Source organism: Mesorhizobium sp. M2A.F.Ca.ET.043.02.1.1, from assembly GCF_003952405.1.
Taxonomy (GTDB): Bacteria; Pseudomonadota; Alphaproteobacteria; order Rhizobiales; family Rhizobiaceae; genus Mesorhizobium.
Genome location: NZ_CP034445.1, coordinates 3,494,093 through 3,547,479, shown reverse-complemented (window position 1 = coordinate 3,547,479; position 53,387 = coordinate 3,494,093). Strand labels below are relative to the sequence as shown.

General features: G+C 62.7%; 64 protein-coding genes and 6 pseudogenes (2 of these 70 running past the window's edge). 27 read left to right on the top strand and 43 right to left on the bottom strand.

The features are described 5' to 3' along the window. From EJ068_RS17005 to EJ068_RS32670, 15 genes are all read right to left on the bottom strand, one after another. Positions 1-485, bottom strand: partial view of a hypothetical protein gene (locus EJ068_RS17005; RefSeq protein ID WP_128315176.1) — the 5' portion only. It extends 427 nt beyond the left edge of the window; the window shows 485 of its 912 coding nt (coding positions 1-485); the start codon lies at positions 483-485; its stop codon lies off the left edge, out of view. Then, positions 464-1,012 (bottom strand): hypothetical protein, encoded by a 549-nt coding sequence (locus EJ068_RS17000; RefSeq protein ID WP_128315175.1) that lies wholly within the window; start codon positions 1,010-1,012, stop codon positions 464-466. The genes EJ068_RS17005 and EJ068_RS17000 overlap by 22 nt, the downstream gene beginning before the upstream one ends. Continuing rightward, positions 1,009-1,551 (bottom strand): hypothetical protein, encoded by a 543-nt coding sequence (locus EJ068_RS16995; protein WP_128315174.1) that lies wholly within the window; start codon positions 1,549-1,551, stop codon positions 1,009-1,011. Before EJ068_RS16995 ends, EJ068_RS17000 begins: the two co-directional genes overlap by 4 nt. Then, complete coding sequence (locus EJ068_RS16990) at positions 1,544-1,843, bottom strand: hypothetical protein (RefSeq protein ID WP_128315173.1); 300 nt, start codon at positions 1,841-1,843, stop codon at positions 1,544-1,546. Before EJ068_RS16990 ends, EJ068_RS16995 begins: the two co-directional genes overlap by 8 nt. Continuing rightward, positions 1,840-2,160: a hypothetical protein gene (locus tag EJ068_RS16985; protein ID WP_128315172.1), complete on the bottom strand. Its 321-nt coding sequence runs from the start codon at positions 2,158-2,160 to the stop codon at positions 1,840-1,842. The genes EJ068_RS16990 and EJ068_RS16985 overlap by 4 nt, the downstream gene beginning before the upstream one ends. Further along, the gene (locus tag EJ068_RS16980; RefSeq protein ID WP_128315171.1) at positions 2,153-2,422 is read right to left on the bottom strand and encodes a hypothetical protein; all 270 of its coding nucleotides are present in this window, start codon (positions 2,420-2,422) and stop codon (positions 2,153-2,155) included. The genes EJ068_RS16985 and EJ068_RS16980 overlap by 8 nt, the downstream gene beginning before the upstream one ends. Next, positions 2,415-2,696 carry a hypothetical protein gene (locus tag EJ068_RS16975; protein WP_128315170.1) on the bottom strand — a complete coding sequence of 94 codons (282 nt, stop codon included), beginning with the start codon at positions 2,694-2,696 and terminating at the stop codon, positions 2,415-2,417. The genes EJ068_RS16980 and EJ068_RS16975 overlap by 8 nt, the downstream gene beginning before the upstream one ends. Next, positions 2,696-5,308: a DNA methyltransferase gene (locus EJ068_RS16970; RefSeq protein WP_129554638.1), complete on the bottom strand. Its 2,613-nt coding sequence runs from the start codon at positions 5,306-5,308 to the stop codon at positions 2,696-2,698. The genes EJ068_RS16975 and EJ068_RS16970 overlap by 1 nt, the downstream gene beginning before the upstream one ends. Beyond that, on the bottom strand, positions 5,305-6,495 hold the full coding sequence (locus EJ068_RS16965; protein ID WP_129554637.1) for an MT-A70 family methyltransferase: 1,191 nt from the start codon (positions 6,493-6,495) through the stop codon (positions 5,305-5,307). Before EJ068_RS16965 ends, EJ068_RS16970 begins: the two co-directional genes overlap by 4 nt. Continuing rightward, on the bottom strand, positions 6,495-7,427 hold the full coding sequence (locus tag EJ068_RS16960; protein WP_129554636.1) for a DUF2303 family protein: 933 nt from the start codon (positions 7,425-7,427) through the stop codon (positions 6,495-6,497). The genes EJ068_RS16965 and EJ068_RS16960 overlap by 1 nt, the downstream gene beginning before the upstream one ends. 45 nt (positions 7,428-7,472) lie before the next feature. Then, positions 7,473-7,823 (bottom strand): hypothetical protein, encoded by a 351-nt coding sequence (locus EJ068_RS16955; protein ID WP_129554635.1) that lies wholly within the window; start codon positions 7,821-7,823, stop codon positions 7,473-7,475. 25 nt (positions 7,824-7,848) lie between these two features. Then, on the bottom strand, positions 7,849-8,469 hold the full coding sequence (locus EJ068_RS16950) for a hypothetical protein (protein ID WP_189354240.1): 621 nt from the start codon (positions 8,467-8,469) through the stop codon (positions 7,849-7,851). After that, entirely contained in the window at positions 8,470-8,952 is a 483-nt protein-coding gene (locus tag EJ068_RS16945; protein WP_129554634.1) for a phage regulatory CII family protein, read from the bottom strand. Positions 8,953-9,082: 130 nt separating this feature from the next. After that, on the bottom strand, positions 9,083-9,520 hold the full coding sequence (locus tag EJ068_RS16940; protein WP_129554633.1) for a hypothetical protein: 438 nt from the start codon (positions 9,518-9,520) through the stop codon (positions 9,083-9,085). Next, entirely contained in the window at positions 9,517-9,741 is a 225-nt protein-coding gene (locus EJ068_RS32670) for a helix-turn-helix domain-containing protein (protein WP_189512486.1), read from the bottom strand. Before EJ068_RS32670 ends, EJ068_RS16940 begins: the two co-directional genes overlap by 4 nt. Between EJ068_RS32670 and EJ068_RS16930 the strand changes: the two genes are divergently transcribed. The 11 genes from EJ068_RS16930 (at position 9,724) to EJ068_RS16890 (ending at position 15,198) form a co-directional block, all read left to right on the top strand. Further along, on the top strand, positions 9,724-10,482 hold the full coding sequence (locus EJ068_RS16930; RefSeq protein ID WP_245463136.1) for an XRE family transcriptional regulator: 759 nt from the start codon (positions 9,724-9,726) through the stop codon (positions 10,480-10,482). The two genes, EJ068_RS32670 and EJ068_RS16930, sit on opposite strands and share 18 nt — an antisense overlap. Before the next feature lie 127 nt (positions 10,483-10,609). After that, on the top strand, positions 10,610-10,843 hold the full coding sequence (locus tag EJ068_RS16925) for a hypothetical protein (RefSeq protein WP_129554630.1): 234 nt from the start codon (positions 10,610-10,612) through the stop codon (positions 10,841-10,843). 5 nt (positions 10,844-10,848) lie between these two features. After that, on the top strand, positions 10,849-11,091 hold the full coding sequence (locus EJ068_RS16920) for a hypothetical protein (protein WP_129554629.1): 243 nt from the start codon (positions 10,849-10,851) through the stop codon (positions 11,089-11,091). Then, on the top strand, positions 11,088-11,264 hold the full coding sequence (locus tag EJ068_RS32665) for a hypothetical protein (protein WP_189512483.1): 177 nt from the start codon (positions 11,088-11,090) through the stop codon (positions 11,262-11,264). Before EJ068_RS16920 ends, EJ068_RS32665 begins: the two co-directional genes overlap by 4 nt. After that, entirely contained in the window at positions 11,264-12,295 is a 1,032-nt protein-coding gene (locus tag EJ068_RS16915) for a phage Gp37/Gp68 family protein (protein WP_129554628.1), read from the top strand. The genes EJ068_RS32665 and EJ068_RS16915 overlap by 1 nt, the downstream gene beginning before the upstream one ends. Further along, positions 12,279-12,854: a hypothetical protein gene (locus EJ068_RS16910; protein WP_129554627.1), complete on the top strand. Its 576-nt coding sequence runs from the start codon at positions 12,279-12,281 to the stop codon at positions 12,852-12,854. The genes EJ068_RS16915 and EJ068_RS16910 overlap by 17 nt, the downstream gene beginning before the upstream one ends. Then, complete coding sequence (locus EJ068_RS16905) at positions 12,851-13,222, top strand: DUF4031 domain-containing protein (RefSeq protein ID WP_129554626.1); 372 nt, start codon at positions 12,851-12,853, stop codon at positions 13,220-13,222. The genes EJ068_RS16910 and EJ068_RS16905 overlap by 4 nt, the downstream gene beginning before the upstream one ends. Next, positions 13,219-13,689: an ASCH domain-containing protein gene (locus EJ068_RS16900; protein WP_245463135.1), complete on the top strand. Its 471-nt coding sequence runs from the start codon at positions 13,219-13,221 to the stop codon at positions 13,687-13,689. The genes EJ068_RS16905 and EJ068_RS16900 overlap by 4 nt, the downstream gene beginning before the upstream one ends. After that, the gene (locus EJ068_RS16895) at positions 13,686-13,892 is read left to right on the top strand and encodes a hypothetical protein (RefSeq protein WP_129554625.1); all 207 of its coding nucleotides are present in this window, start codon (positions 13,686-13,688) and stop codon (positions 13,890-13,892) included. The genes EJ068_RS16900 and EJ068_RS16895 overlap by 4 nt, the downstream gene beginning before the upstream one ends. Beyond that, entirely contained in the window at positions 13,889-14,278 is a 390-nt protein-coding gene (locus EJ068_RS32960) for a hypothetical protein (protein WP_210212010.1), read from the top strand. The genes EJ068_RS16895 and EJ068_RS32960 overlap by 4 nt, the downstream gene beginning before the upstream one ends. Before the next feature lie 14 nt (positions 14,279-14,292). After that, positions 14,293-15,198, top strand: a complete 906-nt coding sequence (locus tag EJ068_RS16890) for a tyrosine-type recombinase/integrase (RefSeq protein ID WP_210212009.1) — start codon at positions 14,293-14,295, stop codon at positions 15,196-15,198. 610 nt (positions 15,199-15,808) lie between these two features. Here EJ068_RS16890 and EJ068_RS16880 read toward each other — a convergent pair. From EJ068_RS16880 to EJ068_RS16855, 7 genes and pseudogenes are all read right to left on the bottom strand, one after another. Beyond that, a pseudogene (locus EJ068_RS16880) lies at positions 15,809-17,700 on the bottom strand (TIM barrel protein). A gap of 13 nt (positions 17,701-17,713) precedes the next feature. Continuing rightward, complete coding sequence (locus EJ068_RS16875) at positions 17,714-18,493, bottom strand: cyclase family protein (RefSeq protein WP_210212008.1); 780 nt, start codon at positions 18,491-18,493, stop codon at positions 17,714-17,716. A gap of 150 nt (positions 18,494-18,643) precedes the next feature. Further along, complete coding sequence (locus EJ068_RS16870; RefSeq protein ID WP_127252247.1) at positions 18,644-19,075, bottom strand: type II 3-dehydroquinate dehydratase; 432 nt, start codon at positions 19,073-19,075, stop codon at positions 18,644-18,646. A gap of 14 nt (positions 19,076-19,089) precedes the next feature. Beyond that, positions 19,090-20,391, bottom strand: coding sequence for a TRAP transporter large permease (locus tag EJ068_RS16865; RefSeq protein ID WP_245463468.1), 1,302 nt, complete (start codon positions 20,389-20,391; stop codon positions 19,090-19,092). 78 nt (positions 20,392-20,469) lie between these two features. Next, positions 20,470-20,823, bottom strand: a pseudogene (locus EJ068_RS33325) (TRAP transporter small permease subunit); the annotation flags it as partial. 146 nt (positions 20,824-20,969) lie between these two features. Further along, positions 20,970-21,956 (bottom strand): TRAP transporter substrate-binding protein DctP, encoded by a 987-nt coding sequence (gene dctP, locus EJ068_RS16860; protein WP_127386467.1) that lies wholly within the window; start codon positions 21,954-21,956, stop codon positions 20,970-20,972. 38 nt (positions 21,957-21,994) lie between these two features. Beyond that, complete coding sequence (locus EJ068_RS16855) at positions 21,995-22,921, bottom strand: shikimate dehydrogenase (protein WP_210212007.1); 927 nt, start codon at positions 22,919-22,921, stop codon at positions 21,995-21,997. Positions 22,922-23,079: 158 nt separating this feature from the next. Here EJ068_RS16855 and EJ068_RS16850 point away from each other — a divergent pair, with 158 nt between their 5' ends. Both EJ068_RS16850 and EJ068_RS16845 read left to right on the top strand, forming a co-directional pair. Beyond that, complete coding sequence (locus EJ068_RS16850) at positions 23,080-23,748, top strand: TetR/AcrR family transcriptional regulator (RefSeq protein WP_127251884.1); 669 nt, start codon at positions 23,080-23,082, stop codon at positions 23,746-23,748. Between the two features lie 107 nt (positions 23,749-23,855). Then, positions 23,856-24,104: pseudogene (locus EJ068_RS16845) on the top strand (substrate-binding domain-containing protein); the annotation flags it as partial. Positions 24,105-24,304: 200 nt separating this feature from the next. Here the strand turns inward: EJ068_RS16845 and EJ068_RS16840 are convergent. The 3 genes from EJ068_RS16840 to EJ068_RS16830 all read right to left on the bottom strand — a co-directional run bounded on the left by EJ068_RS16840 (position 24,305) and on the right by EJ068_RS16830 (position 27,387). Beyond that, complete coding sequence (locus EJ068_RS16840) at positions 24,305-25,120, bottom strand: oxidoreductase (protein WP_127251885.1); 816 nt, start codon at positions 25,118-25,120, stop codon at positions 24,305-24,307. Positions 25,121-25,175: 55 nt separating this feature from the next. Beyond that, a complete protein-coding gene (fabF, locus tag EJ068_RS16835; protein ID WP_127251886.1) occupies positions 25,176-26,474 on the bottom strand; it encodes a beta-ketoacyl-ACP synthase II in 1,299 nt (432 codons plus the stop codon). A gap of 310 nt (positions 26,475-26,784) precedes the next feature. Next, on the bottom strand, positions 26,785-27,387 hold the full coding sequence (locus EJ068_RS16830) for a TetR/AcrR family transcriptional regulator (RefSeq protein WP_127251887.1): 603 nt from the start codon (positions 27,385-27,387) through the stop codon (positions 26,785-26,787). Between the two features lie 84 nt (positions 27,388-27,471). Between EJ068_RS16830 and EJ068_RS16825 the strand changes: the two are divergent. Then, a pseudogene (locus EJ068_RS16825) lies at positions 27,472-28,112 on the top strand (efflux RND transporter periplasmic adaptor subunit); the annotation flags it as partial. Between the two features lie 48 nt (positions 28,113-28,160). Here the strand turns inward: EJ068_RS16825 and EJ068_RS33320 are convergent. The 4 genes and pseudogenes from EJ068_RS33320 to EJ068_RS16805 all read right to left on the bottom strand — a co-directional run. Beyond that, positions 28,161-28,591, bottom strand: a pseudogene (locus EJ068_RS33320) (integrase); the annotation flags it as partial. 84 nt (positions 28,592-28,675) lie between these two features. Next, positions 28,676-29,497 (bottom strand): alpha/beta hydrolase, encoded by an 822-nt coding sequence (locus EJ068_RS16815; protein WP_127251895.1) that lies wholly within the window; start codon positions 29,495-29,497, stop codon positions 28,676-28,678. Between the two features lie 238 nt (positions 29,498-29,735). Then, positions 29,736-30,098, bottom strand: coding sequence for a hypothetical protein (locus tag EJ068_RS32955; RefSeq protein WP_245463134.1), 363 nt, complete (start codon positions 30,096-30,098; stop codon positions 29,736-29,738). Positions 30,099-30,267: 169 nt separating this feature from the next. Continuing rightward, on the bottom strand, positions 30,268-31,140 hold the full coding sequence (locus EJ068_RS16805; protein ID WP_127251888.1) for an alpha/beta hydrolase: 873 nt from the start codon (positions 31,138-31,140) through the stop codon (positions 30,268-30,270). A gap of 402 nt (positions 31,141-31,542) precedes the next feature. Between EJ068_RS16805 and EJ068_RS16800 the strand changes: the two genes are divergently transcribed. After that, the gene (locus EJ068_RS16800; protein WP_128314556.1) at positions 31,543-32,499 is read left to right on the top strand and encodes a GlxA family transcriptional regulator; all 957 of its coding nucleotides are present in this window, start codon (positions 31,543-31,545) and stop codon (positions 32,497-32,499) included. 209 nt (positions 32,500-32,708) lie between these two features. Next, a complete protein-coding gene (locus EJ068_RS32660; protein WP_189341906.1) occupies positions 32,709-32,873 on the top strand; it encodes a hypothetical protein in 165 nt (54 codons plus the stop codon). A 28-nt stretch (positions 32,874-32,901) separates the two neighbouring features. Here EJ068_RS32660 and EJ068_RS16795 read toward each other — a convergent pair whose 3' ends face one another. Beyond that, positions 32,902-33,600: a hypothetical protein gene (locus tag EJ068_RS16795; RefSeq protein ID WP_127251890.1), complete on the bottom strand. Its 699-nt coding sequence runs from the start codon at positions 33,598-33,600 to the stop codon at positions 32,902-32,904. A gap of 951 nt (positions 33,601-34,551) precedes the next feature. Between EJ068_RS16795 and EJ068_RS16790 the strand changes: the two genes are divergently transcribed. Further along, entirely contained in the window at positions 34,552-35,457 is a 906-nt protein-coding gene (locus EJ068_RS16790; RefSeq protein WP_126080037.1) for a LysR family transcriptional regulator, read from the top strand. On the opposite strand, the gene EJ068_RS16785 is transcribed toward EJ068_RS16790, so the two are convergent. From EJ068_RS16785 to EJ068_RS16765, 6 genes are all read right to left on the bottom strand, one after another. Further along, positions 35,441-36,145, bottom strand: coding sequence for a peroxiredoxin-like family protein (locus tag EJ068_RS16785; protein WP_126080038.1), 705 nt, complete (start codon positions 36,143-36,145; stop codon positions 35,441-35,443). The genes EJ068_RS16790 and EJ068_RS16785 overlap by 17 nt on opposite strands. A gap of 139 nt (positions 36,146-36,284) precedes the next feature. Next, a complete protein-coding gene (locus EJ068_RS32950) occupies positions 36,285-36,536 on the bottom strand; it encodes a hypothetical protein (protein WP_245463467.1) in 252 nt (83 codons plus the stop codon). Next, the gene (locus tag EJ068_RS16780) at positions 36,448-37,623 is read right to left on the bottom strand and encodes an NAD(P)/FAD-dependent oxidoreductase (protein WP_210212006.1); all 1,176 of its coding nucleotides are present in this window, start codon (positions 37,621-37,623) and stop codon (positions 36,448-36,450) included. The genes EJ068_RS32950 and EJ068_RS16780 overlap by 89 nt, the downstream gene beginning before the upstream one ends. 19 nt (positions 37,624-37,642) lie before the next feature. Continuing rightward, a complete protein-coding gene (locus tag EJ068_RS16775) occupies positions 37,643-38,962 on the bottom strand; it encodes an NAD(P)/FAD-dependent oxidoreductase (RefSeq protein WP_127251896.1) in 1,320 nt (439 codons plus the stop codon). A 108-nt stretch (positions 38,963-39,070) separates the two neighbouring features. Next, on the bottom strand, positions 39,071-40,222 hold the full coding sequence (locus EJ068_RS16770) for a patatin-like phospholipase family protein (RefSeq protein ID WP_127251891.1): 1,152 nt from the start codon (positions 40,220-40,222) through the stop codon (positions 39,071-39,073). A 22-nt stretch (positions 40,223-40,244) separates the two neighbouring features. Beyond that, on the bottom strand, positions 40,245-41,027 hold the full coding sequence (locus tag EJ068_RS16765; protein ID WP_127251892.1) for a 3-hydroxybutyrate dehydrogenase: 783 nt from the start codon (positions 41,025-41,027) through the stop codon (positions 40,245-40,247). 254 nt (positions 41,028-41,281) lie between these two features. Here EJ068_RS16765 and EJ068_RS33685 point away from each other — a divergent pair, with 254 nt between their 5' ends. Next, positions 41,282-41,488, top strand: coding sequence for a LysR family transcriptional regulator (locus tag EJ068_RS33685; RefSeq protein WP_281058993.1), 207 nt, complete (start codon positions 41,282-41,284; stop codon positions 41,486-41,488). Positions 41,489-41,520: 32 nt separating this feature from the next. Beyond that, positions 41,521-42,141, top strand: a complete 621-nt coding sequence (locus EJ068_RS16760) for a LysR family transcriptional regulator substrate-binding protein (protein WP_281058992.1) — start codon at positions 41,521-41,523, stop codon at positions 42,139-42,141. 57 nt (positions 42,142-42,198) lie between these two features. On the opposite strand, the gene EJ068_RS16755 is transcribed toward EJ068_RS16760, so the two are convergent. The 6 genes from EJ068_RS16755 to EJ068_RS16730 form a co-directional block, all read right to left on the bottom strand. Then, the gene (locus EJ068_RS16755; protein WP_245463466.1) at positions 42,199-42,624 is read right to left on the bottom strand and encodes a DUF302 domain-containing protein; all 426 of its coding nucleotides are present in this window, start codon (positions 42,622-42,624) and stop codon (positions 42,199-42,201) included. A 74-nt stretch (positions 42,625-42,698) separates the two neighbouring features. Beyond that, the gene (locus EJ068_RS16750) at positions 42,699-43,901 is read right to left on the bottom strand and encodes an MFS transporter (protein ID WP_127386070.1); all 1,203 of its coding nucleotides are present in this window, start codon (positions 43,899-43,901) and stop codon (positions 42,699-42,701) included. A gap of 89 nt (positions 43,902-43,990) precedes the next feature. Further along, positions 43,991-44,491: a cupin gene (locus tag EJ068_RS16745; protein WP_127253927.1), complete on the bottom strand. Its 501-nt coding sequence runs from the start codon at positions 44,489-44,491 to the stop codon at positions 43,991-43,993. A 186-nt stretch (positions 44,492-44,677) separates the two neighbouring features. After that, a complete protein-coding gene (locus EJ068_RS16740) occupies positions 44,678-45,592 on the bottom strand; it encodes a LysR family transcriptional regulator (protein ID WP_127386071.1) in 915 nt (304 codons plus the stop codon). A gap of 164 nt (positions 45,593-45,756) precedes the next feature. Further along, complete coding sequence (locus EJ068_RS16735) at positions 45,757-46,143, bottom strand: hypothetical protein (RefSeq protein ID WP_348527557.1); 387 nt, start codon at positions 46,141-46,143, stop codon at positions 45,757-45,759. A 79-nt stretch (positions 46,144-46,222) separates the two neighbouring features. After that, the gene (locus tag EJ068_RS16730; protein ID WP_126080046.1) at positions 46,223-46,498 is read right to left on the bottom strand and encodes a hypothetical protein; all 276 of its coding nucleotides are present in this window, start codon (positions 46,496-46,498) and stop codon (positions 46,223-46,225) included. Between the two features lie 176 nt (positions 46,499-46,674). On the opposite strand from EJ068_RS16730, the gene EJ068_RS16725 reads away from it, so the two are divergent. From EJ068_RS16725 to EJ068_RS16705, 5 genes are all read left to right on the top strand, one after another. Beyond that, the gene (locus EJ068_RS16725) at positions 46,675-47,523 is read left to right on the top strand and encodes a hypothetical protein (RefSeq protein ID WP_129554623.1); all 849 of its coding nucleotides are present in this window, start codon (positions 46,675-46,677) and stop codon (positions 47,521-47,523) included. A 270-nt stretch (positions 47,524-47,793) separates the two neighbouring features. Further along, complete coding sequence (locus EJ068_RS16720; protein ID WP_095081018.1) at positions 47,794-48,063, top strand: DUF2282 domain-containing protein; 270 nt, start codon at positions 47,794-47,796, stop codon at positions 48,061-48,063. Positions 48,064-48,105: 42 nt separating this feature from the next. Then, positions 48,106-49,137 (top strand): DUF692 domain-containing protein, encoded by a 1,032-nt coding sequence (locus EJ068_RS16715; protein ID WP_127252339.1) that lies wholly within the window; start codon positions 48,106-48,108, stop codon positions 49,135-49,137. After that, positions 49,124-49,909: a DNA-binding domain-containing protein gene (locus tag EJ068_RS16710; RefSeq protein WP_127252341.1), complete on the top strand. Its 786-nt coding sequence runs from the start codon at positions 49,124-49,126 to the stop codon at positions 49,907-49,909. The genes EJ068_RS16715 and EJ068_RS16710 overlap by 14 nt, the downstream gene beginning before the upstream one ends. A gap of 11 nt (positions 49,910-49,920) precedes the next feature. Further along, positions 49,921-50,397 (top strand): DoxX family protein, encoded by a 477-nt coding sequence (locus EJ068_RS16705; RefSeq protein ID WP_126080050.1) that lies wholly within the window; start codon positions 49,921-49,923, stop codon positions 50,395-50,397. A 99-nt stretch (positions 50,398-50,496) separates the two neighbouring features. On the opposite strand, the pseudogene EJ068_RS16700 reads toward EJ068_RS16705, so the two are convergent. Continuing rightward, a pseudogene (locus tag EJ068_RS16700) lies at positions 50,497-51,443 on the bottom strand (chloride channel protein); the annotation flags it as partial. Between the two features lie 224 nt (positions 51,444-51,667). Between EJ068_RS16700 and EJ068_RS16690 the strand changes: the two are divergent. From EJ068_RS16690 to EJ068_RS16680, 3 genes are all read left to right on the top strand, one after another. Beyond that, positions 51,668-52,225: a DUF1326 domain-containing protein gene (locus EJ068_RS16690; protein WP_245463133.1), complete on the top strand. Its 558-nt coding sequence runs from the start codon at positions 51,668-51,670 to the stop codon at positions 52,223-52,225. Positions 52,226-52,311: 86 nt separating this feature from the next. Continuing rightward, a complete protein-coding gene (locus EJ068_RS16685) occupies positions 52,312-53,181 on the top strand; it encodes a DUF2182 domain-containing protein (RefSeq protein WP_245463132.1) in 870 nt (289 codons plus the stop codon). A gap of 183 nt (positions 53,182-53,364) precedes the next feature. Further along, positions 53,365-53,387 carry the 5' portion of an adenylate/guanylate cyclase domain-containing protein gene (locus EJ068_RS16680; protein WP_127252342.1) on the top strand. Its footprint extends 1,423 nt past the window's final position, so 23 of the gene's 1,446 nt are visible here — the first part of the coding sequence; the start codon lies at positions 53,365-53,367; its stop codon lies off the right edge, out of view.

Below are 53,387 nucleotides of genomic sequence, written 5' to 3'. Positions count from 1 at the left end.
TCGAAACCGCTGTTTGCGTCGAGCAGCGGCACGCCGGCAGCGACATAGCGAGAAACGATGTGATCTTGGTATTCAGCCGGAAGAGCCGAGAGATTGTTATCGCAGAGAACCGGCCGCACCGGGAAATCCGGCAACAGCGTGAACGCTTTGCCTTCCATCTTGGGAACGATGCAGAACCAGCAGCCGACCGGGCAACCGCGACTGGCGATTGTTGCCATCGGGTTGTGACGCGAAACGGCGTCTTCGATCGAGCCGCCCATCTCAGCCACATCCGCAAGAAAATGCTTACGGGTGAAGACGCCGGGACCGCCGACACGCACTTTCAGACCGGCAGCCTTATGCCAGCAAGCGCGCTGATAGGCGTCGTTCAATCGCCACGTGAAGGCGACAGAGATGAAGGCTGTATCGCCCTCAATCCATTCCGCTATACCGCCAGACCAGCGGCCAAGATCATAGCCGCTTTTCATCTCTGCGCCTTCAGCCATGCGGCGAAATCGGCGCGCAGCGCTTTCCACGCTTCGGCCGCCCTGCCATCCGTGTTGAGTTCGTTGCGCGACCGAACGCCAAGGATCGAGCGCACGCGCTGCGCCACGCGATCGTCCGTCAGAGGCCGTTCCAGCCCGTGCCGCTCTTCGAGGTAGACCTTGAAGCGCGCGTCCTGGCATTTCAGCGCGCACTCGGTCGCGAAGTTCTTGTTCGCCGCCGGCTCGCCCGCCGCCTGGTTTGCCGTCGGCGCGCCCTTGAGCTTGCGGAGGGTCTGGAACGAATTGTCCAGCAGCCGCAGCAGAAAGCGCACCATGTCCGGCGCGTCGGTGGCGAACGCCATTTCCTCGTTTGTCGCGCCGGGGTCGAAGCGCGCCAGCACGAACAATTCGCCCATGGCGCCGCGTATCTCGATGAAGGCGCCGCTCTGGTCGTGCACGCGTGTCCAGTCGGCCGGCGCGATCGAGTCGAGCGCGGCCCTGATCTCGCGCAGGCGCTTGGCGTCTGGTGAGAGCGTGTGCGCGTTCACGGCTTTGGCCCCTTTCCGGCGATGGCGCGGATGATGATGGTGCGGTCGCGGCGGAACAGGCGCCCGAGCTTGGCAGGCGACAGGTCGGGGCGTGCCGCATGGGCCTGCCGGATGGCCTCGTACCGGGCCGCGACGAGATCGTTCGAAACACCCGGGCCGAGCATGGCGCTGACGCTGATGCCGTAGCGCTCGGCGACGGCGTTCTGGATTGCGGCGACGCTCGGCAGAACCGGTCCGGTTGAGATTACGATGCGCGCCGTCGCCTCGGCCTCTGCGATGATGGTCGCGGCCTGTATTCTGGCATCGGCCAGCGCTTGCGCGGCCAGTTCACGGTCGGCGGCGGCGGCCGCCAGCATCTGGCGCGCCGCGATGATCAGGCCTTGCGCGCTTTCCGGCCGTGGCTTTTCAATGACCTTTGGCTTGGCGCGCGGTTCCTTGATGCCGGCACGCTGCGCCAACAGCCGCGCGCGCAGCTCGGGCGCGTACATGTCGATGCGTGGCAGGTCCCGGTCGAGTTTGCGCAGCGCCGGCTCAGCCATGGTTGCCGCTCCGCTCGATCACGCCAATCAACGTCGAGGTCGCTCCGGACATCGGCATGGTGCCGCCGAGATTGCCGCGATGCCGTGGCTTCGAAAGCGTCTCGGACAGGATATCGAGATACACTTCGCCCTCGCGGAAGGCGGCGCGGCGGCAATAGGTGACGAAGGTCGTGCGCCAGCGCATGAGCGTGAACACAGGCGCGCCAAGCAGCACGGTGGCGCGCGCCGAATCGTCCTCGGCGTCGCGCATCGCCTTGACATAAGGGTCGAGGCTTTCGGTGGAATGCGTCATCTGGAATTGACCCTCATGCGCGCGATCTGGTCGCGTGTTTCACGTTTGTCAGATGGTGTAACCATGTGATCTAGAATGGTTTTTACCGTCGTTCGGCGGCGCGGGTTGCGCGCCAGATAGCGGTAAGGATCGAGCCCGGCATATTCGCAGAGCAGCAGGTAATTGCCGGCCGACAGCGTCTTGCCGTTGATGGCGCGCGACAGCATCGCCCGGTCTGTTTCCGGCCATTTCTCTTCGGCCACGCGCAGCGAGTAGCCGATCTCATCGAGCCGCTGCTGAAACGCGTCGGCGAATTTGTCGAAGCCGATTTCAGCCATGGCGAACACCTCTCGGGAATTCGCCAAAACGACGTTCGTAACCCTCCACAAGCACGGCATGGCAATCGGAAATGGCGCGTTCGCGCAGAAACCACTCCCGAGCCTTCGAGGCATCGCGCGTGGCATATGAGGCCATCGTTGAGCTTGTCCGGGCCAAGCACGCTTCCAGCACATAGGACAGGCGCACAAGGGCGCCGGCTGGAAGCCGTTCGGCTATGACTCGATAATCGGCAACAGCAAAGCGGGGACCAATTTCAGCCATGCTCCTGCCCTCCATGGGTGAGCACCACGCCGAAGTCCGACGGGAAATGACCGAGCACCGCCCAGAGCCGCGCGCGCGGCTCCGGCGTCGGCAGCCGCCCCATCCAGGCCGAATGCATCTGGTTGACGGTGATCCGCGCCAGCTTGCGCAGCCGGGCCTTTTCACGCTCGGCGGCAGTCTGGAATTTCAGGCGCGGCGTGCGCGCATGCGCGGCGACGCAATGGGCGTAGAGGAAGAGCTGCAGCATGGCGGGCGAGAAGGAGGGAACCGGCATTATTCAGCCGCCTCCAAGCCAAGCATGTCGAACATCGTCGGGATGGCGCGCTTGCGCTCCGCCTCCTGGCAGTAGCGCAGGCCGTCGCGGAAGTAGGTCTCGCTGAGCTCCGAAGCCTGCCCGCGGCGTCCTTTCAGGATGGCGCGGTAGGGCACGGTCATCAGCCCGCCGAACGGGTCGTAGATGATGTCGCCGGCATTGGAGTACCGGTCTATCAGCCGATCGACGATGTCGAACTGCAGCGGGCAGACATGCTTCTCCAGGTTGCGGAAGGCCTGCTCGCCATTCAGCGTGCGCATGCGCACCACATCGTGCCACACGCCCGGATCGCCCGAGCGCGGATCGAGCGTCATGTAGGTTTTGGACAGAGCATCACGGGCCGCCAGTTCCTCACCGAGCTGCACATGCTTTTCGAAATCGTAGATCGCGCCCTCGAACGAGCGCTGGAACAGTTCGCGCAGCGGCTTCGGCCCAAGCCGCACCAGCTCGTCGGTAGTCAGCAGCCGGTCGCCCGACGACGGCCAGAAGGCATGCGCGTCGAGCTGCCAGCGCGCCAGCGTGTAGCCGCTGCCCGGCACCTGCGCGCGCCGGTCGCCGTCTTTCCACCTGGTCGTGCCGCCGTCGGCGGTGCTCACCAGCGGCTTGTCATGCACCACGGGCTCGTCGGCATAGCCGCGCGAGAGGTCGCTCTGCGGCCGGCGGAAGAGCAGCACATATTCCGGACAGCCGACGCCCATCTTGGTGGCGTCCTTCATCATCTCGGAATAGGTCAGGCGGTAGGTCTGGTTGTTTTCCTTCACCACATCGGTGACGACGGTGATCATGCCGATGTACTGAAAACCGTGCTTCAGATAGTGGAAGATCGCTTCGGCATGGAAGGGCGAGACCGTTGGCACGCCTTCGCCGGTCACCGAGCCGAACAGCACGCGGTCCTTCACATGGATGCAGGCGAGCCGGCCGGGCTTCAGGATGCGGAGCAGTTCCGGCGTCAGGAAATCCATCTGCGCCCAGAAATGACCGTTGTCGTCGGTGTGGCCGAAATCGTTGTAGCTCGCCGTGTACTCATAGTGGTTGGCGAACGGGATCGAGGTGATGATCTCGCCGATCGACGCATCGGCCGTGCGCCGTGCTTCTAGAACCGCGTCATTGTGAGCGATGCAGAAGTTCTCGCCGCGCTCCTCGCGCCGTGCCACGCCGATCGAGCGCTGCAGCACGTCGTCCAGCGGCAGGCCGTCGAGCCCATAGCGGCGGATGATCTCGGCCATGCGCGCCATCAGCCGCTCATGCTCGGCCCATTTGCCTTCGAGGTTGCGACGCACCTCGCGCTCGGCTTCCGAATAGATGATGTCGATGCGGCATTCGCTCGTTTGGCCGAAGCGCACGATGCGGTGCACCGCCTGGATGAAGTCGTGGAACTTGAAGCCGATCCCGACGAAGATCGCCCAATGGCAATGCTTCTGGAAATTGTTGCCGGCGCCTGACATCTCCGGCTTGGTCGCAAGGTGCCGGAACTTGCCGTTCTTGAAGCCGACCGCGTTCTCCTCATTGGCGTCGATCGATTGCGAGCCGTAGATCGAGCGCACGCCCGGCACCGCCGCCTCGATCGCGCGCCGCTCATCCTCGAGGTCGTGCCAGAGCACGCTATGCGCTTCAGGATCCTGCGCGATCAGCTCCGACATCTTGGCGATGCGCGCGGGCAGGCTGTCGCGCTTGGCGGCACTCGCCTGCGTCACGCCAAGCGCCGTGTTGCGGATAAGCAGCCCCTGTCCGTCGCGGTCATAGCCGGCCGTCGAATGGTCGATCGGCACCTCGTGCCAGTTCACCGTCATCGCCGGCAGCACATAGCCGTCGTCGGGAAAGCCGAGGTCGGCCGGCGATTGCAGGAACACGGCCCAGCTGTGCACCCACAGCCAGAACTCGTCTTCCTTGTGCGGGAACAACGTCAGGTCGCCGGCCGATTCCGAGTTGCGCTGGAAGAAGCGTGTCAGCGCCTGGCCGGTATCCATCACGCCGAGGAAGCCGGCATAGTGGATCAGCTCCTTGGTGCGGTTCGGCGACGGCGTCGCGGTGGCGACGAACTTGAAGCGCACCGGCTGGAAAAGCGGCAGGAAGGTCTGGAAGGTCTTGGTGCCGTAGCCGCGCAGCACCGCCGCCTCGTCGAGCGAGGCTGCGACGAAACGAGAGGCGTCGACCTTGCCGGCTAGGATGCTCTCGTAATTGGTCAGGTAGATCGTATCTTCGCCATCTATCTCGGCATCAGAGCGTATGAACTTCAGCGTTACGCCGTACTCGCCCTGGAAGCGCTCCTTCGCCTCGTCGAAGAACTCATGCCGGACGCCGAGCGGGATCACGATCAGGCGCAAGCCGGGCACGAACTTCCCGACCAGCCGCATCAGCTCGATCTGCATGAAAGTCTTGTGCAGACCGAACGATGCGAAGATCGCGCGGCTGCCGCCCTTCAGCGCCCAGCGCACGATGGCGCGGCAATGCGGCGCGCCGGCCGGGTTGATCTCCTCCGGCTCGACATCGAACCCGTCCGCCTTGGCGAGCTGCATCTTGCGGCGCAGGAAATCGAGATACGGATCCTGATCGACCTGAAGGATCGCGTTCATGCTGCCACCATTTCGGATTCGTTGCCCCAACGGTCCCAGCCGGGCCGCGCCTGGCGCGCGTTGAGTTCAATCTTCGGCGTGTTCGGCCAGTGCTTTTCGATCCACGCGGCGAACACGTCGGGCTTTGCCGAATGCCGGCCGACATCGGCTTCGATCGCCATGTCGTCGCACCAGCTTTCGAGCTGCTCGCCCATGGCCGGCGCGACCGGTTTGCCGCGCGTGGCGATGATCAGGATCTCGTGCTTGCCGCGCGTCCAATAGCCGGTGCCGACACGGTTCTTCAGCCACGCCCAGTGCGAGACGTAGCGGGCATGCGCCTTGTTCGGCGCGAGATAGCCGGTGTTCGGGTCGCGCTCGATCCAGCAGAAGCCCCATGCGTCGAGCACGCAAATGGCCTCGATCAGCATCGGCACCGTCGCCCACAGGAACAGCACGCAATCCTTGGCGGCCAGCGCGCCGACATCGCGCTTCATCAGCGTCAGAAGATCGCTGGTCGGGTAATGATTGTCGGCGGCGCGATCCATGCCGGTCTCGGCCGAATAGGGATCGAACTGCCATTCCGGGTCGGCGTAGATGACGCCGTATTTCTTCGCCGGCAGTTCCTTGTAGCCGGCCGCAAGCACGACCTCGCGAGCGTTGCGCCGTTCCTTCTTCTCGGCCTGCGCCTCGGCTCGAATGGTCTTCACCGCCGGCGCAATGGCGCGCTTCAGCGCTGCCCGCGTCGGCTCGTCGCCGCTCTCAAGAATATCGTCCAGCGCCTCGCGCACGATCGCGGGGTTGCGGGCAATCGCGCTGCGCATCTGGCGCGCGTCGTGAATCTCTTTGCGGGTGAGCCCCGCCTGCTTTGCCGTGAAACCGTTCCCGTCCGGAACGGTTTTCGGGCGTCCGCCCTTGGCGGCGCCGGCCGGCTGCGCGGCATCATATTCGTCGGCGAGCCGGCGCTTGGCCTGGCTCTCGATTTCCAGCGCGTCGGCCTGCACGCGATAGGTGGCGGCGATCAGCTCGTCATGCGCTTTCTTCGCCTTGCCGAGCCGCGCCGCGCGCTTGGCGGCGTCATAGACGGCGACGGCCTTGTCGCGTGCGTCGAGCACTTCCGCGGCGGACGTGGCGCGCGAAAGCGCCGCCGCCGCCTCTTTCACAAGAGACGGCAGCGGCTTGGCTGCAGCGAGGGCGACCGCCTTCGGCATCAGGCCGGCGAGCCCTCTTCAGGCGCACCCTCGAAGGCAGGCAGGCCGGTTTCTTCCGAGGCGCGCTTGAGGTCATGGCCCACCTGCTCCCGCAGATAGAACTCCCAGCGGTAGAGCTGATAGAACCAGGTCACCTTGCCGCCGCCGACGCGGTAGCGCAGCCGCGCCGGGATGCGCACCGCGTCGCCGTCAAGGAAGGCCGGCACCGACACCATGAAGATGCCGGGGACGACGATAGCCTCGCCCTTGGCGTTCATATGCTCTTCGGCGAACTCCACGGTGCGCTCGCCGCTCTGCAGACGGATGCCCTGCTTGGCGCGGGCGGCGACGAACACTTCCAGATGCCGCGACAGCGCGATGACTTCCGATGGCGTCGCCATCTTTTCCTTGAACAGCCGCTCGTACTCGGAGACCTCGCCATCGGTCGGCGCGGCCAGTTCCGCCGCATGCTCTTCGAGGAAGGCGGCGAAGATTTCCTGGTCCATCGGCTTGGCGTTGGCGCCGACCCACGACTTGAACTCTTCCGTCAGCGGGAAGGCATAGACGATGCGATGCGAGCGGTTGCGCGCCGGCACGCCTTCCATGTCATAGTCGAGCACCGCCGTGATCTTCGGGTCCGGCCACATCGTCTTGCCAAACAGCGCGGAATGCTCGTCCTGATGCCGCTTCGTCAATTCGATGAAGCTGGCCAACGTCTCGACCGTGGCGGTCCCCTTGCGCCGGTCCGGCGCCTGGCGGAATTCCTCGATCAGGCCTTTCAGCGACTTGAACGCTTGGCTCTTCCGATCGAAGGCGAGCGGAACGCTGGATGGCAGGCCTTCGCCGAGGCCGCCAGTGGTGATGGATACGGTCGAAGCCGAGGCAGCCTCTGCGGCCAGGGCCTTGATCAGTTCGATGCCATGGGCATTGAGCGGTGAATCTTTATCGGACATGCGAAATTCCTTTCAGGGTTTGGCTGTGTTGCAGGCGTGGAAAGGTCAGGCGGTTTCCCGCTCTTCGTCCTCGTCGTCGGCGTCGTGGACTTTCCGGGCGGGGAACATGTCGATCTGGTTCGGGTGCTCGACCGACAGCGCGCCGTCGATCGACCAGAACGGCGTCTTCATGAACTTGACGGTGTCGGGCAGTTTCGACTTGGCATCGGCCTTCACGTCGATGCGGCCAAGCTCGTAATCGAGCGTGATCGTCACTGTGATCTTGGCCTGGCACTTGTCGGCCGGCGAGGCTTCCAGCGCCTCGATCGCTTCGCCGAGAAGCTTGTCGCAGTGGCGCGAGAAATCGCCCCGCGAAAGCAGCCCGATCATCTGCCGGAATGAACGAAGGACACTCATGGTTTTCCTCTCCGAGGGTTGGGGGTTACGAAGCCTTGCCGATCTCGCGCTCGACGCGGCGGGCGATGCGCTCAAGCTCGTCGACCCGTTCGGACAGCCGGCGCGCCTCTTCGAGCTGCGCGGTGGCCGAGCGGCAAAGGTTCTTCATGTCGGCGATGACGGGCGCCGCCTTGGCGAGGAAGTCGTCGAACTCGGCGTTCGAGCCTTCCGGCCCGAACAGCTCCTCGCGCACCTGCGCCACCCAGGCGCGCGGCACGCCGAGGTCGCGGGCTACAGCGGCATCGGTCCAAGGCGCGGCGTAGCCGGTCTTATCGTCGAGGTAGAGTTCGTCGACCTTGGCAAAGATGATGCGGCGGTCCTCGCGCGACATCTCGCGCGGCGCTTCCGGCTTGGCTTCCATGGGAACCACCTTCAGAACTGGTTTTGAGAGACGCGTCGTGCAGTCCGGGCAGCGGTCGGCGGTGGCGCGCGCGCCGACCGTCCAGCCATGCGCCCGGAAATATTGTTCGGCGGCTTCCGGCGGCTTGCGCGTGGCGCCGGTCTGCTTGAAATGCGCCACGACCCCGCACTTGCACTCGATCACCGACGTGGCGACGGTGCGGTCGCCATGCTGGATCCGGCCGGAGGGGAAGTGGCGCGAGGACATCTATTCGCCCACGACTTTCAGCCCGCCGGCGGCCTTCGCGCCGGCAAGCACCTTGCGATATTCGGCGATGGCGTTGTTCACCTTGGCGAGCGAGCGGTCGATCTGCGCGCTTTCGGCCGGCGTCAACTGGCCGTCGGCGAAGGCGAGCGCGCCCTCGCTCATCAACTCGCCCATGCGCACGACCGCTTCCGCATGTGCCGCCATGACCGAGCCGTTCGCGGCCACCGCCTCGACGTCGGCGAAGCGCCGGCCACGCGCCGCACAGATGGCCTCGCTCATGTCGAACCGGCCGCATTCCTCCTCGATCGCGAACACCGCGTCGAGCGGCATCAGCTCCGGCGCGTCCGCATTGGCCCAGCGGCCAACCTGCGACTTGCTATAGGAACAGATATCGGCCGCGCGCTCGATGCCGCCGGCGGCGGTGATCAGGTCGCGCTGCTTGGCCTTGAGCAGGAAGTGGCGGGCATTCGCGTTCGGTACCATTGTGGCCTCCTCGTCAGTCGCAAAAGGTTTCCCGCGCCGGGAAAACCCGGCGTCGTTTCCCGTGGTGGGAAAGGGTTTGTGGAGTCAGTGTGCGGGCGTCAGCTCACAGGAGGCCCGCAACAGGATGTGCTCATGGTCCGCCGCTCCGGAATCGGTTGGCCGCCTTGCGGGCGTAGCCCGGCAGGTCGGCGATATCTCCAATGTCGTCGGCGCCGCGCGAGAGCAGCGCGGAAATCCCGATCGCGTCAGCGGCGGCAGCGATAAGCTCGGCCAGGATGTCGCTTGTCGAGCGGCCCTCATGGGCGGCGATCAGCGACAGGATGAAGCGCGAGGCTTCGGAAAGCGTGACCGCGCCGGTTCCGGGGGTGGCGTCAGCCGGCGCGGTCTTCACCTGGAGCGGGGCATCGCCACAGGGTTCGGTGAAAGGAACCGCCGAGGCGCGAACAATCGCCCCGGCGGTCGCGCGGTCAGGCTCTTGGGAAGCCGGCGCGGGAAATTCGTAATCGGCGGTGCCGACTTCACGCGGCACGAGCCGCCCGTTGAAGCTGGCGGAAGCGAGCAGGCTCATGCAGCCTCCTCGCTGTTTTCCGGCGCCTCGAAGAACAGCCGATCATCCCAGTCGATGCCCCTTTCGAAGGCTGCCTTGCGAATCGCCTGCATTTCCTCAAGCGACGGCGCGACGCCACCCTCCCAACGAGAAACGGTGGCCTGCCCGACGCCGGCTAGCCTGCCGAACTCGGCCTGTGTGACCCTGAAAACAGATGTCCGGATATGACGCATCGTGTTCATGAGCGCGGATATTATGCGCAAACGGATAGTTTGCAAGCGCAATTTTATGCGCAAGCGGATTTTGGTTCTGGGGAACGACATGGCAGCGTCGGCGCCATGACGATCGAAGAGAAAATCCGCGCCATCATGAAAGCCACCGGCTGGAAGCAGCAGAAGCTGGCTGAGCATTTCCAGGTGTCACAATCGACGGTCAATCGCTGGCTCGCCGGATCCGAGCCAGAAGGTCATAGGCGCGATGCGATCAATGAAACTTTCGAAAACCTCGTCGACGAGCGCCCCACCGCTTCTGACGCCTCGGAAATCCCACTTATGGGGTATCTCGGCGCAGGCGCCGAAGTAGAACCTGACTTCGAGCAGGTGCCTCCGGAAGGGCTCGACCAGGTAAGCATACCATTCCCATTGCCGGACGAAATGATAGCTTTCAAGGTCCGGGGCGTTTCGATGCTGCCGGTCTTCAAGGACGGCACCATCATTGTGGTTTATCGGGATCAGAAGAAGCCGCTGGAATCCTTCTATGGCGAGGAAGCGGCAGTCCGCACATCGGATGGTCGTCGGTTCATCAAGACCATCATGCGAGGCTCAGGCGGAGGCGTGAACCTGATCTCGTGGAACGCGGCGCCCATCGAGGAAGTCTCGGTGGACTGGATCGGCGAAATTTTCGCGGTGTTGCCGCCTTCGGTCCTGCGCAAGGTTGACCGGCAGGGCGGTCTTCAGGGCCAATTGCGCCTGAAATCGGCATAGCCAAGGAACCCGCCGTTATCCGTTTGACGGATTGATATTATCCGTTTGCGCATTTTCTTTTATTGACAGTTATCCGTTTGCGCATATTATCCGTCCCCACTCGCATCCCGCGAGCGGAGACAGACCAATGCTTCACTATGCCCTGCACGAAACCATGCCGAAGCCGACCAAGGCGGCTCTCGCAAAGAAATCGATTGTCGAGAGCATGGCCGACAAGATGCTCGAAATGGGCATGAACGGCATCGCCGTGACGGCCGACAGCCTGGCCGAGCATTCCAGCTTCACCCGTGCCGAGATCGAAAGACACGGCTTGGACGCGGCCGACATGGCCAAGATGCGCGCCGTCCGCCGCGTGGCCTGACCGCCATGCCGACCGTCGCCGAAAAGCTGATCGCCGAGGCCGCGCGATCGCCCGAGCACGAGGCGTGGATTTCGCGCCAGCTCATGGCGCAGCGCCGCCCGTCCGAGATCCTGGCCGACCTTGATCGCGCCATCGATCCCGCCAAGCTCCTCGCCGCCATCGGCGGCGACGGCCCGGCAGGCCTCATCACCGCCTGCCTGATCGCCTTCGCCACGCCCTTCATCGCGCTCGGCTGGTTGCTGCCATGAAGGTCCAGCGCGAACACCTGACTATCTGCCGCCGCTGGCCGGATTGCCTGTGCGGAGACGGCTGCATCGACGTCCGGCCGGCTGAATCGAAAGCCGCGCGCCGCATCCTGATCGGCCTGATGACCGCCACCGCCGTGATCGGCGTTGGCTTGCTCTATTTGGGGCTGCGCTGATGGCTGACAAATCGCCAATCGAATGGACCGACGCGACGTGGAATCCGATTGTCGGGTGCTCGATCGCCACCGCCGGCTGCACGCATTGCTACGCCATGAAGATGGCGGCGCGGATTGAGGCCATGGGCGGCGCGCCGCACTACGCCGGCACCACGAAGAAGGTGAACGGTAATGCCGTCTGGACCGGAAAGCTGGCGCTGGCGCCCGAGCGGATCCTGACCCAGCCGCTGCGCTGGAAAGAGCCGCGCCGCATCTTCGTCAACTCCATGGGCGACCTGTTCCATGAGGATGTGCCCGAAGAGTGGATCGACCAGACCTTCGCGGTGATGGCCGTCACGCCGCATCATACCTATCAGCCGTTGACGAAGCGCGCGGACCGGATGCGGCGCTATCTTTCCGACCCGGCGACGAAGCATCGCGTCTATGACCTCGTCTGCAATCTGGTAATCGAGCGGCAGATTCAGGTCGTGCTGATTGCGCCCGGCATGGACGAGCGTCAGGCGCCGCCCGGACTTCGCGTCTATCTCGACCAATGGCCGCTGCCGAACGTCTGGCTCGGCGTCTCGGCCGAGCGACAGCAGGAGGCCGACGAGCGAATACCCGAGTTGCTGGCGACGCCGGCAGCCATCCGCTTCGTCTCCGCCGAGCCGTTGCTTGGGCCGATCGATTTCAGAAATCTTCGGCAATACAACCCCCAGGGCGAGCCCTGGATTGACGGGCTTCGCGGTCTCGTGACCCACGGCGGCTATCTCGCGCGATCGCCAGCTGAATGCAGCTTGAATACCCGCACGCAGATAACGCCGCCCGAACTCCCAAGCCTCGACTGGATCATCGTCGGCGGCGAGAGCGGACCGGATGCCCGTCCGATGCATCCCGCATGGGCGCGTTCGATCCGCGATCAATGTGCAGCCGCCGGCGTGCCGTTCTTCTTCAAGCAATGGGGCGGGGTAAGATCGAAGGCGAGCGGTCGTCTTCTCGATGATCGTGAATGGAACGAGTTTCCAAGAGGCGACCATGTCCCCTGTTTCTAGGTTCGTTCAAGCCAATCACCGCTTCATAAAGAGCATGACGCGCGGCGGTCATTGCCGGCGGCACGCTGTAAGGCGGCTTAAGCGTCCGCTTTATCTCCTCGAACTGCACGTGAACCAGCTCTACGAGCTCAAGCGCGAGTTCTGCTTGCCGGTGCTTGACCCGCAGATATGGCAACACCGCTCGGAGCACGAACGCCGCCTTCGGCCCGGAAATGTTCCATTGGTAAGTCGTTCGGTGTTTGGCATTGGCGGGGTGATAGGTTGTGATCGATCCACCAAATACCTCCAGCGCGAGCTTGTGTGGCGCGTCGCGAGTTCCAGCAATCCCAACCTTGGCGGTGTAGTAAGTCGGCGACCACTTGTGCCCGCTGGGAGCCACGCGGTTTTTGGTCGTCCGTTGGATCGTGATGAACCCATCCGCATCGAGAATTCCGGCAAGGTATGCGTGGGTCGTGTTCATAACCGTCACTTTAGCAGCGCCAAACGCATCAGCAAGCGCGACGCCGGCGGCGTCGAGCACAACGGCATGCCCAAGTTTCGCAAGGTGCTGGCGCAATGAGTGTCTACGTCGACAACATGCGCGCGCCCTTCGGCAAGATGGTCATGTGCCACATGTGGGCCGACACGCGCGCCGAGCTGTTCGCCATGGCCGACCGTATCGGCGTCCAGCGCAAATGGTTCCAGCGCCCGGCCGGCACCGGCCTGCCCGGCATGGATGCATCCTGGGAGCATTTCGACATCGCGCAGTCCAAGCGCGCGCTGGCCGTCGCCGCCGGCGCGATCGAGACAGACAAGTATGGCCCGCTCGAATTCGAAGCCAGGCGCAAGGGCGACGAGGAAAAGCTGAAGCAGATCGCCGAGCTGCGCGCCAAGGGCTTCGGCGACGCGTCTAAGCCCGCCGACCCGAGACAGAGGACACTGCTTTGATTCCGCGCCTCGCCCTCTCCATCCGCCAGCCTTGGGCCTATGCCATCGTCATGGGCTGGAAGCCCGTCGAAAACCGCAGTTGGCGCGCGCCCAATCCAGCGCTGAAATTCCGGGGCGAGTTCGCCGTGCATGCCGCCCAAGGCATGACGCGCGCCGAGTACGAAGACGCGGCGCATCTCTTTCGCTCACTCGGCCATGACTGCCCGGCGCCGGCCGATCTCCCCCGCGGCGGCATCGTCGGCGCGGCAACCGTTGTCGACATCGTCAAGGAGCACGACAGCCCGTGGTTCTTCGGACCGCGCGCCCTGGTGCTCGCCGACGTCCGCGCCGTCGATTTCGTTCCGGCATCAGGCGCACTCGGATTCTTTGAGTGGAAGCCAATGGACGCGGCGGACGTGCCCAAGCCGGCGCGATGGATGCTGCCGCCAGGAACGCCGGCACCGATCGCGCAGGGGTCACTGCTATGACCTACATATACCGTTGGGACCGGTTCAGCCGCAAAGGACAGCCCTGCGCTATTACTGCGCGCAGCAAGGCGGCGGCGGGAACATTCGCGCTGCCGGGCTTCGGCCAGCCGGCGTCGCCGCGCTTCAACTCGATCCGTGTCGAATTCGCCGACGGCTTCGTCATGGTCACCAGCGGCAACGCCATCCGGAGGGCGAAGCCGTGACCAGCCTCATTCTCGAAAACGGCAAGACGCCCGAGGAATGGGTCAAAATCTTCAAAGCGGAGCGCGGCGTGCATCTGTCCGCCAGGACGATCCGCGAGAACGCGCGCCGGCTCGGGGCTTGCCGGATGCTCGGCAAAGTGATGATGCTTCTGCCGGAACATATCGACCGACTGTTTCAGGAGCCGCAGACTTGCCCCTCGAACTCTACGAACGCGACGGATGGTGGTGGTTCAAAGGCCGAATCGACCGCATACCGGGCGGCAAATACTACCGACAAAGCTCTGGCATACCTTTCACAGCGCCAGAAAGGGACGCCCAAGCGGCAGTCGCGGCCTTCGAACTCAAGGAGATCAAACGTGATCTCGTTGGAGACGAAAGGGCGCTGACCTTCGCCGACGCGGTGCTGCTCTATCCCGCGAACCCGATGGAAGCCGGCGACCTTGCGAAGATCCTGCCGCACCTCGAGGACCGCGCCTGCGCCTCGATCATGCCGCAGGAGGTGCGCAACCTCGGCCCCACGCTCTATCCCATGGGCTCGACCGACACCTGGCAGCGCCACGTCGTGACGCCAGTGCGCGCGGTCATCAACAACGCGCACGATCTCGGCAAATGCCCGCCGATCCGGATCAAGGCCTATCCGAAAGCCGAGCGGCTGAAACAGGACCGAGCCCGCGGCAGGAAGAGCCGCGTCGAGAAGACGCCGGGCTCATGGGAATGGCTGCTCGCCTTCCGCACCAAGGCGAACCGCTACCAGGCTGCCATGGCGCATTTCATGTTCGTGACGGGCGCCCGCATCGGCCAGGCCGTCGCGCTCAGGCCGGCCGACCTCGACCTGCAGAACGCCCGCGTCTGGATGCCCGAGGCCAAGGGCATGGAAGCGCAATGGGTCGATATCCCGATGGACCTGGTTGTCGAGCTGGCGAACCTTCCGCCGCGCCGCCCGCGCAAAGGTCCGCACGGCAAGACGCGCGTCAAGGAAGCGCGCGTGTTCGGCTACGCCAACAAGGACGGCGTCTACAAGGCATGGAAGACCGCATGCAAGAAAGCCGGCATCAGCGAGATCATGCCCCACGCCGCCGGCCGGCATGGCTTCGCCACCGAAATGCTTGTCAGGCAGAAGCTCGACGCCCGCACGGTGGCCAAGGCCGGCCGCTGGGCAGACTTGACGCTGATGCAGAAAACCTACACTCACGCCGAGGATGCGACCGGCAAGGTACAAGCCGCCCTCCGTACAGGACGCGTACAAGCCACCAAGGCGACAGCCGCTAAAGCACGGGGATCAAAGCGGAAATCGGCAAGCGGCTGACGCCCTCCGAAGGCAGAGGTCACAAGTTCGAATCTTGTCGGGTGCGCCAATTTCCAATTGCAGGACAAGAACTTAGCGCCACACCTTGCTTAGCTGAAACGCGTTCAGGCTGAGCGGCGTAAGCGCTGAGAACCTGAGCTTGAGGGAGCCATGTCGCCGCAAACCCGCAGATTCGGGCAAATGAGCGTGAAAGCATCAGCTTCCAATGGACGAGTTAAGAAATAGAAGGTTGAGCGCTGCCCACGTGAGCAACGCTCAACTTGATCGAAAATGGGGTCGGACACGGACAGTCGGCTTTCGGGGCGGCTAGCCAGAGGGCGGAATCGGTGGCCCGGCGAAGAGGTGCTATTCCGCAGGTTGCTACCTCAGCGGGAGTTGCACCCATGATCTGTTCTCCTGTAATTCACATCGCCAATGGGCCGCCGCCAAGCGGCCCATTCTGGGCTTGTTTATCGCATCTGGCTCATGGTGATCCGGTCGACCATGCGGCCGCCGAACCATTTGCGGATAGCGATCATGGGCTTGACGGATTTGCCGGCAGCGTAACGGGTCTTGCGCGCCCGGACGGCCTTCCCTGGGTGAGGACTCGTCGATATCGAATGTCCCCCGATCACCTCGGCATTCCGCTCGGTGGCAGCAGTCGCTTCAGAGCAGCGATGCGGAAGGGTGCATTGACGGCGCCGTAGCCCTTGTAGCCTTTTCGTCGCTCGACGACCTCGAAGAAAAGGCCCTCGCCATAGTTTTGGCTGTAGAGCTGGAAATACTCGCCGGTCTCGTCCCGGTCGTAGAGGATGTTACCGGCCCGCAAGCGGTTCGTCAGATCGGGATCCAGGCCCCCAGGCGGGCTTCAAGGTCATCGTAGTAATTCGCCGAGATTTCCAACGCGTGGAAGCCAAGCAGTTTCAACCGAGCCGCCGTGACAAAAATATCATCGCAGGCGAAGGCGATGTGCTGAATGCCGGAGCCAAAGCTATCGGCGATGAAACGGCCCGCCAGCGTCTTGCGGCTTTCGGCGCCGTTGAGCGTGAGCCGCAGTCCGCCATCTGAGCCCTCGACGACCTGGCTTCGCACCAGACCGCTCGGATCGACGACGTCGACCACTGGCAATTTTCGAGTTCGGAAGATGGAGGTGTAGAAAAGGAGCCAGGTGAGCATCTCCTCATAGTTCATCGTCTGGGCGGCATGATCGATACCGACGAGGCCGCAGCCCGTGTCGCCTGTTTGCGGCAGCGGATCGAATTCGACGTCCCAGACTTTGGCGAGCGTATCGTCGACGAAATAGATAACACCGCCGCCAACGCCGCGGATGGCGGGAATAGAGAATTCGCCCGGACCGCGCTGCTCGGAGAAGGTCTCCGCGCCAAGCGCCCTTGCCCGCGCCACCGTCGCCGCGGCATCGGCAACCCTCAGCCCCATCGCATAGGCGTTGGTTCCGTGCACGACATAGGAGGAATGGGCAAAACCATCGTGTCCGGTGTTGATGACGATGTTGACGCCACGGTGGCCACCTTGCCGCCAGACGGTCACGTCGCGGTTCTTGTGGCGGGCGGACAGCGAAAAGCCCATGGTCGAGAGAAGCGCCGCCAGTTCTTCGCCTTCCTGCTCGTTGGCCGCGAACTCGATGAATTCGATGCCCGAAACGCCGATGCGGTCCGGCATCTCCGGCGGATCGATTGCAATTCCAGGCTCGGCACGGCGCACCTGGTCCATCAGGTAGATAAGCGAGCGCCTTCCATCCATGGCGATCGACTTCGGCGAGCCGCCACGGAACTGGTCGTTGAATATCTCCAGGGACAAAGGCCCGTCGTAGCCTGTCGCCGCTACCGCCCGCATGAAGTCGATGACCGGCAAGTCGCCCTCTCCCGGCATGTTGCGGAAATGGCGGCTCCAATAGAGCAGGTCCATGTCGATCAGAGGTGCGTCGGCAAGCTGCACGATGAAGATGCGGTCCCCGGGGATGGCGCGGATGGTCCCGACGTCGGTCTTTCTCGCCAGTGTGTGGAAGGAATCGAGGATGAGGCCGATGCTCGGATGGTCCGCGCGGCGCACGATCTCCCATGCGTCGCGGTGGTCGTTGATATGGCGCCCCCAAGCCAGCGCTTCGTAGCCGACGCGCAGGCCCCGGCGCGCCGCGCGCTCGCCCAGTTCGCGGAAGTCGGCGGCGGCCCGGTCTATGCCGCCAAGCGCCATTGGCGAGACGTTGGAGCAGACAACCATCAGGTCGGTGCCGAGTTCCCGCATCAGGTCGAACTTGCGTTCGGCCCTGTCGAAGGCGTGCTGTCTTTGCGGCTCCGGCAATCCTTCGAAATCACGGAATGGCTGGAAGACCGTAATTTCCAGCCCATGATCGCGAACCATGCGTCCCACTTCGGCCGGCGTTCCGTCGAAAGCCAGGAAGTCGTTCTCGAAGATCTCCACGCCATCGAATCCGGCCGCGGCTATGGCCGCGAGCTTTTCGCGAAGGTCGCCGCTGATCGAGACGGTGGCGATGGAGGTCTTCATCGTCGTTGGCGCGTCAAAGGAGCGCGATGGCACGCGTTGGTCCACCAGTCGCGCCCTTAACCTTCGGAATGCCGAGAAAAAGACGTGCGCCGGCTTCCGGGATCGCATCGAGATTAGTCAGGCACTCCACGCCCCAACGGCCGCTGCCCAGCCATTCGTAGTGGACTGGAAAAGCTCCGCTCGAGTTTAAGCCGGTGTCGAGCGAGAGGGTATCGACGCCGATACCCTTCACCTTGCGTTCGTTGATCAGAAACTGCGCGGCCTCTACATGAAAACCAGGGGTGTGGTTCTTCTTCTGGTCGTCTCTGCCAGCGAATTTTGGATCGCCGACCAGCTTGTGCCAGCCGGAGTTCATCACCACGCAGCAGCCTTCCGGCAGGGGACCGTTCTTCGATTCCCAGGCCTGGATGTCGTCCGGGGTCAAAGCGGTGTCCGCATTCTCGGCTGCACGCGCTGCGATATTGATGACGGCGACCGGGACGATCAGGTCCGCAATCGGGATCAGATCCGCCGTCATTCCATCTGCGGAGAAGTGGATCGGCGCGTCCATATGCGTGCCACTATGCTCGACGATCGTCCAGCGATTGAGGTTCACCTTATCCTTGGCAAAGGTGACGAGATGTTCGACGGTGAACCATTTCTCACCGCTGAAGGTCGGAAAGCCCTCATAGAGCGCATGCGAGAGGTCGACCGTATCGGTGAAACTGATCGGCGACGCCTGGGCTGGCGGCACTGCCGGAAGCGCGGCGACCGCCGCCGCGCCAAGCCCAAGTGTAAATCCGGCTTTGAGCAAGCCTCTGCGCGTCGCATTTTCGCAGATCGAGTGAAGGCATCCTGGAGGGCACATGCGATTTCTCCTTCCCCTTTGATGGTTAAAAGTCATGCCGGTCTATACTAACCAGTTCGTTCATTCGCCCGTTTCCGCGAGCGGGTGATGGAGCCGCTATGCGTCGATCAATTCCTTCAGCGATTTCACGGCAGTCGCATATCCGCGAGGTCCGAGACCGGCGATGACAGCGGTCGCGACCTTCGAGACCAGCGAGCGGTGATAGATTTCCTCGCGCCGGTGGATGTTGGAAATATGCAGCTCGACGATCGGCCCGGCGAACATCTTCAGCGCGTCGAGAATGGCGATCGAGGTGAAAGAAAAGCCAGCCGGATTGATGATGATGCCGGCGCCGTCGTCGATCGCCTGGTGGATCCAGTTGACGATCTCGCCCTCGAAATTGGACTGGTGGAAGCGGAGCGGATGTTCGCCGGCCGCCTCGCGGCACATAGCCTCGATCTCCGCGAGCGTCGTCCTGCCGTAGATCTCAGGTTCGCGTGTGCCGAGGCGGTTGAGGTTCGGGCCATTGATCACAAAGATTGATTTCATTCCGAAGCTCCCTGTCACCCCTGATAGCCGAGCAAGCGCGGTAGCCAGAGCACAAGCCCCGGAAAGAAGGTGATCAGCGCCAGCGAGCCGATCATTGCCCCGAGGAAAGGCAGTACATTGCGCACCAGGTCCCTAAATGGCACTTCGGCGATCCTGGCCATGATGAAGAGCAGCAGGCCATAAGGCGGCGTGACGAGGCCAAGCATGATGTTGACGACGACCACCACGCCGAAATGCACCAGATCGATGCCCAGCGCCCGCGCAGTCGGGATGAGCACCGGCACGATGACCAGCAGGATGGTTGTTCCCTCCAGCACGCAGCCCAGCAGCAAAAGCAGGATGTTGACGAGGATCAGGAAGCCTGTGGGCGATAGCTGCCAGGCCTGCAGCAACGCGCTCACCGACTGCGGGATGTTCTCGACGGTCACCACATAGTTGAACACCAGCGCACCGCCGATCAACATGCCGATCGAGGCGCTGGTGCGGGCGCTCACCAGCACCGAGCGGTAGAAATCGGCGAAACTCACGCTGCGATAGAGGACGACTGAGACCAGCAAGGCGTAGGCGCCGGCGACGGCGGCCGCCTCCGTCGGCGTGGTTGCGCCGCTGTAGATGCCGCCCAGCAACACCACCGGCATCATCAGCGAGGGCAACGCCTGCCAGGTGATGCGCGGCATCTCGCGCAGCGGCGTCGGCGGTTCGACCGGAAAGCCGCGGACGCGCGCATGATAGGCGACGATGGTCATCTGACCCGCCGCCATCAGCAAGCCGGGCACCACGCCGCCGAGGAAGAGGTAGCCGATCGAGGCGTCGGAGACGAGGGCGTAGACTACCATCGGGATCGAGGGCGGGATGATCGGTCCGATCACCGCCGTCGCGGCGGAGAGCGCGGCGGCGTAGCTCGGCGGGTATTTGCCGTCCTTGGTCATCATCTTCTGCATCAGCTTGCCGGGCCCGGCGGCGTCGGCGATAGCCGAGCCCGACATGCCGGCAAAGATGATCGCCTGGACAACGTTGACGAAAGCGAGGCCGCCGCGAAAGCGGCCGACAATGGCATTGCAGAATCGAAGCAGCCGCTCGGTCATCGAGCCGATGTTCATAAGTTCGGCCGCCAGCACGAAAAGGGGCACGGCGAGGATGATGTAGTTGGCATACATGCCGTTCAGCAACTGTTCGGCAACTGTGCCCATGTCGAGCCCGGCAAGCAGCAGATAAAGGATCGAGCCGGCGATCATGGCATGGCCGATCGGCAGACCGAGAAACGCCAGTGTCGTGATCGCGATGACCGACAGGGAGAAGGGGCTGGCGAGGTTCACGTGCCGGACCCCATCTGTGTCCGGCTTTTCAGGCGCCGGACCGAAGGCTGCCTGCCAAGAAAGCCACAGGTAGCGCATGAGGGTCGCGACGGCAAAGACAAGATAGATCGAGAAGAGCCAGTCGAAGCGGAACTTCAGGTAGGCGGTGTGCTCGACCTTCATGAAGGTCACGTAATCGAACACCGCTGGCAACGAGATCGTGTAGAGCACGATGAGCGCCACGGCCGCCGTCATGAACATGACGCGGCGGATGCCTGGTCCTGCCGATGCGTAGAAGAGGTCGAAGCGGATCTCTTCTTCCTCCCGGATCACGAAGGCGGCGCCCCAGAGCACCAGCCAAATCCACAGCATCACACTGAGCTCGTTGGTCCATCCGATCGGGAAATTCAGCAGATAGCGAAAGACGATCTGCAGGATGAACGTGGCAAACATCAGCGCCATCATGGCGGCCAGCACGGCCTCCGCGAGGCGATAGAGTCGGCCGGCGATTTCGCGCGGATTGGCGTTCAAGATTGGTCCCTCACGGCGGCGGCGTGGCGGCGCCGGCTCCACGGTATTCACCCTGGAGCCGGATCGGTTCAGAGCGCGTTGATTTTCTCCAGCATGCCGGCCGGCCAGTCTTTCGCCAGGTCGGACGCCAGATACTGCTCTTGCACGTGCTTGCGGAAGGCGGCGACGTCTGGCTCATAGAGCTTCAGCCCCTTGCCTTTGAAAAACTCGACCAATTCCTTTTCCCGTGCCAGATGCTTGCCGGTCGAGAACTCGATGGCCGCGTCGGCCGCGGCCTGGAGCCGCCCCTGCTTGTCGGCTCCCATCTCGTCCCACACCTTCTTGGAGACGGCCAGAAGATCGAAGCCGACGAGATGCGACGTCAGCACGATCTGTGACATCACCTCGTAGAATTTCATGTTCTCGACATTCGGCAGCGGATTGTCCTGCCCGTCGATCGCACCGGTCTGCAGGCCTGTATAGACTTCGGCATAGGCCATCGGGGTCGGGTTGGCGCCCAGCGCCTTGCCGAGGAACTGCCAGGCGTCGCCGCCAGGCATCCTGAGCTTGACGCCGGCCAGGTCGGCCGGTGTCTTGACCTCCCTGTCGGGCTTGAGGCCCAACTGGCGCACACCGAAGTAGGTAGGCCCGAGCACCTTTATGCCGAGCTGGTCTTCAGTCATCTTCTTCAGCTCCGCGCCCGTCTCGCTTGCGAAGAATTTCCTCATATGGCCGGCGTCTCTGAACAGATAACCCGCGGTGACGATGGACCATGCCGGGATCTGCTTGGAGACGTCCTGCGGGGCGATGTTGCCCATTTCGAGGTTGCCGCGCTGCATGGCGACAAGCTCGGTCCCCTGCTTGAAGAGGTTGCCGCCGTAGTAGCCTTCGAAGGTGAAGTCGTCCTTGATGGCGTCGGCGAATTTTTTCATCATCTCGGCGCGGATGTCCTGCTCGGAGAACACCGCCGAGAAGCGCAGCTTCGGCTTGTCCTGCGCAAAGGCCGGAAAGGCCGCGGCGGCCGCTATGGCACCGGTGCCGACAAGAAACTGGCGTCGGTTTGCGTTGAAAGTCATATTATCCTCCCTGTTCTATTCCCTTGTTCCTGATTGCGTCAGTCGCCGCTCGCCGAATGCGGAACGGGCGTGTCGCCGAAGGCGTCGAATGCTGCCCGCATTCGATCGATGTCGGGCACGATGCCGGTGAAAAGCTCGAAGGCCCGCGCCGCCTGATGGACCGCCATGCTCTCGCCGCTCAGCGTGCGGCAGCCACGCCGCCGCGCCTCGGAGAGCAGCTCTGTCTCCAGAGGGAAGTAGACGATGTCGGCAACCCAGCAATCCGGCCTTAGCAGCGCTGGATGGAGGGGGATACCAGGCAGCTTGGCCATGCCGACCGGCGTCGCATTGACGATCCCGTCGACCCGCGCCGCTGCCGTGACGGAGTCGGAGGCAACCGTCACGCGGTTGGCGCCAAACCGAGACGTCAGCTCTGCGGCGAGCGCGGCCGCCTTGGCTTCCTCGATATCGAAGAGCCGCAACTGCCCGACGCCGCTTTCGAGAAGGGCTTGAGCAACCGCGGCGCCCGCTCCGCCTGCGCCAAGCAGCAAAACGGTATCGCGCTCCGCATTCGCCATCTCGAGCCGGAAGCTCTCTTTGAAACCCCAGAAGTCGGTGTTGTGCCCGATGCGGCGCCCGCCGCTGAAAACGACCGTGTTGACAGATCCGATCCTTTCCGCCGCCTCCGACAATTCGTCGAGCAGCGGAATGATCTCCTGCTTGTAGGGAAATGTGACGTTCAGCCCGTCGAAGCCGAAATGCGCGGCGAAGGCGAGTATGTCGTCCAGCCGCAGGGCGCCGTCGCCCATGTGATCGGCGTCGAGCAGGCGATAGATGTAGGCGATCCCTCGCGCCCTCCCCTCGGCTTCATGCATTGCCGGCGTTCGCGATAGCTGAATGCCACGCCCGATCAAGCCGACCAGAATGCGCCGCGGATCGGCGGCGGCATGCCGATCGGCCTCGAAGCTGGCGGAAACTGATGCCAATCCGACCTCCCGATGCCGCCATGCCACTGGCAAGGTCCTCCCGGCGTCACCAGAACTTTGTACCGTACGGTTAATTTCGTCAACAACTTTGTACGAAACGGTTAATTTGCAAACAACCCGCGCTAGGGTAACCCTGCGGTGGGAGAATTGGGCCTATCATGGACGAAAAACCGGCAAGCGGGCGAAGCGGCTGGAAGCAGGATCCGGCGGGCGTGCGCAAGAACATTCTTGCCGTGGCGATGACGGAGTTTGCCGCCAACGGCCTCTCGGGCGCGCGCATCGACGAGATCGCGGCCAAGACGAACACGTCGAAGCGCATGATTTACTATTATTTCGGCGACAAGGAGGGACTGTACGGCAAGGTTCTGGAAGAGGCCTACCGGGAGGTCCGCGCCGGCGAACAGGAACTCGAGCTTGAAGATCTGCCGCCGCTCGAAGCGCTGACGAGACTGGCCGAGTTCACTTTCGAACACCACAGCCGACATCCGGACTTCATCCGTATCGTCATGATCGAAAACATTCACCACGCCGAATATATGGGGCAGTCGGAGCTGATAAGCCTGCTCAATGCAGGCGCCATCCAGAAGCTGGAGGCGATCTGCCGGCGCGGCCGCGAAGCGGCCCTGTTTCGTGACGACGTGACGCCGCTCGAACTGCACTGGCACATCAGCGCGATGAGCTTCTTCAACGTCTCGAACCGTGCCACCTTCTCGCGCATTTTCGGCCACGATCTGTTTGACGCAAGAGGCCAGGATGCGTTAAAGCGGCATATGGTCGAAATGGTTGTCGGCCTCGCGCTCAAGCGGGACCGGCGACGACTTCGCTGAGTCCTAATGTCTGCGCGATGGTACGGCAGAATGCTACCAAAGCGAGTTCATCGCCGACAACGTACGTAGCGCCAAGATCGTCATCTCCCGGCGCCGGCCGCGTCGATGAGATCGCGGTGATCTCGGCCGAACGGTACAGCGCCCAGGCCGGGGCCGACGTCGTTCGCGACTATCTTCAGAATACGCACGCCAAGGACAGGGTCGATGTTCCCATGTGCGAGAACGACATCCTGGCCATTGGTGCGCTCGACGAAATCCGGGGCCAGTTTGGGCTGCGCGTGCCGCAGGGCATGGCCATTGTCGGTTTCGACAACTACGAGCTTGGCGGAGCTTACGCCTATGGCCTTGCCACTTACGCCCCGCACAGCTTCCTCCTTCATCACGGCGGTACCCCAACGTCGCGGGCCAGACACGAATGGTGTCTGGCCCCTTCGAGTTGGCGAGCTTGACCTCGTGGTCGCCGCCGCAAGCTTCCGCGCCAAGGCGGCGCCGATGTTGCCCCCCCAATAATTCCTATCTTCATGGGATGTCCTGTCGTGCGTAAACCGCCGCCACGTCAGACCGGCAGGCCAAGCTGCTTTCGCAGGCTCTTGTCGAATGCGGATGCGGGGACGAAGCGGCGCAGGACACTGACCTGGCGCGCCATTTTTCCCGCCGCATAGCGCCGCTTCGGCGTAGGGTCGGTCGCGGCCGCCAGAACGGTATTGGCGACCACTTCGGGCGTATCGCCTTTTTCCATCGCCTTCCGCACGGCTACGGCCATGCCGGCACGCGCGGCGTCATAGATGTCGAGCACCTGGTCAGGTCTGGCCAGATTGCCTTCGAACGACGTTTGGGTATAGGCCGGCTCGACCAATGCGACGCGAATTCCGAACGGCCGCAGTTCGTGGTCGAGCGATTCCGAATAGCCTTCAACGGCATGTTTGGTCGACGAATAAAGCGCGAAATAGGGAGCGGGGATGAATCCCTGCACCGAGCTCAGGTTCACGATCCTGCCCTTTCCCTGACGTCGCATGGTCGGCAGCACCGCGTTGGTCATTCGGATGACGCCGAAGACATTCACGTCGAACAAAGCCTGGGCCTGCGCGGTCGACGATTCTTCCGCGCCGCCAAGCAGGCCCAGGCCGGCATTGTTGACGAGCAGGTCGATGCGCCCCGCCTCGGCCAGCACCTCGTCGACCAGCTTAGCCACGGATGCGTCGTCGGTCACGTCGCAGGTTAGCATGGCAATGCAGTCGGATTTCTTGGAGACCGCGCGACGGCTGGTTCCGAACACGCGAAAGCCCGCACTCTGCAGGGCCTTGGCTGTCACTTGCCCGATGCCGGAGGATGCCCCTGTGACGATGGCGACGCCAGGATTGGTCTTATTCATGGAGATCACTTTCTTGGGGTTGGATTGGAGCAGCGAGAAGTCTGGAGCGAAAGCGTCAGTCGGGAGCGGCTCGACCGTTCGCGCCGTCTCCGTCCCAGCGCCGGAACAGCACGCTGGCATTGACGCCTCCGAAGCCGAAACCGTTGGCGATCGCGTAGTCCATCTCCATCGACCGGGCCTTGTTTGCCACGAAGTCTATTCCGTCGGCCGCCGGATCGGGCGCACTCAGATTGAGAGTCGGCGGTGCCACCTGATCCCTGAGCGCCAGGATCGTGAAGATCGCGCCAAGCCCGCCGGCCGCCCCGAGCAGGTGTCCGGTCGCCGACTTGGTTCCGCTGACGGCGATCGAGAAATCCGCGCCGAAGACGCTTTTGATCGCTTCGATTTCGCCCAGGTCGCCCACCGGCGTGGAGGTCGCGTGCGCGTTGAGGTGGCGGATCTCGCGGGGGGAAATGCCTGCTTGGGCAATCGCGATCTTCATGGCGCGCCGCGCGCCATCGCCATCCTCGGGGCCGGAAGTAACGTGATGGGCGTCTGCCGTCGTGCCATAGCCAACTACCTCAGCGAGCGGCTCCGCGCCGCGCGCCAGCGCATGGCTCAATTCCTCGATGACGAGGATGCCAGCGCCTTCGCCCATGACGAAGCCGTCCCGCGACATGTCGAATGGACGGGAGGCCTGGTCGGGGCGGTGGTTGAAGGATGTCGAGAGCGAGCGTGCGGCTGCAAAACCGCCGAGACTGACGGTGTTCATGCATGCTTCCGTGCCGCCGCACACGGCTATGTCGGCTTCATCGGCGCGGATGATACGGGCCGCATCGCCGATCGCCTGGATGCCGGCAGCGCACGCCGTCACCGGTGCCCCGATGTGGCCTTTGAAGCCGTGGCGGATCGAGATGTGGCCCGCAGCGAGATTCACCAGGAAAGACGGCACCGTGAACGGTGAAAGACGCCGGACGCCGCGTTGATCGACGGTGCGCACCGCCTCGGTGATGGCGGGGAACCCGCCGACGCCTGAAGCAATGATCGTCGCGGTGCGAGCCCGCTCGTTTTCCGAGGCCGGCTTCCACCTAGACTGGGCAAGCGCTTCTTCCGCCGCAGCCAGCGCGAAGAGAATGAAGCGATCGATTCTTCGCTGATCCTTTGGAGCCACGAAGGCATTCGCATCGAGGCCGGCTTCCGGGTCTTCCTCCCGGGAAGGAACCACGCCGCCAACCTTCGCGGGCAAATCTCCAACAATCTCGTCGGCCAGCCTGCGGATGCCCGAGCGGCCGGCCAGGAGGCGCGACCAAGACCTTTCGACATTGGCGGCAAGGGGGGTAACCGCGCCCATGCCCGTAACAACAATCCGCCGCATCTATTCTCCTTTCGATTCCAGCACTCTTCCGGTGCCAACCGGTGTGGCTCGGGGCTGGCCCGGATCCGGCAGCCAGCCGAGCTGGATGACCGTTTCGCCGCTCGGCGTGCAAACGACCGAAAAGCTCGCAATCGAAGATGTGAGCATCACTGCTGCCTCGCCCTTGCACGCAACTCCGAGACTTGCGCTTCCCTGACTCGCCTTTCGAGGAGATCCAGCTCGGTGGTGTCGATCGCCTCCTCAAACCGGCGCAATTCTTCCAGCCAGTGGCGCCAAGACGCCCGTCGTCCTTTGGTTGGAGAAGCCATTGTCATTGGGCCGATCCCCGTTGGCGACCATCGGCCAGCCCCGCCCGTATGCTCTCGGCGGCCGCTTGCAGGAATTGCTCCGACAGCCCCTCGTCATTGACGGCCCTCGAAAGGATGACCGCGCCGACCATGGTCGAGAGAATTGCCATGGCCTTGTCGCGGGAATCCCCTTGACGCGCATCGCCAACCCAACCGCCGAGCAGGTCGAGGTATTTCCTGATCCCCGTTTCGAATGACGCTTTGACGTCGCTGCCTTGCCTGGCGGCATCCGAACCGAGCGCCACAACCGGGCAGCCGTCCATCCTTTCTCCGCGATGCCCGCTACTAAGGTAGAACTCGATCACAGCACCAACTGGATCTTCGGGTTTCGACGCAGTTGCTTCCGCCCATCGGTGGGCAGAGCTCTCCATCGCCCGCCTGGACGCCTGCGCCGCCAGGTCCTCCTTTGATGCGAACTGTTTGTAAAAAGCACCTTGGGTTAGCCCGGCGCCCTTCATCAGATCCTTCAGGCCGATGCCGTCGAAGCCATGCTCCCGAAAAAGCCGGCTGGCCACATCGATCACGGTTTGCCGGTTCTGCTCAGCCTGATTGCGACTCACGCGCATCATCACCTCCTTTTTTAGATTGCATTCGTAATCTATAACCTATAGAGTTCGAACGCAATCTAATTCGACATGAGGCTGACGGGCATGAAAAAGAGATCGGTTATTATGCTGGGCGGGGTCCTGCTGGCCGGATCAGGGGCCATCGCGGTATCAGGGGCGACGGCATTCGCCACATTCGCCAATCCCACGCGGGAGGCATCCGCGGCGAACGATCCAAGACAGGAGCCGCCCGTCGTCAAGCTGGCGACGGCAGCGCGGGTAAGCGGTTCCGAACGCAGCTTCACCGGCATCATAGGGGCGAGGGTGGAGAGCAATCTCGGCTTTCGCGTCCCGGCAAGATCGTCGAGCGGCTGGTGAATGTCGGCCAGCAGGTCAAAGCCGGCCAGCCGCTGATGCGGATCGAAGACACCGATCTTCGCCTGGCGCTCACGGCAAAGCACAATGCCGTTGTTGCCGCGCGCGCGATCGTGGCTCAGACGCAACCGGATGAACGGCGATATGCCAATCTGCTGAAAGACGGATGGGTCCCCCGGCAGCGCTACGAGCAGGCAAAGGCCGCGCTGGACACAGCCACGGCCCAGCTCGCCGCCGCCGAGGCGGAAGCGAAGGTCGCGGAGAATGAGGCGATATACGCCGTCCTGCTGGCGGACGCCGATGGAACGGTGGTCGACACGCTCGGCGAGCCGGGCCAGGTCGTCTCCGCCGGCCAGACGGTGGTCCGGATCGCATTGACCTGGTCCTTCGGCTTACTCACCCATGCACAGGGTTCTGCTCGATTCGACCGCGTAGGTGAGAATGCCGCCGAAGAGACCGATCGTCCGAGATGCTGTTCCGGCTCCGCCACGCACGATTGCTCGCCCACGCAGCTTTTCCGTCTTCACGTTGGCGCGTGTCTTGCCGGCCATGATGTCCTTCATGGCTTGGGTGATGTCGGCCTTGGCCAAATCCCTGACCCGTCGACGCCCGAGCAGAGGAAAGATGTGGCGCTCTATGCGTCCGACATCGGTGGAGATCGTCGGGCCTTAGGCCGCCCGCGCTTGCCGAGCACAAGGCCATTCCTCAGATCTTCGAGATAGCGAGTGCAGAGTTCCTTGACGGTGATCGCTTGAGCGAGAAGCAGTTCCGTCACGATTCGGCCTACTGAGCCGATTCGTCCGGCCGCGCCAGTCACGAGAATCGGAAGTTCATGCTGTGTCTCGTTCATCTTCCGCCTCGCTCAGAATGAACATGCATCGCCGCACCACCATGGCTTCACGCGGCACCTCGATCGGCAAAATGACTTCGCCCGTCATCCTTTGAGGAAAGCCAACAGGTCTGCGTTCACTTGGTCGGCGTAGGTGACGCACATGCCATGCGGGGCGCCGGCATATTCCTTGAGGGTCGCCTTCGGCAGGATCTTCACCGAACGCCTGGAGGCAATATCGATCGGAACGATCTGATCGTCATCGCCCTGCAGGAGCAGGGTTGGGATCGTCATCTTCTTGAGGTCATCCGTGAAGTCGGTCTCGGAGAAGGCCTTGATGCAGTCATACTCGCCTTGGAGGCTTCCCATCATGCCCTGAAGCCAGAAGGAGTCGATCTGCCCCTGCGAAACCTTCGCGCTAGGACGGTTATAGCCGAAGAACGGCATCGCCAGTTCCTTGAAGAACCCCGCTCGATCTGCAACCAGGCTCGAGCGCAGGCCATCGAACACGCTCATCGGCGCGCTGTTGGGGTTCATGGGCGTCTGCGCCATGTGCGGAGGCACCGCGGAAATCAAGACCGCTTTCGACACACGCGACGTGCCGTGACGGCCAATATAGCGCGCGACCTCTCCGCCGCCCGTCGAGTGGCCGATCATGGTTGCACCCTTGATGTCGAGCGTCGCCAGAAGCGTGGCGAGATCGTCGGCATAGGTATCCATGTCGTTGCCGGTCCAGGTCTGATCCGATCGACCATGGCTGCGGCGATCGTGGGCGATGACGCGGTAGCCATTGTTCCCCAGGAACAGCATCTGGGCGTCCCAGGCGTCCGCGGTGAGCGGCCATCCATGGGAGAAGGTGACGACCGGGCCGGCGCCCCAGTCCTTGAAGTAGATCTTCGCGCCGTCTTTCATTGTCGCGGTCGTCATCGGGCTGGCACCTTTCTCGGGGCTGGAAGAATGGGCTGTGGGGATTTTGTTGGTGGCCGCAGACGCTGATCGGTGAAATGCGACCGTCGCAGCCACGCCGGTAGCGGCGACAAGCAATGCGCGGCGCGGGACTTGGAGGCCTGCCGTTGTCTTGCGGTTGGTCATGGCCGTTCTCCTTGCAAATGGATCGTAAGGGCGCCGGCTCGGGCCTTGCGACCCGAGGCCGGACCGGCCGGTTCTATCTGGCCGGTTCGCGCAGCAGCAAGCCGAGGGGCCAAAGCGGTCCCACAGGGATGAGTTCGAACGTCATCATGCCGGCGCGGCCCAGAGGCAGCACCTCGAGCAATGCGTGCGCCTCGGCGGGATCGGTCACGTTCATCAGGAACACGGCGCCCGATCCATCGGTCTTGGCGAACCATTGGTCGATCTTGCCAGCCAATTGCAGGCGCATGGTGTCGCGCGCCTCGAACGGCATGACAGGAGGCCGTGTTTCCGGCGTGGCCTTGGCTGTCCAACTACCGATCGCCAACACCTTCGTCGTCAGGGCCGCCGCGGCCTTCATTTCGGCGTCAACGGTCGTGGATTTCTTGTCGTCTGACATGGTCGTCAAAACCTTCATTAGTAGGGGGTTACTTCCATGACGGGCGGGCTAGCGGTGTGCGGGGCTGCTTGACCTGCAGGCTGAGCCAAACCCAACCTCGGAACTGATCACCATAAGGGCTCCAGCCAGCACGCTGAGGCAGATTTGATCCAAGCGGGTCCACGGCCGCTCATGACAGCATCGCCTTCGCTACCGGCGCGGGCTCATCGGCCTGCAGCCAATGGCCCGCCGGTATGACGGTGAGGGACGCATTTTTGAGCTGGGATTGACGCCGCTCGGCCATGGCGACGGGGAAGTAGGGGTCGTATTGTCCCCAGATCAGCTTGACCGGAATATCGAGCGTCTTGAGCGCCGTCAGATGCTTGGCGTTTCGGGCGTGTTCATCGAAGAATTCCGCCGCTAACTGCACGAAGGCAGGACCGGCGCCGGGTTGGGCGATGAAGTTGTCGCTGATCAGCGGACCGATGAACGCGCTGAAATGGGGTCTTTGCGCCTCAGGCAAGGAGTCCAGGAATTTCTTCTGCTGCCATTTCAGCAGCCAGCCTAACTGTTCGGGGCTCTGGGCGATCGCTATTGCAAGGGCCTGCATGCTGCGAGTCGCAAAGAGCGTGATCATCTCGGGCCAAAGAACCGTGGAGTCCTCGCTATAGGCCGAGTTGAGCATGATCGCGGAGTCGACGCTTCCCGGATGGGCGAGCGCGTAGTTGAGCGTCGCCATCCCGGAGGAGTCGTGAGCGACCGGAACGATCTTTCTCAGGTCCAGACCCTCGACGACCGCTTCAAGATCGCCCAGTTGCTGCTTAAAGCTATAGGCGACGCCGGCGGGCTTGTCTGAGGCACCAAAGCCCAGGAAATCGAACGTCACGACACGCCGGCCGCTGGTGACCAAATGCGGAACCAGATCGTCCCAGATGTGCAGATTGTCGGGGAAGCCGTGCATGAGCACGAACGCCGGGCCGGCACCCGCATAATCTCGAGCGTAGAGGCTTCCTTCGCCCCGCGGAATACGGTGCTCGGAGAACTCGCCTGGATCAGAAGACATGCATCATCCTAACTTCCTCGTGGAGGCGCTGAGGTCGGCGCGTGATTGGCGACCATGCCACAAGAAGATTCGCCTCTTGCGGACTTACCGGAGAGTCGTATCTGCGAGTACCGGACTGTGCAGCCGCGGAACTGCGTTGATGACGGCCAAGAATATTCTTCTCTGCCTCGGCCCGAGAAATGAGCGATAACTGAGTCAGGCGGGACGTGAGCTGTTTGTTCCTTGTACCTTAGCGGTTCAAGCGTTTCCGGCGTAGGTCGTTCTTGCCACCATTCGTGACATGGGTCGGTCCGGGCCACGCGCAGCCTGTCGAGTGCGGACGTCGAGTGGCTGTTTCGGATCAGCGCTCGTGGATGTCACTAAATTCGGGTAGTGTACGAATTCCGGACGCGAGGAGTGGATATGCATCGAGTTGGGTTCATCGTGCCGCAACGGTTTCAGTTGATGAGCCTTGCGGCGCTGACGGCGTTCGAGATCGTGAACCTGCCCCCGGCCGACCAGCGCTACGACATCCATTTATTGTCGGAACATGGCGGTCCGGTTCGGTCTTCCTCCGGAATGATGCTGGAAACCGAGGCGTTCGGAGATCCCGCCTTCGACACCGTCATCGTGGGTTCGATCACCGAGATGGACATGCCTCGCTCCAATGCGACCATGATCGCGTTCGTGCAGGAAGCCGCCAAGGCGTCGAGGCGGATCGCCTCGATCTGCAGCGGAGCGTTCGTGCTGGCTGAGGCGGGCCTTCTGAAGGGTCGACGTGCGACGATGCACTGGGCCCATGCAGCCAGCTTCAGGGCTCGGTTTCCGGATGTCCGGGCGGAGGAGGACCGGATCTTCATCAATGACGGTCCGGTATGGACGTCGGCTGGAATGACGGCCGGGATCGACCTGGTCCTGGCATTGATCGACAATGATCTCGGTCCCGAAGCTGCGAAAATGGTCGCCAGGCTACTGGTCATGAACCAGCGTCGGATGGGTGGACAAAAACAGCATTCCGCCCTCCTCGATATGACGCCGAAGTCCGATCGCATCGAATTGGTCCTGGCGCACATCCGTCAGAATCTGCGGAATCCGCTCACGATCGAGGAGCTTGCGGCGGTCGCCAGTCTCAGCCCCCGCCAGTTCAGTCGTGCCTTTCTGGCTGAGACCGGCCAGTCACCGGCAAAAGCCGTGGAGCGGCTTAGGCTGGAGGCAGCCAGGTTCATGGTTGAAGAGGGGCGGCACACGGTTAACGTCGTGGCGCAGGAGACGGGATTTGCGGACCGCGAACGCATGCGTCGCGCGTTCCTCCGGACCTTCGGCGTGCCCGCAGAGGCGTTGCGCAGGAACGCGCGACGGGAGGCGGTCGCGGCTGCCTGACTTTGGGCTGTTCAGAATGTGGGCTTTTGAGTCAGGCTCTCAGGGCGCGCCGGTCGTGTCCCTTGGAGTGGTGTAGCTCGGCGGTAGCGAAGTCGCTCGCTCGCGCGCCCTCAACAGCGCTGTAGTGAGCGAGCGGCTTCGCGGGCGCTCATCGATGTTCCCCAGTAAGGTCGGGCTGCTGAAGCCAACCTGATTCGAAGGAACGATCGATGACCGACGACATGATGAGCTTCCCCCCGCTCGTAGAGAAGAGGTCCGATGCCGATCTGCTGTGCGAGATGATCGGCTTGCGCATGATGCCGGAGCCAATAACTCCGCCGGTTACAACCGCGAAGCCGAAGCCCAGGCCAACGAGCGGAGCAGATGGCCTTTGATGCCTAGGCGCTTCTGGCCCATCGCTCGCTACCGGGCTGGGGAATGCTTCGACGCTGGCGAGCCACAACCCCGAACCTTGCACAGATGCAAGTTCAGAAGCTTGCCGCAGCAGGTCTTTGCCCGCATCGCGCTCACTGACAGCGGCATACAGCTCTGCCCTGATGGGGTGAAGTTCCGGCAGGCACCAGCCTTCACCAGTTTTGGCGCACTGCGCGAGAGCAGATCAAGCTCGGCAGCGGCTCCGACATTGTCGCCAACGGCCACGAGTCCTGCCGCGACAACTCCGCGGAACGCCATGTCGTAAAGGACGAAGCCTGCGGCTCGAAGCTTGGTCAGTGCCGAATACATCACGGCCAAGCCATGCTTTGGATCGCCGCACCGGATGAGCAATTCAGCATCGAAGGCGTCGGCATAGGTGCGCCAGACGTCCATGGATTGCGCCCGCGTTTCGGTACGCAGCAAGGAGATATAGCGCTCCGCGAGTGGGATATCGTTGGCCATAACGGCTATCGGGCAAGCCGATTCAGCCAGAATGTTCGCATAGGTCGGGCCGTGGTTGAGCGCCTTGGCTTGGTCGATAAGCTTCTCGACAAGGGCGAGGGAAGCTGCGGATTCTCCCTGCAGCCAGAGGACGCGAGAAAGTGCTACCTCGGCCAAGAGCCGCTGGTCATACTGAAAGCGGATGATGTGTCGCCTTTGCGAGTGTTCGCCATAACTGGCCAGCACCTTTTCCAGTAGGGTCCGCGCATGCGATTGCTGGCCTAGCAGGTGAAAGGTAGCGCCCTGCAGCGGTCGGCAACGGCGTCGTCGCTGCTCTCTCGTGAAGACTCGGTCCGTTTCCGAAAGCGGTCGGCCACGGCCATCGCCTCACAAAGCTCGGCACCGTTAGTACGATCAACCCAAAGGCCCAAACGACCGAAGCTGATAGTCTATGTCGCCTAGACCTTTCCGCTAGCAACGGCGCGCTTCGAACGGCAGCTTTGCGCCGCAATCTCGGTCATCCAATAAATTCGCGGGTTTCCCAAAAGCTGACATCGCCTCGATGAGATTTCTTCCCTAGTCGGCGGCGAGTCTCCTTCCAAGCATTCCTGCCGCTCGGAAAGATGGCCCTCCGGCACTGGCAAGCCAGCGCTGCGGGAGCATGCTGCGGCGAGAGAAGTACTTCGGGACCGACGGCCATGGCGTTGCCCGGCACGCGACCGGGGCGTCCCGCAATGATAAGGCAGGCCAATCAGCGTGACCGGCTTGGCGTTGAATTCTCGCCTCGTGACAAAAATCTCTATGCGTTAGCTGCTGACACCAAGGTATTGGTCCCTTGGGGGCGCACCATCCGCAAAATTGTTGAGGCGGTTGTCGCCTGTTGAAAGGCGATCAGGCTCGCTTGATCTTTGGTGAATATCCGCCGGCGCTCGCAGTTGCCAGGCAGGAAGCGGTCCCAAACTCTCGCGATAGAAGGGACAACTTATAGGGATGGCACCTCAGTGACCCAGTCGTCGGCTGAAGAACTGCCTTAGCCGTCGGTCTGGAATGGGGCCGCAAGCGGACCGACGGTTTTCGGGGCCGGCTTGGTGAAAGCGGACATCTGGCTGGCTGTACTTTGCCGAAAGCGCTGTATTGCGCTAGCCTACGAACATGCGTCGTCGCTGATAGACCATTTTCGCTGAGGGGGCGAACTTCATGGAAATGCAGCAAGTCCGCTATTTTCTGGCCTTGTCGAATACGTTGAACTTCACCAGAGCCGCGGAGGAATGCAACGTCACGCAGCCGGCGCTGACGCGTGCGATCAAGACGCTTGAAGAGGAACTAGGTGGAGAACTCCTTCGGCGCGAGCGTCAGCACTCGCACCTTACCGAACTGGGACGGCGCATGCTGCCGTTGCTGCAGCAGTGCTATGACGCGGCCACATCCGCCAAATCACTGGCCAAAGCCGTTCAAAGCAGCGATGTGGCCCCTCTCAACGTGACCATCTCCAACAGTATCAACATCGCACTGCTGGTTTCGCCGTTCACGGAACTCTTCCGGGCCTATCCCGGCGCGCATCTCAAAATCCAACGCGGGTCGCCAGCAGCTGTCATTGAGGCCCTCAAAAATGGCGAAGTCGAGCTGGCCGTCGCGGGCCCGCTGGGCCAGGCCTGGGATCGTCTCGACACATGGCCACTTTTCCAGGAAGGAATCGAGCTCGCCGTGAATTCCGATCATCCGCTGGCCCGCCGCAATGAGGCCGATGTCGCGTTGGCTCAGCTTGCTGCGGAGCCCGTGCTTAGCCGGATCGATTGGGAGACCTCCGAGGAACTATCGCGTTGCCTGTCCGCAAAAGGCTATTCGCCTCGAACCGCGCATGAGGTCGAGACCGACCAGGACCTGCTGGCCCTGCTGGAGGCGAATGCCGGGGTTGGCTTTGTCTCGCTTACGGCACCGCGATCCTCGAACACCCGACGGCTCAAGCTTCGTGATCTTGACGTCTCGCGAACCGTTTCCGTCTATGCGGTTGCAGGCAGGCAGCGCTCGCCTGTCGCGACAACGCTGCTCAACCTGCTGAGGTCTGCAGACTGGTCGTCCTTCGGCGTCAGCGAGCCCGCCTGAGCGCCGCGATCATCTCGTCAATATCCATGCGGCGGCGGTAGTCCGGATCGACGAAGCGATCCGTGATGATCCCGTCGGTTCCAACGATGAAGGTGGCCGGGATCGGCAGAAACCAACTGCTGTTGCCCTGGTAGTTGGGGAGATCGAACCCGAGCCCCATCAGCCGCTCCATCTCGGCGCCGACCCAGATCGCAAGGTTGAGAGACAATGCATAGCCGTTGTCCATGTCGATCAGAAACGGAAACTGCGCGCCAACGGCGGCCTTCATGGCTTTGGCAAATTTGCGCCGTTCCGGCATGATCACGACGACCTGTCCGCCCAGTTCAACGATCTCGCGCTGCACCTCGACGATGCCGATGGCGTTCAAGCGGCAATAGGGGCACCAATGACCGCGCTGAAAGGTGATGACGGCTGGCCCCTTTTTCAGGATCTCGGCCAGGCTGACGAGCTTGCCCTCGTCGTCAGGCAGCAGAAAATCCGGCATGACCTCGCCCTGAGCCGGCGCCATGGTTCCGGCTCCCTGTTTCTCAAGGCGATCTACCAGTCGCTCTACAGCGTCGGCGAATTCGGAGTTCATACGCCGGACCGCGGCGGCAATCACCGCCAGCCGTTCGTTGAGAGGCGCATCAAGTTCGATGGCTGCCTGGACGGACTGCTCGAATGTCATTGCCTGATCGTCAGCGGCCATATCTGCACTTTCATATGTCGCACACAGCCTACCACCGGAACCCCTCGGCATTCGCCATGTTTTTCCTGCATGGTTTTGATGCCCTACGTGCATCGACGCATGACAGGTTCACCTTCTATTCGCCGGCCGGATCCACGCGTTACATCATGTTCCTGATATCCGCCGAAAAAGTCGGGAAACCGTAGACCATCTCGGACAGACCTCGCGCCGTGATGCCGTGTTTCATGGCGAGCGCGAAGATGTGGACCAGTTCCTCGCCGGCATGGCCCACCAAATGTGCTCCAACGATGCGATCCGTCGACTCATCGACAATTATCTTCGACCATGCGACCGCCTCGGCATAGGTCCTGGCTGAGAACCAGCCTTGCATGTCGTTGACGTGGACCCTGATGCGCAGACCCTGTTCCCTCGCCTTGGCTTCGGTCATTCCGACGCTTGCCACGGCCGGAATGCTTTAGAGCGAGGCTACCATAGTCGGGCCGATGCCTAGGCCCGTCGACGATGTTGCGCCCGACGATGCCGCCCTCATAGGTCGCCACCGGCGAAAGCTGCGGGGAGTTCCACATTGCATCGCCGCAGACATAAACATCGGGATTGGAACGCGAGCGCAGGTGCTCGTCTATCTCGATGCGGCCTTCGCGATGCACGATGACACCCGCCCCAAGATCGAGGCCCTCGACATTGGCCACGCGTCCCGCGCAATTAACGGCCCGATCAGCGTCAACACTGCACTCCACGCCATCTTTCGCGAAGCTCACCCGCAGTCGCCCGTCGGCCGCTTCGATCTTCTTGATCCAAGCCTTGGTATGGATGCCGATGGCCAGCCGCTCGCTCTCGGCACGGATTTGGGCAACGGCATCCTCGTCGAAGCCCCCGAGGAGTTGTGGCAGTGCCTCGAGGACGGTGACCTGAACGCCGGCGCGCGCATAGACGTGGCCCAGTTCGAAGGCGACAACGCCGCCGCCAATAAAAACCACGGCGCGCGGCAGCACAGGATCGTTCAGCACATCGTCGGATGTGGTTAGAAATTCCGACCCCGGAATCGACAGCGGGCGCGGCTTCGAGCCGGTGGCGATGACGATGTTTCTGGCCTCGAGCTCTCGGGCGCCGACGCGGACGGCATTGCTGGCGACGAACGCCGCCTCGCCCCAGATTACATCGACGCCCCGCTTGGCCATCAATCCGGACAGCCGGGATGGAATGTCCCTGATGATATCCTTTTCTCGCTCGATCAAGGCTCGCCAATCGAGCCTCGGCGGTTCGATCTTGATTGCACGGGTGTCGGCCCTTGCGATCTCGTCGAGCGCGTGGGCCGCCGCGACCAGCACCTTCTTCGGCGTGCAGCCGCGATTGGGACAGGTGCCACCGAGATCGCGAGCCTCGATCATGGCGACGGAGAGTCCGGCGGTGCGCGTCGCGACCGTGACGCCCATTCCTGCATTGCCGCCGCCCAGGATCACGACGTCATACTTTTCCATCGCAGCGTCTCCGCCGACCTCAGTGAAGCTTGATCCGCGGTCTGGCGCGCCCGACGATCATCTCGCCGATCGAAGCGAGCGTTGTCTTGGCGAGCCCGTGCACCGCCCTGAGATGCATCTTGTGCAGCGAGCGATAGACGAGCCTCGCCACAAGACCCTCGATCTTCAGTCCGCCGATGAGGCTACCAAAAGCACCGTAGTCAGCAAGTGAAACGAGCGAGCCGTAGTCGCGGTAGCGATACGCTGGCGGGATTTGCCCTGCGAGACGTGCTACAATCACCTTGGCCATGTGGTCTGCCTGCTGATGGGCCGTCTGGGCGCGGGGCGGCAAGGCGTTGTCTTCACCCGGCAGCACGCAGTTCGCGCAGTCGCCGATCGCGAACACGTTGTCATCTCCGACCGCGCGCAAGGTTTTATCGACCATCAGGCGGTTGATGCGGTCGGTTTCGAGGCCATCGAGGCCCTTCAGGAATTCCGGCGCCTTGATACCGGCCGCCCAGACGACCAATTCAGCAGGCAGAAAGAGCTTTTCGCCAAGCCGGATGCCGTCTTCGGTCACTTCGGTGACCCTTATTCCGCATCGTATCTGGACGCCCAGCTTGATTAGCAAGCGTGCCGTTGCGCGCGCCATCTCCTCAGGCAGTGCAGGCAGAATCCGGGGCCCTGCTTCGACGATGGTGATGCGGATCAGCCTTTCGAAATCGATATTGTCGAGATTGTGCGACGCAATTTCGCGCATCGACTTGTGCAGTTCCGCAGCCAGTTCGACACCGGTTGCGCCGGCACCGACGATGACGCAATGAAGCTGACCCGGCGAAAGCGGCTCGTATTGCGCGTTGGCGCGCAGGCATGCGTCGATCATCCGCTTGTTGAACCGGGCCGCCTGCTCCGCGGTGTCGAGCGAAATGGCGTGGCGCGCGGCGCCCGGCGTGCCGAAATCGTTGCTGACGCTGCCGACTGCCATGACGAGTGTGTCGTAACCCAAGACACGTGGCGGTATGACCTGGCGACCGTCTTCGTCGAAGCTGGGCGCAACGAAGGCCTGGCGCTTGGCGCGATCGATGCCAACGACCTCGCCAATGCGATATCGGTAGCCGTGTCGGCTGGCATGGGCAATGTATTCAACCGCGTCGTGCGAGGCGCTCAAGGCGCCGGATGCCACCTCATGCAGAAGCGGCTTCCAGATATGGGTGCGGTTTCGGTCGACAAGCGTGACGGAAAGCCGCCGGTTGCCGAATTTGCGGCCGAGGCGTGTCGCCAGTTCCAGGCCGCCGGCGCCGCCGCCCACAATGACCACGCGATGCAGCGACTTGTCCGCGTGCGAGGGAGTCTCCGGGATCGTGCGGAACAGCGCAGCATCGTTGGCGAGCACGGCTTCCGGGATCAACCGCATGCCGGGAGTGATGATCTGCATCGGTGGTCTCCGTATCTTTCTCGTCGCGGCGCATCACTCTTGGGATTCGTGGATCACGATGCCCTGAAGCATGTCGACCTCGCATTCCCAGGGCTTGTCGGTGAGGACGCGCTGCCCATGCTCGTATCCTGCCTGCCAGCGCGTACGGATTCCCGAGCGGGTGAAGTCGATGTCCTTGGTGTGGTCCTCGCCGTCCAGTCGCGGCGAAAGCAGGCGGACGAGGTGCATGACCGATGGGCAGCCATAGGAGGCGAGTTCCTTGAACATCGGATCCTCGCGACGCTCCTCGGGCACGAGCCTGCCCATTTCGCGCACGACATGCCGCAACCGATGCAGTTGCTCCTGCCGAGCGACATGGCTCCGGCCGCGGCTGGCGTATTGAAGATCCTTTTGCCGGCCCATGACCTGCCAGATTGACTTCGGCTCAGTGGCACGGGGCTGCCACATGTTGACCGCAAAGATCAGCGCGTCTCGCCTGGGTCGCGCATCGAGCACCACCTCGATCGGCGTGTTCGAATAGATGCCGCCGTCCCAATACGGCTCGCCGTCGATGCAGACCGCCGGAAACGCCGGCGGCAAGGCGCCCGACGCCATGATGTGCGCCGCCGACAGGATCATCTCGCGCGTATCGAAGTATTTGAGCTCGCTGGTGTTGACGTTGACCGCGCCGACTGTCAGCCGGGTGTGACGCCCGTTGAGGTAGTCGAAGTCGACCAGATTGCTCAGCGTCCTCTTGAGCGGATCGGTGGTGTAGTAAGACGCGTTCTCGACACCGACTTCGCGGTTGACCCCAAACATGGCGCTCGGGTTCGGCTCGAAGAACCCAGGGATGCCGCGCATCACCGTGCCCATGTTGGCAAAAATGTTGCTCGGAACCATCATCCGGAAAAACTCGTCGAATGGACTGCTCCTGCTGACGCCGTCCCAGAATTCCTGAAGCCTGGGCAGACGATCGCCGGGCTTGTTTCCAGCAATCAGCGCGGCGTTGATGGCGCCGATGGACGTGCCTATGACCCAATCCGGTTCGATGCCGCCCTCGACCAGCGCCTGATAGACTCCGGCCTGATAGGCGCCGAGCGCGCCGCCGCCCTGAAGGACAAGGACGGTCTGACGTTTGACGTCGCCCTGGTGCCCAGTCGCCGGTTCTGCTTTCGGGGCGGATAGGTTTTGCGTGATCTTGTTCATGGCCTTCGCTCCTCGTGCAGGTCTAGTGAGCGGTCCAACCGCCTTCGATCGGCATCACGGCGCCGGTGATCGAGGCCGCCTCGTCCGACGCCAGGAACAGACAGAGCGCGGCAACCTGCTCGACGGTGACGAACTGCTTGGTGGGCTGCGCGGCCAACAGAACATCCTTGATCACCTGCTGCTCGGTGATCCCGCGGGCCTTGGCCGTGTCCGGTATCTGCTTCTCGACGAGCGGCGTGAGCACGTAGCCGGGGCAAACAGCGTTGACCGTGATACCTTGTTCGGCAACTTCCAGCGCAACGGTCTTGGTCAGGCCGGCGACACCGTGTTTGGCCGCGACATAGGCCGACTTATAGGGAGATGCGACGAGCGCGTGCGCCGAGGCCACATTGATGATGCGACCCCATTTGCGCGCCTTCATCGCCTGCAGGGCGCGCCGGATCGTATAGAAGGAAGACATGAGGTCGATCGCCACGACCGCTTCCCATTTCTCGATCGGGAAGTCATCGATCGGCGCGACATGCTGAATGCCGGCATTGTTGACCAGTATGTCGACGGCGCCGAACTCGGCGATGGCCTTGTCCATCATCGAGGTGATCGCGTCGCCCTTGCTCATGTCGGCATTGTCGTATCGAACGGCAACCCGATGATCGGCGGCAAGCCTGGCCCGCAGGCGTTCGATCTCGGCGGCGTCGCCAAAGCCGTTCAGAACGATGTTGCAGCCCTTGGCAGCGAAGGCTTCGGCAATGCCCTGCCCGATGCCGCTGGTTGAACCGGTGATGAGTGCTGTCTTGCCTTTGAGCATCGTCTTGTCCTTCTGATTGCGCCGCTACGAGCGATGGCGCGCGGCCGGCTCTGGATCTGACGACAAGTATGGTGAACCGCCGCAAGCTGCGGAAATGCCGTTGAGACATGGATTCGATAGCTGACGGTCAGATCGTTGGCTTCATGCCCTGGGTGTCGATCGGCCCGGTCGGGTTGTTTGACGCAAGGGCTGCTAGTAAGATTGCGTGACAACGCGGGCGGTGCCGTATGCGCGTCCAGTGAGGGGAGCGTGCAGTGGAGATCAGCCAGTTCCGATACTTCTTGGCCGTCGCCAAGGAGCTGAATTTCACCAGGGCGGCCGAGCAGTGCAACGTCACGCAGCCGGCGTTGTCGCGCGCGATCAAGCTTCTGGAAGATGGCGGGCCGCTTTTCCACCGTGAGCGCCGGTTCACTCACCTCACCGAGCTCGGCCGCATGGGCGAGACCTATCTCGATATGTGACCCTAAAGAAAATGCCGCTCAAGGTCGGCATCATGAGCACGATCGCTCCGGACGAGATCATCGAGCTCATCGCAACCGTGCGCGCGCACCACCCGGGCGTCGAGTTGCATCTTTGCGATGCGGATGCGGTGAGCCTCAGGAGAAGGCTGCTCGAGGGCGAACTCGAGGCTGCCATCTATGCGTTACCTTCAGACGTTGCCGACGAAGAAGTGCACTCCCTGCCGTTGTTCCAGGAGCAGATGGTGATGGCGGTCCACCTGACCCATCGCCTTGCCATTCGGCGCGCGGTGCAGGTGAAGCATATGTCAAACGAAAGCTACATCCACCGCAACAATTGCGAGTTCGCGGGTTACGCGGATGCCATCCTTGTCGAGCAGGGCGTCACGGTCAGTCCGGTCTACTGGAGCGATCGTGACGACTGGACATTGGCGATGATTGCCGCCGGGCTCGGTTTCGGCTTCATGCCCGAGCATACCGTCAAGCATCCTGGCGTGGTGCCCCTGCCGATCACCGAGCCGGAGTTCTGGCGCGAGGTCAATCTCGTCACCGTGCGCGGCCGCAGGCATTCGCCCGCGGTCGGCGCATTAGTGCGCGAAGCCACGCAGAAGAAATGGTTCGGCGAACAGATGAAGGCGCTGTCCGCCGCCGAATGACCTGGCTGTGCGGGCTGACGCTTCGACGAGCCGAAGCATCTGAGCGCCTCGCGCCGATCAATTCTTCCTGACCGACGACGTGACGGACTGGATCACCTCGGTCGCCATCTTGAACTGTGCCTGCCGGTCAGTGATGCCGTGCCGCTTGGCGATCCAGTCGAAATCACTATAGGCGGCGTAGACCGTGCCATCTCCGGTTTGGTAGACCAGCACGCGCACCGGCCAATCCAGGCCGGCCTCGGGATTTGAGGTGATGAACGTCGTGCCGAGCGCCGGATTGCCGAACATGACGAGCCGCGACGGCCGGACGTCGTTGCCGGCCTTGTTGCCGAGCTTTGCCTGGTCGATCACGCCAAAGAACATGAGGCCCTTCTTAAGGACGTCCTTCTTGATGCGGGCGACGGTCTCGGCGACCGAGTAGTCGCTCTTCACCGCGACGACGCCGTCCGAGGCGGCAGCCGGAAGGATGACCGTCATCAGCATGGCGGCACCTGCAAGCAGAGTTTTGAGTTGGTTGGTCATGTCGGTCTCCTTGGTTGGATAACTAAGTTTCGATTTCAGGTCTTAGGCGTTTGCAGCACGCGCGCGATCGCGATCGCGCCGGCGAGAACCGCAGCCAGCACGACCACGCATGCGGTCCAGCCGACACTGTCGTAGATCTGTCCGATGAGGAAGCTGCCGGCGAGCCCGCCGCCGTAGTAGGACGCGAGATAAATGCCGCTCGCGGCGGCGCGATCGCGCGACGCGGTGCGGCTGACATGTCCGGTGGCTATCGCCTGGGCAAGGAAGGTGCCGATGGCAACCAGCGCCATCCCGGCGAGGACGATCGGAAGATTTGGCACAAGCAGCAGAAGCAAGCCGACGATCGCCAGCGCAAGCGTTGCCCCAATCCCTCCCCTTGGGCCAAGCCCCGCTGCGACTCGGCCGGCAAGCGGGGTGGTCAGCATCGATGGCAGGAAAACGAAATAGACGGCGCCCAAGGCCATCGGCGTGAGCGAAAGCGGCACCGCAACGAGCTGGAAATTCACGTAGGTGAACGTGCCGATAAAGACGAACAGGATCAGGAAGCCGATCGCAAAACAGGCCCGCAGTTCGACGTTCCGCAACGGCGCTTTCCAGGCGGCGCGGACAGGCTGGCCGTCCAGGTCTGCGCGAATCATTGCCGAGGTCTTCTGCAGCGTGAACCAGACCAGAGCAGCGCCAAACAGATTGAGGGCGGCGAAGGTCAGGAAGTTGGTGGAGATGCCGAACATGTCGGCGACGGCAGCCGACATCAGCCGGCCGAAAAAGTTGCTGGCAACATTGCCCGTCACATAAGCCGCAAGCGCGCTCGTGGTCTGCCGTGCGGAAAAATGCTCCGCCAGGTAGGCCATGGTGAGCGTGAACGCAGTCGACATGCACAGGCCTTGAGCTACACGCAGCAGGGCGAAGACCACAATATTGTCTGTCTGCGACAGCAGCGTCGTCGGAATCGCCAGGATGGCCAGGCTGATCCAGATGCCGTTGCGGCGATCGATGCCGCGCCCGAAGAGAGCGATGGCGATACCGGCCACCGCCATGCCGAAGGTGCTGGCGTTAACGGCGAAGCCCATAGTCGCGCGGCTGACCCCGAATTTTGTCACCAGTGAAGGCAGGATGGCCTGGGTGGCGAACAGGTCGACGAGCGTCAGGAACGCGATCAGGGCGATCAGCCCAAAGCGCCAGCTGTCCGCAGCGACCCTGCGGAGCCCCATTAATTCGGTATGTTCACTGGTCGTCATCACAGGCTCCTGGCCATGCGTCCTCGGGCGATCGCCTGAGGACGCGCTGTTTGCTGCTGCTGCTGGGATCCGCTGGTCGCGAAAGCAGCTCACATCATGTGATCGTTATGCATCGCCGGCGGCAGAACGTCGGCTGAGTAGAGCACCGCCGGAACCTCCCCGTTGTTCTTCCACCAGTGGGCGAGCTGGCCGAACTCGGCGGTCACGTCGCCGGCCGGATGCTCGATGCCGACCTTGCAGGTACTGGCGTATTCGGTGATGGAGCCTTCGACGACGATAATGTTGGCGGGACGAGCCGTGTGCTCATGCCACGGCACCACGCCGCCCGGCTGAACGACAAGCTTGCGCAGTCGCAGCATATTGCCCTTCCACGCTTCGCCCTTCGGGCTGAGGTCGATCGCCGAAAGAACCGTATCCGTCACGCCGACGGGCTTGCTGGGATGTTCCTGGATGTCGGTCGTGGCGGCCTGGCCGGCAGGGCAGTCGGCGGCGAAAACCGGGGCCACCGAAAACGCGGCGGTCGCGGTGAGAAGTCCGAGTGTCAGCGCCAGCTTCAGCGGCACCCGCAATGCAATAGTCTTGGAAGCCATGTCTATTTCTCCTTTGTCGGTGCCCAATCGCGGAAGCGGGGCATAGGAGGAGAGTGACGGCAGCCTCGAAGAAAGAGAAATGCTGACTGGCTCTTAATTCGATACCTGAAAACTATGGTGGACGACCGCGCCAACGCGACTGTCCCGCCGCACATTTATCGCGGCGTTAGGCTTCACTTCGAAATGCTATGCAGCGCTCTTCCTGGGCGACAGATCGATGCCGCTTTCCGGCCAGCTGTGCGCCTTGACGCTGTTCACGAACGTCGATGTCGCCGGCGAGAAGCGGCGCCCCGCCACCACAACGAGCGAGACTTCGCGCCAAACTTCAGGATCGACGACTGGCCTGATCTGCAAACCGGGAATGACGGCGCTGAATTCCGGGATGAAGCAGATTCCCAGCCCGCCCGAGACCATGTTTTGAATCCAGTCTTCGCGTTCGCTGGCGTAGGAGATCCTGAGCTTCACGCCACGTTCGTTGCAGAGGCCGGCAAGATAGTCCCGATATTCGCAATTCAGGCGTCGGAGATAGTTCTCGCCGTCGAGTTCCGAGATGGCAACATTGTCGTTGCGGGCCAGCCGATGGCCGTTGGGAAACGCTAGCACGAACCGTTCGCGATAGAGCGGCGTGACATCGAAGCGCTCCGGGAAACTGTTGCTGGACGCCATGATCGCGACATCGATCTCGCCGGCTTCCAACAGCTGCGATAGCGATGCCGGCACGCCCTCAACAAGCTGCAGCTGGATGCCTTGCTGGCGCCTGTTGAAGTCGGTCAATAGGCCGGTAAATCGCCGCGGACCGATCGTGCACATGACCCCAACCTTGAGATTTGCATTCTCCAGGCACAGGAACCTCGACGCTTCTTGGCGCACGCCGGTCACCTCGTCGAGGATCTGCTGGAACCGGGGACGCAGCAATGCGCCCAGATCCGTAAGATGGGTCAGGTTCCGCTCGCGGCGAAACAGCAAGCCGCCGACCTCATCCTCGAGCTGCTGGATCGCGCGGGACAGCGCCGGCTGAGTGATGTTGCACCTTTCGCCCGCGCGCGTGAAATTGCGGGTCTCGCAGACGGCCAGGAAGTAGCGGATGTGATGAATGTCCATGCGGGGCGTTCCTCATCTAGCACAGGTGCACGTTGGAACCCTGCCGCATGGCATTCCAACACGCCAATGCATCAGTGCTATAAAGTCCATAGCGTTTCGTCATGCGACGAAGGCGGGCCGAGGCCCGCCATCAAAACGCCCTGTCGTGCCAGGTGCCAAGAATGTCAGCTGTGATGGCCCAAGGCGAAGAGCTGGGCGCAGAACTGAGCATGCGGCTTGCTCATGGCGGCGTCGTTGCATTCCTTCATCATTGAAGTCTGCATCGCCTTCGGCGTGGCTTTCCACGCCGTCTCGAAATCCGCGCTCGACTTCATCGTCTTCATGCCGGAATCGGTAAAGAAGGGCTGCATGTTGGACGGTTCGTCGAGAACTCCGGCGAAGGCGACCCCGCCGATAACCGAAAGGGCAAAAGCGCCGACGCAGATAGCTTTGATATTCATGATGGGAGCCTTTTCTGGAGTTATGCAGTGTCCCTTTGACGACCGCGCCGAACGACTGGCAGCATTTTTGAACTCTGTTGTTCCAGCTTGCTGAGCTGGACTTTGCTTCATCCGGCACTCAACTCGCCAATGCCGTCTGCGAATGGAGTTTATGCCGGCTCTGTATTCCAAGGGTCCTCGACGAGCACCGCTAATTGTCTCCGCCCAAAGCAAGCGCGTTGGCGCAAAATTGGGCGTGGTGCCCGCTCATCACCGGGTCGTTGCACGCCTTGGTCATCTTGACCCGGTCATGCTTCGGCATGGCAAACCAGGCCTTCTTGAACCCAGTCATCGGTTTCATCGTCTTCATCGTGGCGTCCGTATAGAACGTCGGCAATGCGGCGAGGTCGCTGAACGGGTCGGCCGACGCGGGGCTCGCACCAAGACCGATTGCAAGCGCAGCCACACAGGCGAATTGTCTCTTCATTCATCCGTCTCCTGTTCCAGGCCGCGGTTCTGGCAGCGGCTCATCACCCGGCCTGATCGGGATGAAGAGTGCGGCGCGCGAAGTCCTGCAGCCAATGCAATCTGCCTATGGACTTCATGCCACCTTGGCATTTCGGCTGAACAAGAAGATGCGGCAGTCTCTCTCCAGTCGTCCTAGTGACGATCTTGGGAGGAGACCAAACCATGCTTGCCCAGTCCCCGATGAGAACAGACCAGGCCGCCGTTTCGGTTGCGGATCTTGGTGCGGAAGACCCGACGATCGAAATCGTGCTGGCAAACGACGCGCATGGCGCTTTTGTCTGGGGCGTGCTCGATCGCCTGCTGGACGAGCCGCGCTGCAGCTTCAGCGGCGTGACCGCATCGGGCTTTGCAGCGATGGAGGCAGCAGTCTTTGCCTATGGCTTAAGCGTTGGCGGCAGGCGCGGTGCGCGGATGGCACTCGCCAATTTCTGGCGGCGCGTCAGCCACGCCTCTGTCTTCGCCAATGACAGGACCAGCCTGCTTCGATCGGTCCTGGAACAGTCAATCGATATCGAGCAAATCCGCGTCGAACGCTGCCCGGTGAAACTTTGCGTCCAGGCCGTTAACGCCCGCACTGACGCCGTGAAGGTTTTCACCGGCAGTCAGCTTTCGATCGACGCGATCGTCGCGGCGGCCACTATCCCCTTCCTCTCGCTGCCAGTCGAGATCGACGGCGACATCTATTGGGGTGACGGCGACGTCTTTCAGTCCCCGCCTGTCCTGGCAACTGAAGCTCGCCATCGCCTGATCGTCACCGGCAGACCTTCCGCCTTCACCGCACCGTGTCCGGATCGCAGCCCCGCCGCCGGTTGTTGCTTGACCAGATGCGCGCCCGTTCACACCATATTCGACGGCCGATACCGTGCCGGAGCCCCACTGCTTCTGCGGCCCTGGATCGACTGGGGCGAACTGACCGAGAGGCGCGACAGGGGGAGGCTGCGTGCGGCGGACTGGCTTGCTACCGAGCCTTTCCGCGCTGATTAAGCCCCGGCCTCCAACTGCGAAAGACGATACATCTAGGCGCCTCGCTCCCCGCCTAGCCGCGCCTGCTTCGCATACTCCCGAATGCAGGTGCCAAGCCCTCCGGTTCCCCGCTGGAGGGCTTTTTCGCGCCAAGTTTCAGAACATAGTGGCAGCGTATCAATTCCATGCCGAGACAGCATTTCAGCTCGGCATCACGATCGGCGAGACTGATTTTGCAGACAGGCCTCAAGGCCGGTCTTTCTCTCGAAACGCCAACCAGGAGACAAGCCTGTGATCAATACCAAAACTCTCATCGGATCGGCCCTTGCTGCCGCCACTTCCCTTGCCGCGACGGCGGCCTATAGCGGCCCGGCCGCCAAGCCCGGCTTCGCCTTCGAGAAATGCTACGGCGTGGTCAAGGCCGGCCAGAACGACTGCCAGACCGCGACGCATTCCTGCGCCGGCACCGCGACCGCCGACAACCAGCCGGATTCCTGGCTCTACGTGCCCGCCGGCAGCTGCGCCAAGATCGCGGGCGGCAGCGATAAGCCGAAAGCCTGAAAGATCCAGACTTCTTGCCAACCTCCAAAATGGAGCAGACCGATGTCCCGTGCATTTCAGCCTCTCGCAATCCCCGCATCGGCGGGCATCGGTCTTCGCTCTCCTCACATCGGCGAAATGCTGACGCGGCGGCCTTCCGCCGGGTGGTTGGAGGTTCATGCCGAGAACTACATGGGAGACGGCGCGGGCGTCGAGGCGCTGGAAAAACTCCGCGAGATCTATCCCCTTTCGGTGCATGGAGTCGGCCTGTCGCTTGGTAGCGCACGAGGCTTGGACCGCGATCATCTGGAGCGACTGCGCAAGGTCTGCGAGCGCTTCCAACCCGATCTGGTTTCCGAGCATCTCGCCTGGAGCGTCGCCGACGGCGCCTACCTCAACGACCTGTTGCCGCTGCGCTATGACGAAGAAGCTCTGGCGATCGTCGCGCGTAACGTCGAGACCGTCCAGGGAACGTTGAAGCGGCAGGTGCTGATCGAGAATCTGTCTGCCTACGTCGCCTTTGCGGACTCCTCGATGAGCGAGGCCGAGTTTCTGGCCGAGCTCGTGGTGCGGACCGGCTGCGGTCTGCTGCTGGACGTCAACAATGTCCAGGTCTCGGCGCACAATCTGCAATACGACGCCAAGGCCTTCATCGATGCGCTGCCGGCGGAGGCGATCGGCGAGATCCACCTTGCTGGCCATGCGACGAACCACGTCGGCGCCGACACTGTGCTCATCGACGACCACGGCTCGCGCGTGCCTCCCGTCGTATGGGCGCTCTATCAGCATGCTATAGACCGGCTTGGGCCGCGCCCAACCTTGATCGAGTGGGACACCGACGTTCCCATCCTCGATGTGCTGCTTGGCGAAGCCATGTGGGCCGACATGCTCACCGCTTCGCTCATGTTCAGCCGCAAGCAAGCCACGCGGCGCGAGCGAATGACCAAAACGCGAGCGACGCCGATCCTTTCTGTCCAAAGCGAAACGACGACCGGCATGCCCGTCCTTGCGGCGTTTGCCGCTGCAAGACGCGCCAGGCCGTGCATGTCCGCGGCGCTTATCTCGATAGAGGAGGAATATCATGCTGCCGCTTGAACACTTGCAGACCACCATGGCGCGGTCGGTGCTGGCCTTGGAGCCGGTGGTCGCCGCAAATATGCTGACCGCCGGCAAGGCAGATCCGTTGGCGCGCCTGCGGATTTACCAGAACAACACGCGCAGTTCCCTCACCGCAGCGCTGATGGCGGTGTTTCCCGTGACAGTCCGCCTCGTCGATGAGCGCTTCTTCCGCTTCGCGGCGAGCGAATTCATTCGGCGGCATCCGCCAGTGGAGTCGCGGCTGGCACGTTATGGCGCTGGCTTCCCGCGCTTCCTGAAAACGATCGACACCCTGTCCGACATGCCTATCGTCGCCGAAACGGCGCGTCTCGAATGGGCCATAGCAGAGGCGCTCGACACAGCGTCGCTGCCGCCTCGCAGCCTCGCAGAATATGACAACACCGATCTTGGGCTGTCGCCGGATATCCAGCTCCAGCCCTCACTGCGGTTGATCGTCTCGCACTGGTCGATCCTGTCGGTGTGGATGGCGCATCAACAGGAAAAGGCGGTCGACGAAGCCGTTACCTGGATAAGGCGCCCCGAGCGTGTGGCGTTGTGGCGATCGGGGAACTACGTGCGGCTTTTTCTGCTCGACCGCGCGAGCTTCGCCTTCTGGCATTCGCTGAAGCACGGCTTGGGCCTCGAGCATGCCACTGGCCGCGCCTTGGCGCTCGACCCGGCCTTCGACCTGGTTTCAGCCCTCGTGCGTCTGTTCCGCGACAGGCTCGTCACAGACGTGCGGGTCGCCTCGAATTCCCCCTCAAACTGACGGAGACGGTCATGACCGCAATATCGGAGCAATCCTCGTCCAACCCGGCCGGCTTTGTCCGCCTCTACAAGCGTATCATCAAGCTGCCCGAACACATTCCATTCTCGCTGGTCCAGCTCGCCGCCCGCGTGGCAGTGGCCCATGTCTTCTGGCAGTCGGCACAGAGCAAGCTGGCATCCTGGCCGGTGACGCTGCAGTTGTTCGCCAACGAATACAATCTGCCGTTCATCGACCCTTCGATCGCGGCGCCGCTTGCGACGACCGCCGAAATCACCGGCTCGGTGTTGATCTTCTTTGGACTATTCTCGCGCTTTGCGGCCGTGATGCTGCTCGGTGTCGTCTCTGTCATCCAGATCTTCGTCTATCCAGAAAACTGGGCGGAGCATCTGCTGTGGGCATCGTTGCTGCTTCTGGTCCTGACACGCGGCGCCGGCGTCTTCTCGCTCGACCATGTCGCCGAGCGAATCCTTTCGGCACCCAGAAAATAGGCATTCCGCCTAGCTGGAAACGCGCGGTGCGCATCTTCATCGTTCACGCTCACCCCGAGCCCAACAGCTTCAGGGCCCTGACCCGTGCGGCGAGTCCTCTCAGCGAGGCAGGCCGGATGGGTTCCCGGCAGCGCACACTTCACCACCTGCCGTTCTGCGGCGCCGGATCGCTTCGGCGACGAATACGCGGGACAGCGCGTGATACAGCGGTTCATTGGAAATCAGCCGCGCCGTGCCAAAGCCCAGCATCGACGCGCACATCAGCGCGATGACATTGTCATGGTTGCCGGTCATTTCGAGGATGATGACGAAGGCGGTCATCGGCGCCTGCACCACGCCGGCGAAATAACCGGCCATGCCGAGCAGCGCGGCGATGCCAGTGCTAGCGCCGAAAATGAGCCCCAGCGCGCTGCCAAGGCCCGCGCCGACAGCGAGTGACGGCGCGAAGATACCGCCCGGAATCCCGGATACCATCGACATTAGCCCGGCGGAGAACTTCTCGACGAAGAAGAACACCGGTAGAAGAAGAACACCGGTAGAGGCGTTCCTTCGACGGCTCCCCGCGCCTGCGCGTAGCCGGTGCCAAAGGTAAGGCCGCCCGATGCAAGGCCGATGCTACCGCCAGCCCGCAGATGCCCGCCACCGCCAGCGTGCGCCGTAGTGGCTGCAGCGCGTTCCAGCGTCGAATGCGCCGCATTATCTTGAGGGCCAATAGCGAGAACGACGCGCCAATACAGCCGCCGATGATGCCGCAGGACAGCACCAGAGGCCAGTCCCGGGCGAATGCGACAGTGTCCCTGGCTATGCCGAAATAGGTGTAGTTGCCGAGCAGGCCCAGCGAGGCGAGGCCGGCGAGGATTACTGCCGTTAGAACCAGCCCGTTGGTGCGGGCCTCATAGGCACGCCCCATTTCCTCGATGGCGAAGACGATGCCGGCGAGCGGCGTGTTGAATGCCGCCGCTAGCGGAACCTGCAAGGATCAGCCCTCGTGCCTGCGCCATCCCGCCCCAGCGCGCAGCCTGCAGCATCACCGAGGCCCCGACCTGCGCGACATGCTTGAGGATCTCGGCGGCGACCTCGGCGTGACCTATCCTGTCTCGGGAACGGTTGTGGCCGACATCCGGACCTAAGTGGGCCAGCTGCAGCCGTGGACCCGCTCGACCACTATACGTGAAGGGCCAGTCTCAAAATCAGAGCTGAGCACGAATAGCTGGAGCGGGGCCCGCCATCGACGTATGATATGATCCTCGATTTATCGGGAGGATGAGCCATGAATGCAGTGCCTCAATGGCGGCTGGCAGGCGACTGGTTCGACATCTGCAGCTGCGACATCCCTTGCCCCTGCGAGTTCGCCCAACGGCCGACAGGCAATCACTGCCAGGGTGTGCTCGCCTGGCATGTGCGCGAGGGTCGGTATGGCGACGTCAAGCTCGACGGCCTGACGCTGGTGGCGCTCGGCGAGTTCGAAGGCAATCTCTGGGCTGGCGAGGCAAAGGCCGTGATGGGCATGTATCTCGACGAGCAGGCGAATGAGCGGCAGCGCGAAGCCCTGCAAATGATCTTCGGTGGCCAGGCCGGCGGCTGGCCGGCGGGCTTTGCCGCCAATGTCGGCGAGATGCGTGGCATGGAGTTCGTGCCGATCACTTTTGAAATGGCGGGCGACCTCTCCACCTGGCGGGTCGATATTCCTGGCCTCGTCGTCGGACATGCGGAAGCGCTTTCCGGACCCACCACGCCGCCCGGCAAGCGGGTGCAGACGATCAATCCGCCTGGGTCGGAGGTCGGCCCGGGGGCCAGGTTGCCACCTGGGGGCGTTCTGTCGAGGTGAGCACCAAAGGCTTCGGGCTCGACTGGACTGGCACGGCCCGCTCGAGCAAGCACATTCCGTTCGACTGGACCGGGCCGAACTAGGGCATGACGATGGCTGACGCGTTGCTCAGGACATCGCGGCGGTTCACCCGGAATTTGCGCGGCATCCCACTCGGTCTACTCGCATCGCTGGTCGGGCTGACAGCAGCGGCGTGGGCGCTCACCCTCTACCAGACCTTCAGCACCGATATGCCCATGGGCATATCGGTGCGCGGCGGTATGGAGGGTATGGAAGGCATGGCCGGCATGGCGATGGCCGGAATTGCCGCCGATGGCTGGTCGGTTGCCGGCGCTGCCGCTTTTCTCGCCGTGTGGACGGTGATGATGGCGGCGATGATGTTGCCAGCTGCGGCACCGATGATTGTTATGTTCGCGGCGGCGCAGGCGAGGCGCGAACAGCAGGTGGCCATCCCAACGTGGACCTTCGTCGCGGGCTATCTGCTCGTCTGGGCGACGGCGGGCCTCGTCGTATATGTCCTGGTCCAGCTCGGCAGCGCCCTTGCAACGAGCCTCGATCCACCCCGGCGTTCGGAATGGGCACCGCTCGCGCTCGGCGCCACGCTTGGCGTCGCCGGGCTCTACCAATTCACCACCTTCAAGCACATCTGCCTCAGCCATTGCCGTTCGCCGCTTGCTTTCGTTGCGCAGCACTGGCGCGACGGGCGTGTTGGCGCGCTCAAGATGGGGCTGCGCCACGGCCTCTATTGCTTTGGCTGCTGCTGGGCACTGTTTGCCGTGCTGGTCGCGGCCGGCGTCATGAGCATCGCCTGGATGCTGCTTTTGACGCTGGTCATCTTCATCGAGAAGCTGCTGCCCCGTGGCCAGCGCTTCGAAGGTAGCCTGGGCGTTGCTCTGGTGGCCCTCGGAATTGCTGTGTCGCTTGGGGCGATCGATATGCCTTGGATTGGGGGCTAGAGTTCTCTTCCTTCCCGGCAACCGCGACCGGCACATTGCATGGCGTGCGCGACCGTCCATGTCACGGTAAACGAGCAGGAGCACATGCATCCCTGCTGTTCCGGCAGCGATTTCAAGGGCAATCCATTCGCATCGCGCTGGTTTTTTTAGTAGGCTGTCGCGAGACAAGGTTGAGGATCGGGCGTGACGGCAGTCGACGATCGTCT

Coding starts and splice junctions, on each gene's coding strand:
- EJ068_RS16965 (WP_129554637.1), bottom strand. CDS start 6,495: ATGCCGAAGGCGGTCGCCCTCGCTGCAGCCAAGCCGCTGCCGTCTCTT.
- EJ068_RS16740 (WP_127386071.1), bottom strand. CDS start 45,592: ATGGACATTCATCACATCCGCTACTTCCTGGCCGTCTGCGAGACCCGC.
- EJ068_RS16920 (WP_129554629.1), top strand. CDS start 10,849: ATGCCGACCGTCGCCGAAAAGCTGATCGCCGAGGCCGCGCGATCGCCC.
- EJ068_RS16745 (WP_127253927.1), bottom strand. CDS start 44,491: ATGGCTTCCAAGACTATTGCATTGCGGGTGCCGCTGAAGCTGGCGCTG.
- EJ068_RS16800 (WP_128314556.1), top strand. CDS start 31,543: ATGCATCGAGTTGGGTTCATCGTGCCGCAACGGTTTCAGTTGATGAGC.
- EJ068_RS32670 (WP_189512486.1), bottom strand. CDS start 9,741: ATGAACACGATGCGTCATATCCGGACATCTGTTTTCAGGGTCACACAG.
- EJ068_RS32665 (WP_189512483.1), top strand. CDS start 11,088: ATGAAGGTCCAGCGCGAACACCTGACTATCTGCCGCCGCTGGCCGGAT.
- EJ068_RS32660 (WP_189341906.1), top strand. CDS start 32,709: ATGACCGACGACATGATGAGCTTCCCCCCGCTCGTAGAGAAGAGGTCC.
- EJ068_RS16830 (WP_127251887.1), bottom strand. CDS start 27,387: ATGCGCGTGAGTCGCAATCAGGCTGAGCAGAACCGGCAAACCGTGATC.
- EJ068_RS16950 (WP_189354240.1), bottom strand. CDS start 8,469: ATGTCCTCGCGCCACTTCCCCTCCGGCCGGATCCAGCATGGCGACCGC.
- EJ068_RS16990 (WP_128315173.1), bottom strand. CDS start 1,843: ATGACGCATTCCACCGAAAGCCTCGACCCTTATGTCAAGGCGATGCGC.
- EJ068_RS16960 (WP_129554636.1), bottom strand. CDS start 7,427: ATGTCCGATAAAGATTCACCGCTCAATGCCCATGGCATCGAACTGATC.
- EJ068_RS16815 (WP_127251895.1), bottom strand. CDS start 29,497: ATGACGACCGCGACAATGAAAGACGGCGCGAAGATCTACTTCAAGGAC.
- EJ068_RS16805 (WP_127251888.1), bottom strand. CDS start 31,140: ATGTCTTCTGATCCAGGCGAGTTCTCCGAGCACCGTATTCCGCGGGGC.
- EJ068_RS16760 (WP_281058992.1), top strand. CDS start 41,521: ATGAGCACGATCGCTCCGGACGAGATCATCGAGCTCATCGCAACCGTG.
- EJ068_RS16980 (WP_128315171.1), bottom strand. CDS start 2,422: ATGGCTGAAATTGGTCCCCGCTTTGCTGTTGCCGATTATCGAGTCATA.
- dctP (WP_127386467.1), bottom strand. CDS start 21,956: ATGACTTTCAACGCAAACCGACGCCAGTTTCTTGTCGGCACCGGTGCC.
- EJ068_RS16685 (WP_245463132.1), top strand. CDS start 52,312: ATGACGATGGCTGACGCGTTGCTCAGGACATCGCGGCGGTTCACCCGG.
- EJ068_RS16850 (WP_127251884.1), top strand. CDS start 23,080: ATGGACGAAAAACCGGCAAGCGGGCGAAGCGGCTGGAAGCAGGATCCG.
- fabF (WP_127251886.1), bottom strand. CDS start 26,474: ATGCGGCGGATTGTTGTTACGGGCATGGGCGCGGTTACCCCCCTTGCC.
- EJ068_RS16955 (WP_129554635.1), bottom strand. CDS start 7,823: ATGAGTGTCCTTCGTTCATTCCGGCAGATGATCGGGCTGCTTTCGCGG.
- EJ068_RS16940 (WP_129554633.1), bottom strand. CDS start 9,520: ATGAGCCTGCTCGCTTCCGCCAGCTTCAACGGGCGGCTCGTGCCGCGT.
- EJ068_RS16930 (WP_245463136.1), top strand. CDS start 9,724: ATGACGCATCGTGTTCATGAGCGCGGATATTATGCGCAAACGGATAGT.
- EJ068_RS16735 (WP_348527557.1), bottom strand. CDS start 46,143: ATGAAGCAAAGTCCAGCTCAGCAAGCTGGAACAACAGAGTTCAAAAAT.
- EJ068_RS16985 (WP_128315172.1), bottom strand. CDS start 2,160: ATGGCTGAAATCGGCTTCGACAAATTCGCCGACGCGTTTCAGCAGCGG.
- EJ068_RS16870 (WP_127252247.1), bottom strand. CDS start 19,075: ATGAAATCAATCTTTGTGATCAATGGCCCGAACCTCAACCGCCTCGGC.
- EJ068_RS16710 (WP_127252341.1), top strand. CDS start 49,124: ATGCTGCCGCTTGAACACTTGCAGACCACCATGGCGCGGTCGGTGCTG.
- EJ068_RS16750 (WP_127386070.1), bottom strand. CDS start 43,901: ATGACGACCAGTGAACATACCGAATTAATGGGGCTCCGCAGGGTCGCT.
- EJ068_RS16785 (WP_126080038.1), bottom strand. CDS start 36,145: ATGGCCGCTGACGATCAGGCAATGACATTCGAGCAGTCCGTCCAGGCA.
- EJ068_RS16690 (WP_245463133.1), top strand. CDS start 51,668: ATGAATGCAGTGCCTCAATGGCGGCTGGCAGGCGACTGGTTCGACATC.
- EJ068_RS16945 (WP_129554634.1), bottom strand. CDS start 8,952: ATGGTACCGAACGCGAATGCCCGCCACTTCCTGCTCAAGGCCAAGCAG.
- EJ068_RS16895 (WP_129554625.1), top strand. CDS start 13,686: ATGACCTACATATACCGTTGGGACCGGTTCAGCCGCAAAGGACAGCCC.
- EJ068_RS16790 (WP_126080037.1), top strand. CDS start 34,552: ATGGAAATGCAGCAAGTCCGCTATTTTCTGGCCTTGTCGAATACGTTG.
- EJ068_RS16915 (WP_129554628.1), top strand. CDS start 11,264: ATGGCTGACAAATCGCCAATCGAATGGACCGACGCGACGTGGAATCCG.
- EJ068_RS16780 (WP_210212006.1), bottom strand. CDS start 37,623: ATGGAAAAGTATGACGTCGTGATCCTGGGCGGCGGCAATGCAGGAATG.
- EJ068_RS16730 (WP_126080046.1), bottom strand. CDS start 46,498: ATGAAGAGACAATTCGCCTGTGTGGCTGCGCTTGCAATCGGTCTTGGT.
- EJ068_RS16995 (WP_128315174.1), bottom strand. CDS start 1,551: ATGGCTGAGCCGGCGCTGCGCAAACTCGACCGGGACCTGCCACGCATC.
- EJ068_RS16755 (WP_245463466.1), bottom strand. CDS start 42,624: ATGCTGATGACGGTCATCCTTCCGGCTGCCGCCTCGGACGGCGTCGTC.
- EJ068_RS16705 (WP_126080050.1), top strand. CDS start 49,921: ATGACCGCAATATCGGAGCAATCCTCGTCCAACCCGGCCGGCTTTGTC.
- EJ068_RS16905 (WP_129554626.1), top strand. CDS start 12,851: ATGAGTGTCTACGTCGACAACATGCGCGCGCCCTTCGGCAAGATGGTC.
- EJ068_RS16970 (WP_129554638.1), bottom strand. CDS start 5,308: ATGAACGCGATCCTTCAGGTCGATCAGGATCCGTATCTCGATTTCCTG.
- EJ068_RS16925 (WP_129554630.1), top strand. CDS start 10,610: ATGCTTCACTATGCCCTGCACGAAACCATGCCGAAGCCGACCAAGGCG.
- EJ068_RS32955 (WP_245463134.1), bottom strand. CDS start 30,098: ATGTCAGACGACAAGAAATCCACGACCGTTGACGCCGAAATGAAGGCC.
- EJ068_RS16770 (WP_127251891.1), bottom strand. CDS start 40,222: ATGAACAAGATCACGCAAAACCTATCCGCCCCGAAAGCAGAACCGGCG.
- EJ068_RS16910 (WP_129554627.1), top strand. CDS start 12,279: ATGTCCCCTGTTTCTAGGTTCGTTCAAGCCAATCACCGCTTCATAAAG.
- EJ068_RS16715 (WP_127252339.1), top strand. CDS start 48,106: ATGTCCCGTGCATTTCAGCCTCTCGCAATCCCCGCATCGGCGGGCATC.
- EJ068_RS16975 (WP_128315170.1), bottom strand. CDS start 2,696: ATGCCGGTTCCCTCCTTCTCGCCCGCCATGCTGCAGCTCTTCCTCTAC.
- EJ068_RS16840 (WP_127251885.1), bottom strand. CDS start 25,120: ATGAATAAGACCAATCCTGGCGTCGCCATCGTCACAGGGGCATCCTCC.
- EJ068_RS16765 (WP_127251892.1), bottom strand. CDS start 41,027: ATGCTCAAAGGCAAGACAGCACTCATCACCGGTTCAACCAGCGGCATC.